This is a genomic window from Paractinoplanes hotanensis (assembly GCF_023717965.1).
Lineage (GTDB): Bacteria > Actinomycetota > Actinomycetes > Mycobacteriales > Micromonosporaceae > Actinoplanes > Actinoplanes polyasparticus.
The window spans coordinates 1-57,052 of sequence record NZ_JAMQOL010000010.1 but is presented as its reverse complement, the minus strand read 5'-3'; the positions used below and the strand labels follow the sequence as shown (position 1 = coordinate 57,052).

Annotated in this window: 53 protein-coding genes (1 of these 53 cut by a window edge); 39 read left to right on the top strand and 14 right to left on the bottom strand. The window is 71.7% G+C overall.

The annotated features are described in order from the left end of the window. Both LXN57_RS08225 and LXN57_RS08220 read left to right on the top strand, forming a co-directional pair. Positions 1-71: the 3' end of an SDR family NAD(P)-dependent oxidoreductase gene (locus LXN57_RS08225; RefSeq protein WP_251797418.1), read on the top strand. It extends 724 nt beyond the left edge of the window; only the last 71 of its 795 coding nucleotides appear in the window; its start codon lies off the left edge, out of view; its stop codon occupies positions 69-71. A gap of 5 nt (positions 72-76) precedes the next feature. Next, a complete protein-coding gene (locus tag LXN57_RS08220) occupies positions 77-433 on the top strand; it encodes an iron chaperone (RefSeq protein WP_251797417.1) in 357 nt (118 codons plus the stop codon). A 60-nt stretch (positions 434-493) separates the two neighbouring features. Here LXN57_RS08220 and LXN57_RS08215 read toward each other — a convergent pair whose 3' ends face one another. Then, entirely contained in the window at positions 494-823 is a 330-nt protein-coding gene (locus LXN57_RS08215; RefSeq protein ID WP_251797416.1) for a hypothetical protein, read from the bottom strand. Between the two features lie 774 nt (positions 824-1,597). On the opposite strand from LXN57_RS08215, the gene LXN57_RS08210 reads away from it, so the two are divergent. Further along, the gene (locus LXN57_RS08210) at positions 1,598-1,927 is read left to right on the top strand and encodes an ArsR/SmtB family transcription factor (RefSeq protein WP_251797415.1); all 330 of its coding nucleotides are present in this window, start codon (positions 1,598-1,600) and stop codon (positions 1,925-1,927) included. A 378-nt stretch (positions 1,928-2,305) separates the two neighbouring features. Continuing rightward, positions 2,306-2,992: a cation efflux transmembrane domain-containing protein gene (locus LXN57_RS08205; protein WP_251797414.1), complete on the top strand. Its 687-nt coding sequence runs from the start codon at positions 2,306-2,308 to the stop codon at positions 2,990-2,992. A gap of 185 nt (positions 2,993-3,177) precedes the next feature. Here the strand turns inward: LXN57_RS08205 and LXN57_RS08200 are convergent, their stop codons facing one another. Further along, a complete protein-coding gene (locus LXN57_RS08200) occupies positions 3,178-3,624 on the bottom strand; it encodes a MarR family winged helix-turn-helix transcriptional regulator (RefSeq protein ID WP_251797413.1) in 447 nt (148 codons plus the stop codon). A gap of 134 nt (positions 3,625-3,758) precedes the next feature. Between LXN57_RS08200 and LXN57_RS08195 the strand changes: the two genes are divergently transcribed. Next, on the top strand, positions 3,759-4,274 hold the full coding sequence (locus LXN57_RS08195; protein ID WP_251797412.1) for a DUF1440 domain-containing protein: 516 nt from the start codon (positions 3,759-3,761) through the stop codon (positions 4,272-4,274). Positions 4,275-4,350: 76 nt separating this feature from the next. On the opposite strand, the gene LXN57_RS08190 is transcribed toward LXN57_RS08195, so the two are convergent. After that, complete coding sequence (locus tag LXN57_RS08190) at positions 4,351-5,037, bottom strand: response regulator (RefSeq protein ID WP_251797411.1); 687 nt, start codon at positions 5,035-5,037, stop codon at positions 4,351-4,353. A gap of 220 nt (positions 5,038-5,257) precedes the next feature. Continuing rightward, a complete protein-coding gene (locus LXN57_RS08185; RefSeq protein ID WP_251797410.1) occupies positions 5,258-6,832 on the bottom strand; it encodes a sensor histidine kinase in 1,575 nt (524 codons plus the stop codon). 80 nt (positions 6,833-6,912) lie between these two features. Between LXN57_RS08185 and LXN57_RS08180 the strand changes: the two genes are divergently transcribed. Together LXN57_RS08180 and LXN57_RS08175 are read left to right on the top strand one after the other, a co-directional pair. Continuing rightward, complete coding sequence (locus LXN57_RS08180) at positions 6,913-8,295, top strand: cation:dicarboxylate symporter family transporter (RefSeq protein WP_251797409.1); 1,383 nt, start codon at positions 6,913-6,915, stop codon at positions 8,293-8,295. Between the two features lie 163 nt (positions 8,296-8,458). Continuing rightward, a complete protein-coding gene (locus LXN57_RS08175) occupies positions 8,459-10,258 on the top strand; it encodes a serine/threonine-protein kinase (protein WP_251797408.1) in 1,800 nt (599 codons plus the stop codon). Here the strand turns inward: LXN57_RS08175 and LXN57_RS08170 are convergent. Both LXN57_RS08170 and LXN57_RS08165 read right to left on the bottom strand, forming a co-directional pair. Beyond that, entirely contained in the window at positions 10,215-10,631 is a 417-nt protein-coding gene (locus LXN57_RS08170; protein WP_251797407.1) for a hypothetical protein, read from the bottom strand. The two genes, LXN57_RS08175 and LXN57_RS08170, sit on opposite strands and share 44 nt — an antisense overlap. Positions 10,632-10,832: 201 nt before the next feature. Then, positions 10,833-14,315 carry a PAS domain-containing hybrid sensor histidine kinase/response regulator gene (locus LXN57_RS08165; RefSeq protein WP_251797406.1) on the bottom strand — a complete coding sequence of 1,161 codons (3,483 nt, stop codon included), beginning with the start codon at positions 14,313-14,315 and terminating at the stop codon, positions 10,833-10,835. 71 nt (positions 14,316-14,386) lie between these two features. On the opposite strand from LXN57_RS08165, the gene LXN57_RS08160 reads away from it, so the two are divergent. The 15 genes from LXN57_RS08160 to LXN57_RS08090 all read left to right on the top strand — a co-directional run bounded on the left by LXN57_RS08160 (position 14,387) and on the right by LXN57_RS08090 (position 31,438). Beyond that, on the top strand, positions 14,387-16,402 hold the full coding sequence (locus tag LXN57_RS08160; RefSeq protein WP_251797405.1) for a response regulator: 2,016 nt from the start codon (positions 14,387-14,389) through the stop codon (positions 16,400-16,402). Positions 16,403-16,460: 58 nt separating this feature from the next. After that, complete coding sequence (locus LXN57_RS08155; protein ID WP_251797404.1) at positions 16,461-17,117, top strand: nucleotidyltransferase family protein; 657 nt, start codon at positions 16,461-16,463, stop codon at positions 17,115-17,117. 60 nt (positions 17,118-17,177) lie between these two features. Then, a complete protein-coding gene (locus LXN57_RS08150) occupies positions 17,178-17,846 on the top strand; it encodes a hypothetical protein (protein WP_251797403.1) in 669 nt (222 codons plus the stop codon). A 70-nt stretch (positions 17,847-17,916) separates the two neighbouring features. Then, positions 17,917-19,677 carry an aa3-type cytochrome oxidase subunit I gene (gene ctaD, locus LXN57_RS08145; RefSeq protein ID WP_251797402.1) on the top strand — a complete coding sequence of 587 codons (1,761 nt, stop codon included), beginning with the start codon at positions 17,917-17,919 and terminating at the stop codon, positions 19,675-19,677. 68 nt (positions 19,678-19,745) lie between these two features. Further along, positions 19,746-20,534 carry a CPBP family intramembrane glutamic endopeptidase gene (locus LXN57_RS08140; protein WP_251797401.1) on the top strand — a complete coding sequence of 263 codons (789 nt, stop codon included), beginning with the start codon at positions 19,746-19,748 and terminating at the stop codon, positions 20,532-20,534. 25 nt (positions 20,535-20,559) lie between these two features. Next, positions 20,560-21,372 (top strand): ABC transporter ATP-binding protein, encoded by an 813-nt coding sequence (locus LXN57_RS08135; RefSeq protein ID WP_251797400.1) that lies wholly within the window; start codon positions 20,560-20,562, stop codon positions 21,370-21,372. Positions 21,373-21,404: 32 nt separating this feature from the next. After that, positions 21,405-22,391, top strand: coding sequence for an ABC transporter substrate-binding protein (locus tag LXN57_RS08130; RefSeq protein WP_251797399.1), 987 nt, complete (start codon positions 21,405-21,407; stop codon positions 22,389-22,391). Next, on the top strand, positions 22,388-24,478 hold the full coding sequence (locus LXN57_RS08125) for an iron ABC transporter permease (RefSeq protein WP_251797398.1): 2,091 nt from the start codon (positions 22,388-22,390) through the stop codon (positions 24,476-24,478). The genes LXN57_RS08130 and LXN57_RS08125 overlap by 4 nt, the downstream gene beginning before the upstream one ends. A gap of 355 nt (positions 24,479-24,833) precedes the next feature. Continuing rightward, a complete protein-coding gene (locus tag LXN57_RS08120) occupies positions 24,834-25,775 on the top strand; it encodes a sulfite exporter TauE/SafE family protein (protein WP_251797397.1) in 942 nt (313 codons plus the stop codon). Positions 25,776-25,798: 23 nt separating this feature from the next. Further along, complete coding sequence (locus LXN57_RS08115) at positions 25,799-26,182, top strand: hypothetical protein (protein WP_251797396.1); 384 nt, start codon at positions 25,799-25,801, stop codon at positions 26,180-26,182. A gap of 28 nt (positions 26,183-26,210) precedes the next feature. Continuing rightward, positions 26,211-26,498 carry a hypothetical protein gene (locus LXN57_RS08110; protein WP_251797395.1) on the top strand — a complete coding sequence of 96 codons (288 nt, stop codon included), beginning with the start codon at positions 26,211-26,213 and terminating at the stop codon, positions 26,496-26,498. A gap of 4 nt (positions 26,499-26,502) precedes the next feature. Continuing rightward, positions 26,503-29,205, top strand: coding sequence for a helix-turn-helix transcriptional regulator (locus LXN57_RS08105; protein WP_251797394.1), 2,703 nt, complete (start codon positions 26,503-26,505; stop codon positions 29,203-29,205). Between the two features lie 278 nt (positions 29,206-29,483). Next, entirely contained in the window at positions 29,484-29,915 is a 432-nt protein-coding gene (locus tag LXN57_RS08100) for a hypothetical protein (RefSeq protein WP_251797393.1), read from the top strand. Then, a complete protein-coding gene (locus LXN57_RS08095; protein ID WP_251797392.1) occupies positions 29,912-30,772 on the top strand; it encodes a tetratricopeptide repeat protein in 861 nt (286 codons plus the stop codon). The genes LXN57_RS08100 and LXN57_RS08095 overlap by 4 nt, the downstream gene beginning before the upstream one ends. A gap of 183 nt (positions 30,773-30,955) precedes the next feature. Next, on the top strand, positions 30,956-31,438 hold the full coding sequence (locus LXN57_RS08090; protein ID WP_438872849.1) for a GNAT family N-acetyltransferase: 483 nt from the start codon (positions 30,956-30,958) through the stop codon (positions 31,436-31,438). Positions 31,439-31,446: 8 nt separating this feature from the next. On the opposite strand, the gene LXN57_RS08085 is transcribed toward LXN57_RS08090, so the two are convergent. Beyond that, positions 31,447-32,391, bottom strand: a complete 945-nt coding sequence (locus LXN57_RS08085) for an alpha/beta hydrolase (RefSeq protein WP_251797390.1) — start codon at positions 32,389-32,391, stop codon at positions 31,447-31,449. A 133-nt stretch (positions 32,392-32,524) separates the two neighbouring features. On the opposite strand from LXN57_RS08085, the gene LXN57_RS08080 reads away from it, so the two are divergent. Next, positions 32,525-33,721, top strand: a complete 1,197-nt coding sequence (locus LXN57_RS08080) for a sensor histidine kinase (RefSeq protein ID WP_251797389.1) — start codon at positions 32,525-32,527, stop codon at positions 33,719-33,721. Continuing rightward, positions 33,718-34,386, top strand: coding sequence for a response regulator (locus LXN57_RS08075; protein WP_251797388.1), 669 nt, complete (start codon positions 33,718-33,720; stop codon positions 34,384-34,386). The genes LXN57_RS08080 and LXN57_RS08075 overlap by 4 nt, the downstream gene beginning before the upstream one ends. Before the next feature lie 311 nt (positions 34,387-34,697). Here the strand turns inward: LXN57_RS08075 and LXN57_RS08070 are convergent, their stop codons facing one another. Together LXN57_RS08070 and LXN57_RS08065 are read right to left on the bottom strand one after the other, a co-directional pair. Beyond that, positions 34,698-35,690 (bottom strand): LacI family DNA-binding transcriptional regulator, encoded by a 993-nt coding sequence (locus tag LXN57_RS08070; RefSeq protein WP_221374786.1) that lies wholly within the window; start codon positions 35,688-35,690, stop codon positions 34,698-34,700. A gap of 197 nt (positions 35,691-35,887) precedes the next feature. After that, the gene (locus LXN57_RS08065; RefSeq protein ID WP_251797637.1) at positions 35,888-37,009 is read right to left on the bottom strand and encodes a LacI family DNA-binding transcriptional regulator; all 1,122 of its coding nucleotides are present in this window, start codon (positions 37,007-37,009) and stop codon (positions 35,888-35,890) included. A gap of 386 nt (positions 37,010-37,395) precedes the next feature. Between LXN57_RS08065 and LXN57_RS08060 the strand changes: the two genes are divergently transcribed. The 8 genes from LXN57_RS08060 (at position 37,396) to LXN57_RS08025 (ending at position 47,277) form a co-directional block, all read left to right on the top strand. Then, a complete protein-coding gene (locus LXN57_RS08060; RefSeq protein ID WP_251797387.1) occupies positions 37,396-38,388 on the top strand; it encodes an ABC transporter substrate-binding protein in 993 nt (330 codons plus the stop codon). Between the two features lie 57 nt (positions 38,389-38,445). Next, complete coding sequence (locus tag LXN57_RS08055; protein ID WP_251797386.1) at positions 38,446-39,963, top strand: sugar ABC transporter ATP-binding protein; 1,518 nt, start codon at positions 38,446-38,448, stop codon at positions 39,961-39,963. Beyond that, entirely contained in the window at positions 39,960-40,979 is a 1,020-nt protein-coding gene (locus LXN57_RS08050) for an ABC transporter permease (RefSeq protein ID WP_251797385.1), read from the top strand. The genes LXN57_RS08055 and LXN57_RS08050 overlap by 4 nt, the downstream gene beginning before the upstream one ends. After that, entirely contained in the window at positions 40,976-41,995 is a 1,020-nt protein-coding gene (gene yjfF, locus LXN57_RS08045) for a galactofuranose ABC transporter, permease protein YjfF (RefSeq protein WP_251797384.1), read from the top strand. The genes LXN57_RS08050 and yjfF overlap by 4 nt, the downstream gene beginning before the upstream one ends. A 2-nt stretch (positions 41,996-41,997) precedes the next feature. Beyond that, the gene (araB, locus tag LXN57_RS08040; protein WP_251797636.1) at positions 41,998-43,728 is read left to right on the top strand and encodes a ribulokinase; all 1,731 of its coding nucleotides are present in this window, start codon (positions 41,998-42,000) and stop codon (positions 43,726-43,728) included. Between the two features lie 5 nt (positions 43,729-43,733). Next, positions 43,734-44,420 carry an L-ribulose-5-phosphate 4-epimerase gene (locus tag LXN57_RS08035; protein WP_251797383.1) on the top strand — a complete coding sequence of 229 codons (687 nt, stop codon included), beginning with the start codon at positions 43,734-43,736 and terminating at the stop codon, positions 44,418-44,420. Then, the gene (gene araA / locus LXN57_RS08030) at positions 44,413-45,894 is read left to right on the top strand and encodes an L-arabinose isomerase (RefSeq protein WP_251797382.1); all 1,482 of its coding nucleotides are present in this window, start codon (positions 44,413-44,415) and stop codon (positions 45,892-45,894) included. The genes LXN57_RS08035 and araA overlap by 8 nt, the downstream gene beginning before the upstream one ends. A 183-nt stretch (positions 45,895-46,077) precedes the next feature. After that, on the top strand, positions 46,078-47,277 hold the full coding sequence (locus LXN57_RS08025) for a lanthionine synthetase LanC family protein (RefSeq protein ID WP_251797381.1): 1,200 nt from the start codon (positions 46,078-46,080) through the stop codon (positions 47,275-47,277). Here the strand turns inward: LXN57_RS08025 and LXN57_RS08020 are convergent. Both LXN57_RS08020 and LXN57_RS08015 read right to left on the bottom strand, forming a co-directional pair. Next, the gene (locus LXN57_RS08020) at positions 47,267-48,151 is read right to left on the bottom strand and encodes a hypothetical protein (RefSeq protein ID WP_251797380.1); all 885 of its coding nucleotides are present in this window, start codon (positions 48,149-48,151) and stop codon (positions 47,267-47,269) included. The genes LXN57_RS08025 and LXN57_RS08020 overlap by 11 nt on opposite strands. Positions 48,152-48,178: 27 nt before the next feature. Beyond that, complete coding sequence (locus LXN57_RS08015) at positions 48,179-49,048, bottom strand: substrate-binding domain-containing protein (protein ID WP_251797379.1); 870 nt, start codon at positions 49,046-49,048, stop codon at positions 48,179-48,181. Positions 49,049-49,617: 569 nt separating this feature from the next. Here LXN57_RS08015 and LXN57_RS08010 point away from each other — a divergent pair. Together LXN57_RS08010 and LXN57_RS08005 are read left to right on the top strand one after the other, a co-directional pair. Beyond that, positions 49,618-50,094 carry a DUF6082 family protein gene (locus LXN57_RS08010; RefSeq protein WP_251797378.1) on the top strand — a complete coding sequence of 159 codons (477 nt, stop codon included), beginning with the start codon at positions 49,618-49,620 and terminating at the stop codon, positions 50,092-50,094. 79 nt (positions 50,095-50,173) lie between these two features. After that, positions 50,174-50,749 carry a hypothetical protein gene (locus LXN57_RS08005; RefSeq protein WP_251797377.1) on the top strand — a complete coding sequence of 192 codons (576 nt, stop codon included), beginning with the start codon at positions 50,174-50,176 and terminating at the stop codon, positions 50,747-50,749. Between the two features lie 205 nt (positions 50,750-50,954). Here the strand turns inward: LXN57_RS08005 and LXN57_RS08000 are convergent, their stop codons facing one another. Continuing rightward, on the bottom strand, positions 50,955-51,719 hold the full coding sequence (locus LXN57_RS08000) for a GNAT family N-acetyltransferase (RefSeq protein ID WP_251797376.1): 765 nt from the start codon (positions 51,717-51,719) through the stop codon (positions 50,955-50,957). A 102-nt stretch (positions 51,720-51,821) separates the two neighbouring features. On the opposite strand from LXN57_RS08000, the gene LXN57_RS07995 reads away from it, so the two are divergent. From LXN57_RS07995 to LXN57_RS07985, 3 genes are all read left to right on the top strand, one after another. Next, positions 51,822-51,959, top strand: coding sequence for a hypothetical protein (locus LXN57_RS07995; protein WP_251797375.1), 138 nt, complete (start codon positions 51,822-51,824; stop codon positions 51,957-51,959). Further along, entirely contained in the window at positions 51,956-52,696 is a 741-nt protein-coding gene (locus LXN57_RS07990) for a GNAT family N-acetyltransferase (RefSeq protein WP_251797374.1), read from the top strand. Before LXN57_RS07995 ends, LXN57_RS07990 begins: the two co-directional genes overlap by 4 nt. Before the next feature lie 111 nt (positions 52,697-52,807). Then, on the top strand, positions 52,808-53,242 hold the full coding sequence (locus LXN57_RS07985; RefSeq protein WP_251797373.1) for an STAS domain-containing protein: 435 nt from the start codon (positions 52,808-52,810) through the stop codon (positions 53,240-53,242). On the opposite strand, the gene LXN57_RS07980 is transcribed toward LXN57_RS07985, so the two are convergent. After that, the gene (locus LXN57_RS07980; RefSeq protein ID WP_251797372.1) at positions 53,128-54,126 is read right to left on the bottom strand and encodes a nitronate monooxygenase; all 999 of its coding nucleotides are present in this window, start codon (positions 54,124-54,126) and stop codon (positions 53,128-53,130) included. The genes LXN57_RS07985 and LXN57_RS07980 overlap by 115 nt on opposite strands. A 9-nt stretch (positions 54,127-54,135) precedes the next feature. After that, a complete protein-coding gene (locus tag LXN57_RS07975) occupies positions 54,136-54,732 on the bottom strand; it encodes a TetR family transcriptional regulator (RefSeq protein WP_251797371.1) in 597 nt (198 codons plus the stop codon). A 72-nt stretch (positions 54,733-54,804) separates the two neighbouring features. Between LXN57_RS07975 and LXN57_RS07970 the strand changes: the two genes are divergently transcribed. Both LXN57_RS07970 and LXN57_RS07965 read left to right on the top strand, forming a co-directional pair. Beyond that, positions 54,805-56,172 (top strand): TrpB-like pyridoxal phosphate-dependent enzyme, encoded by a 1,368-nt coding sequence (locus LXN57_RS07970; protein ID WP_251797370.1) that lies wholly within the window; start codon positions 54,805-54,807, stop codon positions 56,170-56,172. 26 nt (positions 56,173-56,198) lie between these two features. After that, entirely contained in the window at positions 56,199-56,963 is a 765-nt protein-coding gene (locus LXN57_RS07965; protein ID WP_251797369.1) for a hypothetical protein, read from the top strand. Positions 56,964-57,052 lie beyond the last annotated feature (89 nt).

Here is a 57,052-nt window from a genome sequence, read left to right as displayed (position 1 = left end):
GCCGCATCCTGCTCACCCGCCGGCAGAGCACGGCGATGATCGGCGTTCTCATGCGGCGTACGGCAGCATGAGACCCATGGGTGAGGTGACCGACTACATCGGGAGCGTCGACGAGCCGGCCCGCGCCATGCTGGAACGGCTGCGGGAGCGGGTGACCGAGCTCGTGCCCGAGGCCGAAGAGGGCGCGAGCTACGGCATGGCGGCGCACCGCTACCGCGGAAAGCCGCCGATCAGCGTCGTCGCGGCCAAGCACGGATACTCGGTCTTCCCGTTCAGCGCCGAGGTGGTGGCCGCGGTCGTCGCCGGTCTCGACGGCTACCGCTCGACCAAGGGCGGCATCAAGTTCAGCGACGCGCGGCCGCTGCCCGACGAGGCCTTCGACGGCCTGGTGCGGCGGCGGCGCGCCGAGATCGACGCCGCGGCCCAGCGCTGATCAGAGTTCGTCGCGTCGGCTCGGCGCTGGTCAGAGTTCGTTGCCTTGGCCGAGCGCTGATCAGAGTTCGTCGCAGGTGTTGCGGACGTCGACGACCAACTGATTGACCCGGCCGATGTCGAAACTGACGACCGCCTGTTGCACCTGCTGGGCCTGAGTGGCGAGGGCGCGGTACTTCGCGTCCCGCTGGCCGGCGGCCTGAGCCAGCGCGATGGCCCCGCCGAGCTGATAGGTGTTCTCCTCCGTGACGGTCTCCCGCTTCCAGTCGTCGGGCACGCGCTGGAAGACCCCACACGCTGCCGCGGCGTCCTCGGCCGCGTCGCCGTCGCTGCCGCCGCTGACGAACGAGCTGGCCGCCCAGAGAATCCCGACGACGAGCGCGCCGATCACCGCCCCCGCGGCGCCTCCGATCAGCCACGCCCGGGATGGCTTCGCCGCTCCGCCGCCGTTCTGAACCTGCTGTCCACCCGCAGTGGTGGCGAGGCCCGGCTGGAACGGGTCGCCTGGCGCTGGGCCGCGCTGGAATGGATCGCCTGCCGTGGGCGCCTGTCCCGCTTGGAAGGGGTCGCCTGGCGCCGGGCCGGGCTGGAACGGGTCACCTGCCGTTGGTGCCTGTCCCGCTGGGAACGGGTTGCCTGCGGCTGGTGCCTGTCCCGCTGGGAGCGGTTCGCCTGCCGTGGGTGCCTGGCTCGCCTGGAACAGCTCGCCGCCTGTTGGCGCCTGCCCTGCTCGGAACGGGTCGCCTGGCGCTGGGCGGCGCTGGAATGGATCGCCGGCTGTCGGAGCCTCGTGGGGCTGGAGTGGATTGCCGGCTGTCGGCGTCGGGTCGGTGGTGAACGGCTCGTTCGCTGTCGAGGCGGGGTCAGTCTGGGACGGCGCCGGGCCGGGCTGGGGCGGCTCGCTGGCTGTGGGACCCGCGCTGGTTTGGAACGTTTCGCCTGCGGGCGCGGGGTCGGGCTGCGATGGCGACTCGCCGGTCGCCGGCTCCGCGTCCGGCCCGGGCGGGGGCGTCGGGCGCTGGAAGGGCTCGGGCGGCTGCGGCGTCGTCATGGCGGAAGAATCCCACATCGCCCGGATCCTGATCAGTGCGGCGTCGGAATCCGATTCAGATATGTTGTTGATTCATCTTCCACTGAATACATTAATCACTGTACTGTCGGCCGCATGCAGACGGTCGCCCATGGTCAGGTGCTCGCCCGATTCGGTCACGCCCTGTCCGATCCGACCCGGGCGCGGCTACTGCTGGCCCTGCGCGACGCCCCCGGCTACCCGGCGGAGCTGGCCGACCTGCTCGGCGTCACCCGGCAGAATCTGTCCAACCATCTCTCCTGCCTGCGCGGCTGCGGCCTGGTCGTCGCCGTGCCCGAGGGCCGCCGCACCCGTTACGAGCTGGCCGACAGCCGCCTGCGACACGCCCTGGGCGACCTGCTCGGCCTGGTCCTGGCGGTCGACGCGGCCGCCTGCCCCGACAGCGAAACCCAGGGCTGCTGCTGATAACCGGCCAATTCGGTCTGGGCCGCGAGACGAAGGGCTGCTGATGGCCGTCCGTTTCGGTCTTGGCTGTGCCGCGGCGACCGCGAGACGAAGGGTTGCTGCTGATGGCCGACCAATGAGGTCGTGGCTGCGCCTGCGGCGACCGAGAGACGGAGGGCTGCTGACGGCCGTCCGTTTCGGTCTTGGCTGTGCCGCGGCGACCGCGAGACGGAGAGCTGCTGCTGATGGCCGGTCGATTTGGTCTTCGCTGCGCGTGCGGCGGCTGCGAGGCGACGGAGCGCTGCCGATGGCGGGCTGGTTCGGTGTGGTTCTGGCCACGGGTGACAGCGAGATGAGTCGCGGGCTCGGCGTCGCCGGTGAGAGGAAGGGTGGTTGCTGATGGTTCTGCAGCTCGGTCCCAGCCCGTCGCGGCGTGCCGTTCTGGCCGGCCGGATCCGCGTGCTGGTCGGCATCACGATCGCCTACAACGTCGTCGAGGCTGTCGTCGCGATCACGGCCGGCACCGTCGCCAACTCCACCGCGCTGATCGGTTTCGGTCTCGACTCGGTCATCGAGGTCTCCTCGGCGGCGGCGGTCGCGTGGCAGTTCAGCGGCCACGACCCCGAGGCCCGCGAGAAGGCGGCGCTGCGCGTCATCGCGCTCTCGTTCTTCGCGCTGGCCGGCTACGTCACCTTCGAGTCCGTACGCACCCTGCTCACCGGCGCCGAGGCCGGGCACTCGACGGTCGGCCTGCTCCTGGCCGCCGCCTCGCTGGCGGTCATGCCCGGCCTCTCCTATGCGCAGCGCCGCGCCGGCCGCGAGCTGGGCTCCCGCACCGCCGTCGCCGACTCGAAGCAGACCCTGCTCTGCACCTACCTGTCCGCAGTCCTGCTGGTCGGCCTGGCCCTCAACAGCGTGCTCGGCTGGAGCTGGGCCGACCCGGTAGCAGCCCTGATCATCGCCGCCGTCGCGGTCAAGGAAGGCCGCGAGGCCTGGCGCGGCGACGCCTGCTGCACCCCACCGATCGCCCGCGGAAACACCGGGAATCCCGAGGGTTGCGCCGACGGCTGCTGCACGGCGGACTGAGCGACGGTTGCCGTACCCGGCTTGCGTGAGTGCGCAGGCGGCGGCGACGGTTGCCGTACCCGGCTTGCGTGAGTGCGCAGGCGGCGGCGACGGTTGCCGCACCCCGCTAGCGTGAGAGCGCAGGCAGGACCGCCGGGCGCCCGGGCGCCCGTTCGCCGTGGTGCCGATCGGCCTCGGGGCCGAGGTCAGGAACGGTGCGGGGATGCCTCCAGCAGGCGGTCCAGGGCGGTGCTGAATGCCGCCCGGTCGCCTGCCGGCAGGTCGGCGGCCAGCTCCTCGTCCAGCTCGGCGGCCACCTCGGTCGCCGACGCGAGCAGCCGCAGCCCCGTCTCGGTCAGGCGGAGGCTCTGCCGGCGGCGGTCGGCCGGGTCGCGTACGCGCTGAATCGCACCCCGCTCCTCGAGGTGATCAGCCAGCAGCACCACCAGGCTGGGCGCCACACCGAGCAGGCCGGCCAGTTCCATCTGGGACCCGGCGTCCCGCAACCGCAGGATGCACAGCAGCGCCACGTGCTTCGGCTTCAGCTCGAGGTTGGCCAGCCGCGACGCGTACAGCGCATCCTGCGCGACCCCGAGTAGCCCGAGGCGGAACGAGACCGTCCCCATCGGAGTGACCGCCCTCTCGGTTGCCATGGGTTCACAATAACCATGCCGAATCATTCATGCGCTGTACGGCTGGGCCGGCAGTGAGACGTCCGTTACGCCGAGCCCCATTCCCGCAGCCGGCGGGCAGTCTGAGGGGAACCAGCACGACGAAGGGAAGTCCCATGACCCGCACGACTCCTCTGGGCGCCGTCATCCGCGGCCTCGTCGCCGGCACGGTCGGCACCCTCGCCATGGACGCGCTGCTCTACTGGCGATACAAGCGCCGCGGCGGCCAGGACAGCTTCCTCGCCTGGGAGTTCTCGTCGACCGTGCGGACCTGGGACGACGCGCCCGCGCCGGCCCAGGTTGGCCGCCGCCTGTACGAGGGCCTCTTCCAGCGCAAACTTCCCGACAGCCAGGCCGCGCTGGTCAACAACATCACGCACTGGGGCTACGGAATCCTCAACGGTGCCGCGTACGGAGTGCTGGCCGGCTCGCTGCCGAAGCCGCGCGTCACCTACGGCCCGCCCTTCGGCGCCGGAGTCTGGCTCACCGGCTACGCGGTGCTCCCGCCCGCGGGCCTCTACAAGCCCCTTTACGAGTACGACCGGGTGACGCTGGCCAAAGACCTCAGCGCTCACCTCGTCTACGGCACCACCACCGCCGCGACCTTCGCCGCCCTGAGCCCGCCCAGCTAAAGGCCCGCCCAGCTGAAGGGCAGCTGAAGTCCCGCCCAGCTGAAGGGCAGCCGAAACGCAGCGGAAGGCTGACCGGCTACCGGACGCGGCGGTACTCGACCTCGGGGCGCCCCGGCCCGCCGTAGCGGGGGCTCCGCGCGACCTGCCCCGCCTCGGCCAGATGCTCCAGGTAGCGCCGCGCGGTGACCCGGGAGGCGCCCATCCGCGCGGCCACCTCGGCCGCCGACAGCCCGGTCGCGTCCGCGGCGCCGCGCAGCACGCCGAGCACCAGGTCGAGCGTGCCCTGGTCGAGTCCCTTGGGCAGCGAGTCGGGGGAGGCTCCGCGCAGCGCCGCGAAGGCGCGGTCGATCTCGTGCTGTGCCGCGACCGGTTCCACGCCGAGCATGTGGGCGCGGTACCGGGCGTACCCCAGCAGTTTCTCCCGGAAGGTGGCGAACGTGAACGGCTTGAGCAGGTAGTGCGTGACGCCCAGCGAGACCGCCGAACGCACCACCGCCAGGTCTCGCGCCGACGTCACGACCAGCACGTCGGCGCCGATCCCGCCCGCGCGCAGGGCCCGGGTCAGCTCGAGCCCGTTCATGTCGGGCAGGTTCAGGTCGAGCAGCACCAGGTCGACCGGTGTCGTGCGCAGCGTGGCCATCGCCCGCTGCGCCGTGTGCGCGACGGCGGCCACCTCGAAGCCCTCGACCCTTCCCGCGTACGCGGCGTGGGCCTCAGCCAGAAGCGGCTCGTCCTCGACAACGAGCACCCGGATGGCACTCACACCGACTCCGGCGCTGCGGGAAAAGGCTGCACGGCCAGCCCCCGGATGGCACTCACGCCGTCTCCGGTGCTGCGGGAAGAGGCTGCACGGCCAGCCCCCGGATGGCACTCACGCCGTCTCCGGTGCTGCGGGAAGAGGCTGCGCGGCCAGCCGCCGGATGGCACTCACGCCGTCTCCGGTGCTGCGGGAAGAGGCTGCGCGGCCAGCCGCCGGATGGCGATCACGCCGTCTCCGGCGCTGCGGGAAGCGAGTGAGCTGGGGGAAGCGGGCGCACCGGCAGCCGTACGGTGATCAGCGCGCCCCCACCCGCGGCGCCCGCCAGGTCGATGCTGCCGCCGTGCCGGTCCACCACCTGCTTGACCAGCGCCAGACCCAGCCCGCGACCCTCGGCCTTGGTCGACCAGCCCCGCTGGAACGCGTCGGCTGACGACAGCCCGGGCCCGGTGTCGCCCACCCGCACGAGGACAGCTCCGTCCTGTTCGACCACCAGCACGGTCACCTCCCTCGGCGGCTCGGTGCCGGCCACCGCCTCCAGCGCGTTGTCGACCAGGTTGCCGACCACCGTGAGCAGATCACGGCTGGGCAGCGGGGTGCTGCCGAGCCGGGAAGCATCGTCCACCACCAGTTGCACACCGCGCTCGGCGGCCTGGGCCGACTTGCCCAGCAGCAGGGCGGCCAGCGCGGGCTCGCTGAGCGCGCCCACCACCTGATCGGTCAGCTGCTGCGCCGCCTCGAGCTCGGCCGTGGCCAGGCGCACGGCCTCCTCGGTGCGGCCCAGTTCGACCATGGTGAGCACGGCGTGCAGCCGGTTGGCGGACTCGTGGGCCTGTGCGCGCAGCGCCTCGGTCAGGCCGCGGACAGAGTCGAGCTCGCCGGTCAGCGCGCGCAGCTCGGTGTGGTCGCGCAGCGTCAGCACTGTGCCGACGGTCTGTCCCTCGGAGTGGATCACCCGCTGGTTGGCGATCAGGATGCGGTCGCCGGCCAGCACGGGCTCGTCCTCGACCGTTGTCTTCGAAGCGAGCAGCTCGCTGATCTCGGGCGGCAGGTCGCCGTCGCCCAGCAGCCGCCGGCCCTCGTCGTTGACGAGCGTCACCTGGCCGGAGCGGTCGGCCACGACCAGACCCTCGCGCACCGAGTGGAGCACCGCGTCGTGATATTCGTACATCCGGGTCATCTCGGCCGGTCCGAGGCCGTGCGTCTGGCGTCGCAGCCGACGGCTGAGCAGCCACGACCCGGCCGCCGCGAGCAATAGCGCCAGCGCCGTCGGGATGGCAACGGCGGGCGTACGGCTCAGCAGTTTCTGGTTGATCGCGTGGGTCCGGATGCCGACCGACACGAGCGCGATCACCCGGCCGCCGTCGTCCCGCACCGGCACCACCGTGCGCACCGATTCGCCGAGAGTGCCGACGCTCTTCTCGATCACCGTGCCGCCGTCGAGCGCGCCCTGGATCGTCCCGATGAACCGCCGGCCGATCAGGGTGGGATTGGTGTGCGTGTACCGGGTGCGGTCGGTCGCCATCACCACGATGAAGTCGGTGCCGGTGGCCAGGCGGACGCTTTCGGCGTACGGCTGCAGCACGCGCGACGGATCGGCGGTGCGCACGGCTTCGACGACCAGAGGGTTGTGGGCGATCGCCTGGGCGATCCCGGTCACCTGGTCGGTGGCCGCCTGCTCGGTGTCGTCGCGGGCCAGCAGCACCGCGCCGGCCGTGCCGATCGCGACCAGGGCCGTCACCACCAGCGCCTGGAGCACGAAGAGCTGGCGCGCGATGCTCCACCGTCTTGCAATCGGCATGTTTCGGTCTCGGTTCCCGGCAGTGAACAGAATGAACGCAATGTCGCCCTCGAGGTGAGACGCGGGACACAGTCTGCTCCATGGAGACCCAGAGCCCCACCCCGCGGGTCAGGCGGGACAGAACGCACTACCTCTACCTGGCGGTCATCGCGGCGGTCGTGGCCGGCATCGTGCTCGGACTCGTGGTTCCGGATGTCGCCAAGGAGCTCAAGCCGATCGGCACCGGCTTCGTCAACCTGATCAAGATGATGATCGCCCCGGTCATCTTCTGCACCATCGTCCTGGGCGTCGGCTCCATCCGGCAGGCGGCCAAGGTCGGCCGCGTCGGCGGTCTGGCCCTCGGCTACTTCCTCGTCATGTCGACCGTGGCCCTCGCGATCGGCCTCGTGGTCGGCAACATCATCCACCCCGGCGCCGGGCTGCACCTCGATCCGGCCTCGGCGGCGGCCGGTCAGAAGGCGGCGGGCGGCGCGGCCGACGAGAGCCTGGCCGACTTCATCCTCGGCATCATCCCCAACAGCCTGCTCTCGTCGCTGACCGACGGTGAGGTCCTGGAGACGCTGCTCGTGGCGCTGCTGGTCGGCTTCGCGGTGCAGGGCATGGGCCGCCGGGGCGAGCCCGTGCTGCGGGCCGTCACGACCATCCAGCGACTGGTCTTCAAGATCCTCGCCATGATCATGTGGCTGGCCCCGATCGGCGCGTTCGGCGCGATCGCGGCCGTGGTCGGCGAGACCGGGGTGGACGCGCTCAAGAGCCTCGCGCAGATCATGCTCGGCTTCTACGTCACCTGCGCGATCTTCGTCTTCGTCATCCTCGCGGCGATCCTCTGGCTGGTCGCCCGGATGAACATCTTCGCCCTGCTCAAGTACCTGAGCCGCGAGTTCCTGCTGATCCTGTCGACCTCGTCGTCGGAGTCGGCGCTGCCGCGGCTGATCGCCAAGATGGAGCACCTCGGCATCAGCAAGCCGGTCGTCGGCATCACCGTCCCGACCGGCTACTCCTTCAACCTCGACGGCACGGCCATCTATCTGACCATGGCCTCGCTGTTCATCGCCGAGGCGCTGGATCAGCCGCTGAGCGTCGGCGAGCAGATCTCGCTGCTGGTGTTCATGATCATCGCCTCCAAGGGCGCGGCCGGCATCACCGGCGCCGGCCTGGCCACGCTGGCCGGCGGCCTGCAGAGCCACCGCCCCGAGCTGGTCGACGGCGTCGGCCTGATCGTCGGCATCGACCGGTTCATGTCCGAGGCCCGGGCGTTGACCAACTTCGCCGGCAACGCGGTCGCCACTGTCCTGGTCGGCACCTGGACCAACGAGATCGACCGCGACAAGACCCGCGCGGTGCTGACCGGCGACGACCCGTTCGACGAGGCCACCATGCTCGACGATCCACATGCGGATGATGACTCTCCGCTTTCGCCCGCCGACACCGCGCCCGAACCAGCGCCGGCCGGGAAGGCCTGACCCAGCGGGTCGACCCTCCGGCGCTCCCCGCGGCCCGGCCCTCTCCGTCCCCACGGAGTCGGCCGGGCCGCTCCTCGTGGCCCGGCCGTCAGCCGGCCGGAGTCGGCCCGCGTCGGCCGGGCCGCTCCCTTTCGGGGTTGTTCGGCTTGAGTAGCATGTCCGGGTGCTGTCCCCGGGAACCATGCTCAACGACCGTTATCGCTTGACCCAGCGGATCGCCGCCGGTGGCATGGGTGAGGTCTGGCGCGGCGAGGACCTCATGCTCCACCGGCCGATCGCCGTCAAGACGATCCTGCCCGCCCTGATGGCCGACCGCGAGTTCCTGCAGCGGTTCCGCACCGAGGCCCGCATGATGGCCGCGCTGCGCCACCCCGGCATCGTGCAGGTGTACGACTACGGCGAGAACGCCCAGGTCGGCGGCAACCGCACCGACTACCTGGTGATGGAGTTCATCGAGGGCATCTCGCTGGCCAAGCGCATCGAGCAGGCGGGCCGGCTCAGCCCGGGCGAGACGATGACGATCGTGGCCCAGGTGGCCGACGCGTTGCAGGTCGCCCACGAGGCGGGCATCGTGCACCGCGACGTCAAGCCGGCCAACCTGCTGGTCCGCCGCAACGGCGCGATCGTGCTGGTCGACTTCGGGGTCGCCCGCTCCGCAGCCGGGGCCGGCCTGACCGGCACCAACGTGGTGCTCGGCTCGGTCAACTACATGGCCCCCGAGCAGGCCGAGGCCAAGAAGATCGGCCCGCAGACCGACGTGTACGCCCTCGGCGCCGTCGCCTACTGCTGCCTCACCGGCCGGCCGCCCTACGTCGGTGACAATCCGCTGCAGGTCATGTCCCAGCTGGTGTACGGCGATCTGCCGACCCTGCCCGCCGACGTGCCGCCGCCGGTGGCCGCCCTGGTGCTGCGCGCCCTGGCCAAGGAGCCGTCGCAGCGCTTCTCGAGCGCGGCCGAGATGGCCACCGTGGCTCGTTCCCCGGGCCGCCCGCCGAACACCCAGGCGACCCGCTTCCAGGGCCCGACGAACACCCAGGCCACCCGCCCGTACGGCCAGCCCGGCCCGGCCACCTCGGGCCGCATGCCCGCTCCAGCGGTGCCGCCGCGCGGCTACCAGAACACCGGTTCCGCCCGGCCGGTGTCGCCCGGCTACCAGAACACGGGATCGGCCCGCCCGGTATCGTCCGGCGGCTACCAGGCCGGTCGCGCCTCGGCCGGGGTGCCGCCGCAGGCCGGCTACGGCACGTCCTCGGGCCGCATGCCCGCCGCCGGGGCGGCCGCGATCCCGCTGCCGGGCGCCGGCGTGGCCGACTCCGACCGCGGCTCCGGCTCCGGCCCCGGCTCGGCCGCCGGCCGCAACCGTCGCCGCAACATCGTGCTGGCGTCGGCCATCGCCGCGGTCGTGGTGGGCGTGGGTGGCATCGGGGTGGCCTTCGCCATGTCCGACAGCGCGGGCGAGGACACGTCGTCGAACGGGGTGATCGCCGGCGACACCAGCCCGTCGACCAAGCCGCCCAAGACCCGCAAGCCCGCCTCGACACCGCGCACGAAGAACCCGGCGCCGGAACCGACCGAGACCACGGAAGAACCGGAACCGGAGCCGAGCGAGACCGAGACCGAGAACCCGATCACCGCCGAGGCGCTCTGCGGCGACGACTTCCAGGAGGTCGACCAGGGCAAGGTGCGCGACGGCGACGGCCAGGAGGTCGGGCAGGTCCACCTGCTCTCGCTGAACGAGGGCGAGCAGGTCTGCACGGTCACGCTCCGCAGCGTCAGCAACGGCGAGAAGATCTCCATGTCGGCCTACGCCGAGGTCGACGGGCAGCCGCGGGCCAACGACCGGCGCAAGGACGAGTTCTCCGCGGGCGGCGCCAAGGCAGGCCCGGTGGCGGACGGCTCGTGCGTCAAGTGGGGCGGCGTCATCGACGGCTCCGCCTACGACGGCCGCTACTGCGCCGACTGATCCGATGGACTGGATCACACCGGTGGGCAGCGGAGTGGTGGCGGTGGCCGGCCTGCTCTTCGGCTGGGCCACGAGCGTACGCAGCCAGCGGCAGACTGCCGAGCTCGCGCGCGAGAGCAACCGGCACGCCCAGGCGCTGGCCGAACTGACCGCCGACCAGGGCCGTCGACTGGAAGAGCTGCGCCACACCCAGGCCGGGGCCGACCGCCGCGACAGCCGACTCGAGGATTCGTACGTCGAGATCGCGACGACGGTGGTGCGGGTCAGCACAGCCGGAGCGGACGACGAGGACCTTGTGCGCGCCCGTGTGCTGGTTGGCCTGTTCGCCGAGCCCGCCGTGCGCGAGGCGTTCGAAGCGTGGCTCGACCGCCACGAGAAGCTCCGGTACGCGCTGAGCAAGCAGTCCGAGGCGGGCGAGGAACCCATCGCGAGCACGCGCGACATCCACAGCCCCCCGCGACATGTGGCGCCGCCAGGCCACCGACGCCCGGCTGAAAGAGGTCGACGCCCGCGAGCGCCTGATGACGGCGATGGCAGCCCACCTCGAGCGCGCCTGACGATCCGGCGGTGCAGGTCAAGCGGGCGTCGTACCCACGGGCGTGCGAAGAATGATGTCCACGGCGTTGCGGACGGTGTCGATCTCGGGGTGGAGTGCGGCCAGCGCTTCGACGGCCGTGTCCAGGTTGCCGAGGCGGGCCTGGTTCTCCAAGTGGTCGCAGGCGGTGGCGGCGTCGGCGGCGCCGATGTTGGCCATGATGCCCTTGAGCTGGTGGGCCTCGTTGCGCAGGGTGGGGGCGTCGTCGAGGGCCAGGGCCTGGCTCATCTTCTCGATGTGGCCGGGGATGCGGTCGATCATCTTGCGGAGCAGGCCCTCGATGACGGGGGTGCTCTGGGCGGGGTCGGGGCCGCGTAGCTGGTCCACACGGGCCTCGATCTGGGCGAGCACGCCGGAGCCGCCGGCAGCCGCGGGGATGGCCCACTTGGCCAGGGCGGCGGCCACCTGAGCCGGGACCAGGGGCTTGGCTATGTGCTCGTCCATGCCCGCGGCCAGGCAGCGGGCCCGGTCCTCGGCCAGGGCGCTGGCGGTCAGGGCGATGACCGGCACGTGGCGGCCCGGGCCCTCCTGGCGGCGGATCTCGGCCGTGGCGGCGAACCCGTCCATCTCGGGCATCAGGCAGTCCATGAAGATGAGCTGGTAGTCGCGGGCGGCGGCCATCCGCACCGCTTCGCGGCCGTTCACGGCGACGTCGGCGCTGTAGCCCACGTTGGCCAGGATGCCCAGGGCCACCGTGCGGTTGATCTCGTTGTCCTCGACCAGCAGCACGTGGCCCCGGCCGGCGGCAGGCAGCGACGGCGTCTCGGCCGGGGACTCGGCCACGTCCAGGACGCCGACCAGGGCGTCGTACAGCTGGGACTGGCGCAGTGGCTTGGTGAAGGCGGCCGACACCGCCTGCGGATCGGGCTCGGACGGCAGGGCCGTGGGGTCGTTCGTGAGCAGGATGGTCTTGGGCGCGGGCGTGCCCTCGGGGGCGGGGGTGCTCAGGCCGGCCGTACGCACGTCCTGGATGACCAGGTCGATGGGGCGGCCGGTGGCGGCGGCGTCGCGCAGGATCTGGTACGCGGCCTCGCTGCTCTCGACGCCGGTCGCCTGCATCGACCAGGCTGCCAGCTGGTCGGCCAGCACGGCCCGGTCGGTCTCGTCCTCGTCGACGATCACCACCCGCAGGCCGTCGAGGGCGTGGCTCGACGCGAGGTCGACGCCGGCGCGGGCGGGGCGCAACGTCACCGTGAACCAGAACGTGCTGCCCTGGCCGGGCTCGCTCTGCACGCCGATCGTGCCACCCATCAGCTCGACCAGGTCGCGCGAGATGGCCAGCCCCAGCCCGGTGCCGCCGAACCGCCGGGTCGTGCCCGCGTCGGCCTGGGTGAACGGCTCGAACAGCTTCTCCTGCTCGCGGCGGTCGATGCCGATGCCGGTGTCGCGAACCTCGAACCGGACGGGAATGCCGTCGGGGCCCGACTGCCGGCCGGCGTCGGAGGTGACGGTGATGGAGACAGTGCCGTACGCGGTGAACTTGATGGCGTTGCCGGCGAGGTTCAGCAGTACCTGGCGCAGCTTGGCCGCGTCCCCGCTGACCGTCCCGGGAAGGCTGGGGTCGCACTCGCCGGTGATCGTGACCGTGTGCGTCGTGCCGGGCGGCCCCACCAGGGCGACCACGTCGTCGACGAGGTGGCGCAGCTGGAAGTTGGTGTCGTCCAGCAGCACCTTGCCCGCCTCCAGCTTCGAGAAGTCGAGGACGTCGTTGATGACCGACAGCAACGCCGAACCGGCCGTGCTGATCCCTTCCACGTATCGTCGTTGCTGATCGTCGAGGGTGGATCCGAGCAGCAGACTGGTCAGGCCGATGACCCCGTTCATCGGCGTGCGGATCTCGTGGCTCATCGAGGCCAGGAACTGTGATTTGAGCCGGGCCGTCTCGATGGCCTGGTCGCGCGCCTCGGCCAGCGCCTGCTCGGTCTCGAGACGGGCGCTGATGTCGCGGGCGAAGGCGTGCAGGTGCGCGCTGCCGTCGTGCCGGATGCGCCACATGGTCAGCTCGATCGGCAGTTCCCGGCCGTCGTGGTGCCGGGCGAGCATCTCAGTCGGCCGGTCGAGCAGCCAGTCCCACCGGCCCTCAAGGAATCGCTGCAGGGCCTCGCGGTACCGGCCCGGCAACACGGTGTCGGCGACGTTGCGTCCGACGATCTGCTCGCGGGGCCACCCGAAGACCTGCTCGGCCTGCCGGTTCCACTCCTTGATGACGCCGTCGGCATCCATCGAGAAGAACGGGTCGGCCGCCGCCGACATGATCATCTCAAGCTGTTCGCGCTCGACCCGCAGTCGGTTCTCGGCCTTGACGCGGGCGGTGATGTCGTGGGCCACGGTGGACGCCCCGATGATCCGGTCCTCGTCGTCGCGCATCGGGGCCATGCTCAGCGAGACCTCGAAGATCCGGCCGTCCTTGCGCATCCGCCGGGTCTCGTGCTGCGGCAGTGTCTCGCCCCGGGTCACCCGGGCCAGCAGGTGCTTCTCCTCGTCGAGCCGGTCGGGCGGCAGCAGCCGGGTGACGTCGTGGCCGATCATCTCGGCCGCGGTGTAACCGTAGAGCCGTTCGGCGCCGGAGTTCCAGGTCTGGATCGTGCCGTCGAGGGCCTTGCTGACGATCGCGTCGTTGGAGGACTCGACGATCGCGGCCAGGCGCGCGTTCGTGTGCGCCTGCATGCGCCGGGCGGTGACGTCCTGGATCGCCGCCAGCACCATCGTCTTGCCTTCGGCCTGCACGGGGGAGAGGCTGACGTCGACCGGGAACTCGGTGCCGTCCTTGCGCTGGGCGGTCAGCAGCATGCCCTCGCCCATCGGCCGGGCTGACGGGCTGGCGAAGTAGCGGTTGCGATGCTGTACGTGGACCTTGCGGCTGGCCCCGGGCACCAGCGTCTCGATCGCCGCGCCCACCATCTCGTCGCGCCGGTAGCGGAACAGTTCCACCGCGCGGCCGTTCGCGTGCACGATCCGGCCGTCGCCGCTGACGCAGACCATCGCCTCGGGCGACGCGTCGAGCAGGCTGCGGAACTTGCCCTCGGCCAGGCGCAGCTGGGTCACGTCGACCCCGGCGCCGAAGATCGCGTACGGGCGGCCGCGCCCGTCGCGCAGCGCGTGCAGGGTGGTCACGAACCAGCGGCCTTCCAGTTCCTCCTCGTACGCGACCGGGCCGTTGCCGACGAGCACGTCGGTGTCGTGCCGGTGGATCTCGGCCATCCGGTCCGGCGAGTGCATCTCGTGGTCGAAGCGCCCGGCCGCCCCGGTGATGCCGTGCAGCCGCTCGTAGGCGGGGCTGACGATCCGGTAGCGCCCGTCGAGCGTCTTGACGAAAGCCGGTGCGGCTGTCTCCTCGAGGATGGCCGCGAGGTGGATGTACCGCTCGAGGCGCCGGCGGTCGTGGCCGCGGGCGAGGCGGCGCCAGGACCAGACCAGGCTCCCCGCGGCGACGACCGCGGTGACGACATGTCGACTACTCACGGTAAATAACCGTACAAGGGATCTTTCCTGCTTTAGTCTTATAGCGGACATGAGCAGATGAGGAGCCGCCGGTGGCGACGGTGATGGTCGTCGACGATGTGTCCGCGAACCGCGACATCGTCCGTATGCTGCTCGGCTACCGCGGGCACGAGGTGATCGAGGCCCACGACGGCGCCGACGCGCTGCGGCTGGCCCACGAGCACCATCCCGACGTGGTCGTCTCCGACGTGCTGATGCCCGGCATCGACGGGCTCGAGCTCGTGCACCGGCTGCGCACCGACGACGACGAGGTGGCCGCCCAGGCGCCGGTGATCTTCTACACGGCCAACTATCTGGAACCCGAGACCCGGCCCATCGCCGAGGCGTGCGGGGTCAGCCAGGTCGTGCTGCGCTCCCAGGATCCGCACGAGCTGCTCGACGCGGTCGACGCGGCGCTGGCCGGCGGCCCGGTCTCGATCGACGTGGTTCCGCCCGACGACTTCGCGCAGGCCCACGTGCAGGCGGTCAACGCCAAGCTGATCGAGAAGGTGCGCGCGCTGCACCACACGGAGCGCCGCTTCGAGGCGATGGCCGTGGCCTCACCGGTCGGCATCGCGCTGGTCGACGCGGACGGCGAGGCCGACTACATCAACCCCCGGCTGGCCGAGATCATGCGTACGCCGATCGCCGGCCTGCTCGGCCGCGGCTGGCTGGCCTGCCTGGATGCCCCGGCCCGCCGCGACGCCCTCGACCTGCTGCTCGGCAACGCGACCGAGCGCCGGTTCACCCACCGCGTCGAGTTCGGCGACGGCACGGTGCGCAGCCTGCGGCTCCAGCTGCGGCACATCCAGGACGACGACGCCGAACTGGCCGGCGGCGTCCTCATGGTCGACGACGTCTCCGACGTGATCGCGGCCGAGGAACGGCTGCGCGACGAGACCCAGCGCCGCCAGGACGACGCCCGCCGCCGCGACGCGGAACGGCTCGACAGCCTGCGACGGATGGCCGGCGGGGCCGCGCACGACTTCAACAACATCCTCGGCGCGATCCTCGGATACACCTCGCTCGCCATCGAATCGATCAACGATTTCTCGGAGTCGTTGCCGGCCGGCCTGCCGGAGTCGTTGCTGGCCGACCTCGACCAGGTGGTCAAGGGCGGCGAGCGGGCCAAGGCGCTCACCCAGCAACTGCTCGCCTTCGGCCGGCGCGAGATCACCCAGCCGGCGACGTTCGACGTCAACACCCTGCTGCGGGAGATGCTCGACGCTCTGCATGATGCCGCCGGCGAGGCTACGGTCGTGCTGAAGCTGGCCCCCGGCCCGGCCGACGTGCGGGCCGATCCCCGCCAGATCGGCCAGGTGCTGGTCAACCTGGTCGCCAACGCGGCCGACGCGATGCCGGGCGGCGGCACGATCAGCATCGCCACCTCGGCCGGTGCCGAGGGCGGCACGGCGGTGACGGTCACCGACACCGGCCGCGGGATGCCGGCCGACGTGCTGAACCGGGCGTTCGAGCCGTTCTTCACCACGAAGCGGTCGACCGGGACGGCCGGGCTCGGCCTCTCGACGGCCCACGGGATCGTCAGTCAGGCCGGCGGCCAGCTGATGCTGGACTCGGTCCCGGGCGAGGGCACGACCGCGACGATCACCCTTCCCGGCGTACGGGACCAGGCCGCACCCCCGGCCCCGCAGCCCGCAGCCCCCGTGCCGCCCGGCGGCGTATCGGCGTCGTCCGGAGGCGAGACGCTGCTGCTGGTCGACGACGAGGCCGACCTGCGCGAGGTGACCGCCCGCTTCCTGGACGGCGCCGGCTACCGCGTGCTCTCGGCGGCCGACGCGGTCGAGGCGCTGAACCTGCTCGACCGCCACCACGACCCGATCGCCGCGATGATCACCGACGTCGTGATGCCCGGCATGAACGGCCGCCAGCTGGCCCGGGTGGCCAAGCAGCGCCGCCCCGACCTGCGGGTGGTCTTCGTGTCCGGCTTCGCCGAGGCGCTGATCGACGAGGCCGGCAACAACCTCGAACCCGACTCGATGATCGTCGCCAAGCCCTACACCCGGGACCAATTGCTGGCCGGCGTCCAGTCGGTGCTCCGCCAGTCCTGAGAACTCGTGCTGCGGCCCTGTCTGAGCAGTCGCTGACCCGGCGGGGCAGGATCATCGGGTGGACCCGCTGACCGATGCCCGCGACCTCGTGCTGTCCCGTTTCCCCGAGGCCACCTGGGCCGTGCTCACCGGCAGCGTGCTGGGCCCGGCCCGAACCCCTGGATCGGACCTGGACATCGTGGTGCTGCGTGCCGACGATCCCGGCTTTCGCGAGAGCCTGCACTTCCGGGGGTGGCCGGTGGAACTGTTCGTCCACACCCCCGGCAAGCTGGCCGAGTTCATGGCGCGGGAGCTGGCCGCCCGCAAGCCGAGCACCCACCGCATGCTCGCCACCGGGGTTCCGCTGCTCGGGGATCCCGGGGAGTTGCCCGCCCGGTGCGCCCGGATCCTGGCCGAGGGTCCGCCGGCGCTGACTCCGGTCGAACGCGACCGTCTGCGCTACGGCCTGACCGACCTGCTCGACGACCACCGGCACGCTACCGACCCGGGTGAACGCACGGTGATCGCGGCCGCCCTGTGGACCGAGACGGCCCGCGCCGCGCTGGCGTTCGCGGGTCGGTGGCTCAGCAGCGGCAAGTGGCTGTTGCGCGAGCTGCGGGAGCTGGACCCCGATTTCGCTGCTCGGTGGCTGGCGGCCCGCGACGACCCGTCCCGGGTGGCCGGCGAGGTGCTCGGGCGGGCCGGCGGTCCGCTCTTCGACGGCTACCGGGCCTGAACAACCGACAGGCCACCCGCGTGAACCGTGCCGGCAACGCGACGCGCTGATGCTGGGGCGGTGAGGAAGTTGAGAACCGCCCTTGTGTCCGCCGCCCTCGTCGCCGGGAGTGTCGTCGCGCCGACCGGTGCCGCGGCCGGGCCGGCGTTCGCGGTGACCGTCAAACCCGCTTCGGCGTACGGCAAGAACCTGACCGTCACCGTGCGGGCGGCCAACCGGCCGCGCACCCCGGTCACGATCCGGGTCACCGCCGGCGGCACGACGGTGGCCAAGTCGGTCACCACCAACGCCCGGGGTGTGGCCACCTGGTCGGTGGCCGGGCGCGGCAACGGCACTGTGTCGGCCGCCGCCGCGGCCACCCGCACCGCCCGGGCCGCCTCGGCGTCGGCCCGTTTCACCACGGCGGGCGCGGCCGTCGTCAAGCTCGCCGGTTACACCCGGGTCAGCAACGGCGTCGCGCGCTACCGGTCGCTGGGCGCGGTGCGCGCGGCCATGCAGATCTTCCCCAAGCGCGCCGGCAAGGTCACCGTCAGCCTGCAGCACCGCAGCGGCAAAACCTGGGTCACCGACCAGAACGCCACTTTCGCGACCTTCGCCACCGGCGGCGCCTGGGCCGGACTGTCCCAGGGCAACCGCGGGATGACCTACCGGTACGTCGTGCGGGCGGCCGGCGATGCCGCCGCTGCCACCTCGCCCAACGTGACCACCGCGTCCTTCATGGTCGATTGACGCCCGTACGGGATGTGGTCTTGACAATGTCGGCGTAGCGTCAGCCCTCGGCATGCCCGAGGAGGTCACGATGACCGCGGTCGAACCGAAGCCTCTCGAACCGAAGCCTGTCGTCGCCCGGCCCTGGCCCGTCCGTCCCCAGGTCCGGGGCTCGTTCCTGGCCCGCGTCATCCGCACCACGGACGCGAAACAGATCGGCCTGATGTACCTGACGACCTCGTTCGTCTTCTTCCTCCTGGGCGGCGTCATGGCGCTGCTGATGCGCGGTGAGCTGGCCCGGCCCGGCATGCAGTTCCTGTCGCCCGAGCAGTACAACCAGCTGTTCACGATGCACGGCACGATCATGCTGCTGTTGTTCGCGACGCCGATCGTGTTCGCGTTCGCCAACTTCGTGGTGCCGCTGCAGATCGGCGCGCCCGACGTGGCGTTCCCGCGGCTGAACGCGTTCGCCTACTGGCTCTACCTGTTCGGCGGCACGCTGGTCGTGGCTGGGTTCTTCGTGCCGGGCGGCGCGGCCGACTTCGGCTGGACGGCGTACGCGCCCCTGAGCGACTCGATCCACTCGCCGGGGGTCGGGGGCAACATGTGGGTGGTCGGGCTCGCGATCAGCGGGCTGGGCACCATCCTGGGCGCCGTCAACATGATCACCACGATTCTCACGCTGCGCGCCCCCGGCATGACCATGTTCCGGATGCCCATCTTCACGTGGAACATCCTGGTCACCAGCCTGCTGGTCATCCTGGTCTTCCCGTTCCTGGCGGCCGCGCTGCTGGTGCTGGCGGCCGACCGTACGCTCGGGGCTCAGGTCTTCGCGCCCGAGACCGGCGGCCCGATGCTGTGGCAGCACCTGTTCTGGTTCTTCGGCCACCCCGAGGTCTACGTGGTGGCGCTGCCCTTCTTCGGCATCATCACCGAGGTCATCCCGGTGTTCAGCCGCAAACCGGTCTTCGGCTACAAGGGACTCGTGTCGGCGACGCTGCTGATCGCGGCCCTGTCGATGAGTGTCTGGGCGCACCACATGTTCGCCACGGGCCAGGTGCTGCTGCCGTTCTTCAGCCTGCTGAGCTATCTGATCGCCGTACCGACGGGAATGAAGTTCTTCGTCTGGATCGGCACGATGTGGCGGGGCCAGATCAGCCTCGAGACGCCCATGCTGTTCGCGATCGGATTCCTGGTCACCTTCCTGCTCGGCGGCCTCACCGGCGTGCTGCTGGCCAGCCCGCCGGTCGATTTCCACGTGCACGACAGCTATTTCGTGGTCGCCCACTTCCATTACGTGCTGTTCGGCACGATCGTGTTCGCGGTCTTCGCCGGCGTCTACTTCTGGTTCCCCAAGATGTTCGGCCGCATGCTCGACGACCGGCTCGGCAAGGTGCATTTCTGGCTGACGTTCCTCGGCTTCCACGCCACGTTCCTGGTGCAGCACTGGCTCGGAGCCGAGGGCATGCCCCGGCGCTACGCCGACTATCTGGCCACGGACGGCTTCACGTTCCTCAACACGTTCTCGACGCTCGGCTCCTTCGTGCTGGGCGCGTCCACGCTGCCGTTCCTCTACAACGTGTGGAAGTCGTACCGGTTCGGCCCGGTGGTCACAGTGGACGATCCCTGGGGGCACGGGAACTCGCTGGAGTGGGCGACCTCGTCCCCGCCGCCGCTACGCAACTTCGACCGGATGCCGCGCATCCGGTCCGAGCGGCCCGCTTTCGACGCGAAGTACCCGCAGCTGGCCGCCGGATCACAGTCGGAATCGGGGCCGCCCGAGGGTGGCGCCCGGCCGCTGACGCCGGAATCCCATGGGGGAACGGCCTATCAGGAGGATCGCGCGGACTGAACTTTCGGCCGCCGTGGTCGACTTAAGTCGGCAGCGGAGAACGGGCTGCCGCCGACAGACTCGACGGCATGGGACGACCGAATGCGGCGGTGCGGGCCGGGATCGTTTTTGGTGCGGCCACGGCGATCTGGATGGCGATCTACCGGTCCGGCGAGGCGCTTTTCGGTACGGACGACTACGACCGCGGGCGGCACGTGTTCTCGGCGGTGGCGGTCACCGTGCTGGTTGTTCCGATGGTGGTTCTGGCGTGGCGCTATCTCGACCGGGTGCCCTGGAGCGGGCTTCGGCGGGCCTCCCCGCGTACGGTGGGAAGGCTCTTGGCAGCCGGCATGGCGGGCTATCTGATTCCGGCCGCGGTGGCCGTCACGGTCTTCGTCGTGGCCGGTCTGGTGTCGATCGACGTGCGCGGCTCGGTGCTCCCGGTGTTCGCCCTGATCGTGCTCGTCTTCCTCTACGAGGCGCTGCCCGAGGAACTCGTATTCCGGGGGTACCTCTTCCGCAATCTGGCCTTGGCCATGCCGACCTGGGCTGTCGTGCTCGTGCAGGCGGTGCTGTTCACCCTCTTCGGCGTGCTGATCGGCGCGGCCGGCAGCGTCGACCGGGTCGTCACCTTCTTCGGGTTCGCGATCGTCCAGGGGCTGCTCCGGGCGGTCACCGACACGTTGTGGGTGCCGATCGGCTTCCACCTGGCCTTCCAGGCCGCCGAGCAGATGGTGGGGCCGCATTGGGCGATCTTCGTCGTCGACGATCTCGCGCTGCTGCAGAACGTCGTGCTCGGGCTGATCCCGCTGGCCCTCGGTGTCCTCACGGTTCAGCTGCTCGGGAAGGGCGCGCGGCGACCCGCGGTTATGAGTTGATCTCGGGTTAGGTTAGCCTCACCTCATGAGTGGGGACGTGGCGCTCGCCGGGAGCGAGCTGACGCTGGCCTACGACGGTCGTACCGTCGTGCACGGAGCGGGCCTGCGGCTGCGCGCCGGGGAAGTGGTGGCGCTGGTCGGGCCGAACGGGTCGGGCAAGTCGACGCTCCTGCGCTCGCTGGCGCGCCTGCACGCGCCGCAGTCGGGCACCGTCACGCTGGACGGCGAGGGCGACGCCTTCGCCCTGCGGCCGAAGGACTTCGCCCGGCGGGTCACGCTGCTCACCCAGTCCCGGCCCACCCCCGGGGGCGTACGGGTGAGAGACGTCGTCGCCTACGGCCGGCATCCCTACCGGGGCCGCTTCGGCGCCGGCGACGCCGAGGGCCCGGCCCACGTCGAGAAGGCGATGCGGCTGACCGGGGTCGACGCCATGGCCGAGCGAGCCGTCGACGAACTGTCCGGCGGCGAGCTCCAGCGGGTCTGGCTGGCGACCTGCCTGGCCCAGGACACCGGCGTCGTGCTGCTCGACGAGCCCACCACCTTCCTCGACCTGCGCTACCAGGTCGAGATCCTCGACATCGTGCGCGAGCTGGCCGACGACCACCAGGTCGCGGTGGGCGTCGTGCTGCACGACCTCGACCAGGCCGCGGCCGTCGCCGACCAGGTCGTTCTCCTGCACGCCGGCGTCGTGCGGGCGACCGGCACGCCGGCCGACGTGCTCTCGGCCGAGCTGCTCAGCGAGGTCTACGGACTGCGCATCGAGGTGTCCGTCGGCGACGACGGCCACCTCCACACGCGCCCGATCGGCCGGCACACCAGCCGGCCCGTAACCCTCTGACCGGCCCGTAACCCTCTGAAAGGTATTTGTTGATGGCGCTTACCCGCCGGGCTTTCGCCGCTGCCCTGACCGTCATGGTTCTCGCCGCCTGCGGCACCACCGAAGATCCGGCCGACGAGGCCGGCGCCGGATCGGCCGCTCCCTCGAGCGGCCCGGTCGACCTCACCGACGAGCGCGGCCCGCTGCACCTGGACGCGCCCGCCAAGGCCGTCGTCTCCCTCGAATGGGGCCTCACCGAGAACCTGGTGGCGCTGGGCGTGAAGCCGGTCGGCCAGGCCGACGTCAAGGGCTACAACGCCTGGGACAAGAGCGCCCCGATCGACGCCGGCACCCCCGACGTCGGCACCCGTGGCGAGCCCAGCCTCGACGCGATCGCCGCGCTCAAGCCCGACCTGGTCGTCACCACCAGCGACCTGCCGGCCAACGTCATCCAGCAGATCGCCAAGATCACCAAGGTCCTCACCCTGCGCGGCTCGGACGGCGCCGACCCGATCGGCTACATGCGCAAGACGGTGACCACGCTCGCGCAGGCCACCGGCACCCGGACCCAGGGCGAGAAGCTGCTCACCGACTTCGACGCCAAGATCGCCGCGGGCAAGGACGCCCTGGCCAAGGCGGGTAGGGCGGGCGCTCCGTTCGTCATGACCGACGGCTGGGTCGAGTCCGGCAACGTGTCGCTGCGCATGTACACGCCGAACTCGTTCTTCGGCGGCATCGCCAAGGAGCTGGGCCTGGAGAACCAGTGGACCAGCGGCGGTGACAAGGACTACGGCCTCGCGCAGACCGACGTCGAGGGCCTCACGAAGATCACGGACGCTCAGACGACGTTCGTCTACGTGGCCAACGACGCCGACGGCGGCGACTTCACCGACGCGCTGAAGAGCAACGCGGTCTGGAAGCAGCTCCCATTCGTCAAGGAATCCAAGGTCAAGCGCATCCCGGACGGCATCTGGATGTTCGGCGGCCCGGCCTCGGCCACCGCCTTCGTCGACGCGCTCACCGCCGCACTGAGCGCGTGACCACCGCCACCCTTCCTGCGGCTGAGGTCAAGAGCTCCGCCACGTACGGGGTCGTAGCGGTCTTCGCCGGTGCGGTCGCGCTGTTGCTCGTGTTGTCGGCGGTGCACCTCACGCAGGGCACCGCCGCACTGAGTGTCGCCGAGCTGGTGCGGGCCATCCTGCCCGGCTCGGCGGCAGACGACGCGCGGTCGCAGGCGGTGGCCGTGCTCGTGGCCAGCCGCCTGCCCCGGCTGTTCGCCGCCCTGCTGGTCGGCCTCGCGGTCGGCATCTCGGGCGCGGTGCTGCAGTCGGTGGCGCGCAACCCGCTGGCCTCGCCCGACACTCTGGCCGTCAACGCCGGCGCGTACGTGTCGGTGGTCGCCGTCGCCGCGTTCGGCATCTCCCTGCCGTTCCTCGCCGGCGGCGCCGTCGCCTTCGTGGGCGGCCTGCTCGCCTCGGGTCTGGTGCTGCTCGTCTCGCGGGGCGGCGCGGCCGGCCCGACCCGGCTCGTGCTGGCCGGCTCGGCCGTGGCGCTGGCCCTGAACGCGCTGACGACCTTGCTGCTGATGCTGTTCCAGCAGAACACGATCGGCCTGTTCGCGTGGGGGAGCGGCACCACCGTCCAGTCCGGAACCCAGAACGTCACGCTGGCCGCGCCCGTCGTGGCCGTCGGCGTGCTGGCCACCATGCTGCTCGCCCACCGGCTCGACGTGCTCGGCCTCGGCGACGACTCGGCCCGCGTGCTGGGCGTCGACGTCCGCCGGACGCGGGTGCTGTCGATCGGCTGCGCGGTGCTGCTCGCCGCGACCGGCGTCATCGTGGCCGGCCCGATCGGCTTCGTCGGCCTGTGCGCGCCGGTCATCGCCCGGCTGGCCGCCCGCCGCGTGCCCGGCCTGGGCGCCCACGTGCTGCTGCTGCCGTTCGCCGGCCTGGCCGGGGCGCTGGTCGTGGTCGCGGCCGACGTGTTGCTGCGCCTGGCCATCCCGTCGTCGCTGGCCATCTCCGTGCCCACCGGCGTGGTCACCACCCTGGCCGGCGCGCTCGTGCTCGTGTGGCTGGCCCGCCGCCTGCGCGACGGCGGCCCGGCGGCGGCTCCGGCGCGCGGCGCCAACGGCTCGGTGCGTACCCGCGCCTGGGTGATCGCGGTCGGCATCGTGCTCGGCGTGGCCGTAGTCGCCGCGTTCGTGACGGCGCTGCTGCTGGGCGACCGCCTGATCCTGCTCGGCGACGTCATGAACTGGTTCAACGGGACGGCCGGGCGCCAGGTCAGCTTCGTGCTCGACCAGCGCTGGCCGCGGGTGCTGGCCGCGCTGCTGGGCGGGGCCGCGCTGGCCCTGGCCGGAGCGATCGTCCAGGCCGTGGCCCGCAATCCGCTCGCCGAACCCAGCCTGCTGGGTGTCACCCCCGGCGCCTCCGTGGGGGCGGTGCTGGTGGTGCTGCTGTTCCCCGGCGTCGGCGGCTGGCCCATCATGGGCGCGGCGACGCTGTTCGCGCTGGCCACGTTCGCGCTGGTCTACCACCTGGCCGCGAGCCGGGGCCTGTCGTCCGACCGGATCGTCCTGGTCGGCGTGGGCGTGAGCGCGGCCGCCACCGCGGTGACGACGCTCGTCGTGGTCGTCGTCTCCCCGTGGAACGTGGGCGTGGCCCTGACCTGGCTGGCCGGTTCCACGTACGGCCGGACCTTGAGCCAGGTCGTTCCCGTGCTCCTGATGCTGATCGTGGCCCTGCCGCTCACCCTCGCCGCCAGCCGCACGCTCGACCTGGTCGCGCTGGACGAGGACGTGCCCCGCCTGCTGGGCGTGCCTCTGAACCGCGCCCGCCTGGTGTTCCTGGCCCTGGCCGCGGTGCTGACGGCCGCCGCCGCGACGGCGGTGGGCGCGCTGGCCTTCGTGGGCCTGGTGGCGCCGCATGCGGCCCGCGCCCTGGTCGGCGCCTCACACGCCCGGATGGTGCCGGTGTCGGTCGGTCTGGGCGCCCTGCTGGTCTGCGTGGCCGACACCCTCGGGCGTACGGTCATCGCCCCCAACCAACTGGCGGCGGGCCTGGTCACGGCCCTGATCGGCGCCCCCTACTTCGTCTGGCTCCTCTGGCGCAGCCGCGCCGCCTGAGGAACTCGGCTGAGCGCACCGCTTCTCGGCGCCGTTCTGACAGTCGTCTCAGGTAGCTCGTCATGAAGTAGGCGACGCCGTCTCGCTCACCGGCGCCGCGCTCCACGGCGGCCCGGTCAGCGCCGCGCCCGCACCGGACGGCGGCTTGACCGATCACGTTCATGCTCTCTGTGCTCGTGGTGGACGCCCAGGCGCGGGACGCGGACGATCCGGGCATCTCGGTCGGCGTGTCGTGGGGCCGGGCGTGACAACGGGCCGCGGAGGTGAGATGCTCTTGCCCGTTCTCCTATCGAAATGGTAGGCACTATAGGCGCACCCAACATTCGTCCCCACACGCGCCTGGACTGGAGCGACCATGAGAAAGCTGATCCTCCTAGCCCTCGTCGGCCTCGGAGCGCAACTTGTCGACGGCAGCCTCGGCATGGCGTACGGCGTCACGTCGACCACGCTGCTGCTGGCCATCGGCACGAACCCGGCCGCCGCCTCGGCCACCGTGCACCTGGCCGAGATCGGCACCACGCTCGTCTCCGGTGTCTCGCACTGGAAGTTCGGCAACGTCGACTGGAAGGTCGTCTTCCGGATCGGTGTGCCGGGCGCGGTCGGCGCGTTCGCGGGCGCTACGTTCCTGTCCGGGCTGTCCACCGAGACCGCGGCCCCGCTGATGGCGCTGATCCTGCTGACGCTCGGTCTGTACGTCTTCATTCGCTTCACCACGATGGGCCTGCCCAAGGGGCGCCTGGGCCTGCCGCTGCGCAAGCGGTTCCTGGCCCCGCTGGGTGTGGTGGCCGGCTTCGTCGACTCGACCGGTGGCGGCGGCTGGGGGCCGGTGGGGACGCCGGCCATTCTGGCCAGCGGCCGCCTGGAGCCCCGCAAGACGATCGGTTCGATCGACACCAGCGAGTTCCTGGTGGCGGTGGCCGCGAGCCTGGGCTTCCTGTTCGGGCTCGGCTCCGAGAACATCGACTTCACCTGGGTGGCCGCGCTGCTGATCGGCGGCGTGATCGCCGCCCCGATCGCCGCCTGGCTGGTCCGGCACATCCCCCCGCGGGTGCTCGGCGCCGCGGTCGGCGGCGTGATCATCCTCACCAACAGCCGCACCCTGCTGCGTTCGGACTGGATCGACGCGTCGGACGGTGTCCGCTACAGCATCTACGCCGTCATCTACGTCGTGTGGGCGGCCGCGCTGGTCTACTCGTTCAGCCAGCACCGCAAGAACGCCGCGGAGGAGCGCCGCATCATCGAGGAGGCCGAGGCCCGTACGGCCGAACAGGACCGCCGCGAGCCCGAGCCCGCCTGACCAACCCCAAGCCTTCGGTGGCCGTGTCGACAACGTCGGCGCGGCCGCCGAATCAGTCGACGTGGCTCGGGCGGCGGAGTCAGGTCGCCGCGCTGGGTGACGTTCCGAGCCCACGCGACATCGTGCGGAGTGTCCTGCTCGAATTCCTGCCGCTCGACGAGAGCCGCCGGCAGCGGCACCTGGTGCATGCGGCTTATTTCGTACGCTTCCTGGCCGGCGACACGGTGCGCGAGCGCATCCGCGACACCCCACCCGAGCTGGAGAACCTCATCGCCCTGCTGGTGCCGGCGGAGCATCGTGACGAGGCGGACTTCCTGCTGGCCGGGCCGCGGGACCGCGAGGGCAGATGCTGCTCCGCCGAGTTGGTCGACCACCAGTGGGACCGAATCGTCCCGGCGACGCCCTGAGGCCCGGCGGGGCCTACCGTTGGCGGTCATGATGAACGAACTGGCTCAGCGGATCGCCGAGGCACTCAACGAAGCGCTCGACCAGCGTGTCGCCACGGACTACTACGTGGGGCACGTCGAGCGCGGGCTGGCTGCGGGCGGCCCGGAAGAGCCGATCATCGCGCTCACGGTGGACGAGGTGGCCCGGATCGCCGCACGGGCGGCCCGGGACGACGCTTCGGTCGCGACGGCGGGCGGGTACGACGCTTCGGTCGCGACGGCGGGCGGGGACGACGCTTCCGCCGCGGTGGCGGCCGGGGACGATCAGAAGGAGTGACCACGTGCCGACGGAAACGCTGCGGGGGCGCCGCCGGGAGCTGGCCGAGCTCGATCGCCTGCTGGCCGACGTGCGCGGCGGTCGGAGCCGGGTCCTGGTGCTGCGGGGCGAGGCCGGCGCCGGCAAGACGGCCCTGCTCGACCATCTGAGCAGCGCCGCGCCGGGGCCGGCGGTCCGCGCGGCCGGTGTCGAGTCGGAGACCGAGATCGCGTACGCGGGTCTGCAGCAGCTCTGCTCGCCGCTGATGGGCCACCTCGACCGGCTGCCCGAGCCGCAGCGCGAGGCGATGGCGGTCGGGTTCGGGCTGGCCTCGGGCCCGGCGCCGGACGCGCTGCTCGTCGGCCTGGCCGTGCTGAGCCTGTTCGCCGAGGCCGCGTCGGACGAGCCGCTGCTCTGCGTGGTCGACGACGCGCAGTGGCTCGACCGCATGTCCGAGGTGATCCTCACGTTCGTGGCCCGCCGTCTCGACGCCGAGTCGGTCGCGCTCGTGTTCGCCGCGCGCAGCCCCGGCGACGAGCGGTTGCTGACCGGGCTGCCCGAGATGCGGGTGGCCGGCCTGCCCGACGCCGACGCGCGCGCCCTGCTCGAGACGGTGCTGCCGGGCCCGATCGACGAGCGCGTGCGCGACCGGATCGTCGCCGAGACGCAGGGCAACCCGCTGGCCTTGCTCGAGCTGCCGCGCGGCCTGACCCCGGCCGAGCTGGCCTTCGGTTTCGGCGGTCCCGGTCCGGGTCCGGTGGCGGGCCGCCTCGACCAGGACTTCCAGCGCCGCATCGCCGAGCTGCCGGCCGAGACGCGGACGCTGCTGGTGGCGGCCGCCCTCGAACCCGTCGGGGACGTGCCGCTGCTGTGGCGTGCCCTGGAACGCCTCGGTGTGCCGCCCGGCGCCGCGGGGCCGGCCGAGGCGGCCGGGCTGATCGAGCTCGGCGCCCGGGTCCGGTTCCGTCATCCCCTCGTACGGTCGGCGAGCTGGCGGTCGACCGATGCCGCCGCCCTGCGGGTCGTGCACCGCGCGCTGGCCGACGTCCTCGACCCGCACCAGGAGCCGGACCGCCGCGCCTGGCACCTCGCCCACGCCGCCGCCGGCCCCGACGCGGCGGTCGCCGACGAGCTCGAGCGTTCGGCCGACCGCGCGCTGAGCCGGGGCGGCCGGGCGGCAGCGGCTGCCTTCCTGGAACGCGCGGCCGAGCTCAGCCCCGACCCCAAGCCCCGCGCCACCCGGACGCTGGCCGCCGCGCGGGCGCATTTCCTGGCGGGCGCGCCCGCCCGCGTGCCCGAGCTGCTGGCCGCGGCCGAGATCGGCCCGCTCGACCCGCTCGGTCAGGCCGGGGTCGAACGACTGCGGGCCCAGGCCGCGTTCTGGCTCAATCACGGCCGCGACGCGGCGCGGGCGCTGGTAGCCGCGGCCCGCCGCCTCGAGGAACTGGATCTGCCTGCCGCCCGCGAGACGTACCTGTCGGCGCTGGGCGCGGCCCTGCACACCGGTCGGCTGGGCGACGGCGATGCCCGGCTGGTGGCCGAGGCGGCCCGCGCCGTCGCACCGGGCGACGACCCGGCCGGCCTGCTGCTGACCGGGCTGACCACCTGGGTGCTCGACGGCTTCCCGGCCTCGGTCGAGCCGCTGACGCGGGCGTTGGCCGCGCTCGACGCCCGCGAGAACCTCGGCCTGGTCTGGATCGGCGTGCCGGTCGCCCACGAGCTGTTCGACGACCAGGCCTGGAACCGGCTCACCGCGCAGGCAGCCGGCTTCGCGCGCGAAACCGGCATACGTTCGATGCTGCCCGCGATGCTCACGTTCCGGGCCGGCGCCCTGGTGCTGGCCGGCCGGCTGGACGAGGCGTCCGAGCTGGTCGGCGAGGCGGACACGCTGGGGCGGGCCACCGGCCTGGTCGCGCAACCGTCCGGCCCGCTCAATCTGCTTGCCTACCGCGGTGCGGAGCGGCAGGCGCTCGACCTGATGGAGCCGATCGAGAGGGACGCCCTCGCGCGGGAGGAGGGACGGCTGGTCGCTCTGGCCGGGCACAACAAAGCGGTGCTCTACAACGGTCTCGGCCGCTATCCGGAGGCGTTGCACGTGGCCCGGCAGACCATCGCGTACGAGGACCTGGGTTTCTGGCACTGGGGTCTCATCGAGTTGATCGAGGCAGCCGCGCGGTCGGGTTCGGCGGCGGAGGCGGCCGAGGCAGCCGAGCGGCTGCGGGAGCGGACGGGCCCGGCCGGGACGAACTGGGCGACCGGCATCCAGTCCTTGGCCGACGCGCTGGCCGGGCCGCCGACGCGCACCGAGAGGTACTTCCGTGAGGCGATCGAGCTGCTGCCGGCGGATCGGCTCAGCGTGATGGTGGCGCGGGCGCGCTTGCTGTTCGGCGAATGGCTGCGCCGCGAGAACAGGCGCGCCGAGGCTCGCAGCGAATTGCGGATCGCGTACGAGTCCTTCTCGTCGATGGGCGCGGCCGGCTTCGCCGAGCGGGCCGGACGCGAGCTCACCGCGACGGGCGAGACCGTCCGCAAGAGGGGCACATCGGCCCGCGAGGAGCTGACGCCGCAGGAATCGCAGATCGCCCGCCTGGCCGTGGCCGGCCGCACCAACCCCGAAATCGGCGCGGTGCTGTTCCTGAGCCCCCGCACCGTGGAATGGCACCTGCGCAAGGTCTTCGCCAAGCTGGGCATCACGTCCCGCCGCGAGCTGGCCGGAGCCCTCGCCTAAACCCCTGCTCAGAACTATCGCCCGTAACTCCGGCGGCCCTTCCGAGGGCTGGCCTGCTCGGGAGCCGCCAGTTACGGACGACACCGTCGGCTACATGCTTAGTTCCGGCTCGTGCGAACAGGCCGCCGCGTGCTCGTGTCGTCCCGGACGGGCGCTGCGTGCCCGGCTGGAGCCGTGAAGGAACGGGGCGCGAACTCGGCCGACGTGTCCCGCCCCGATAAGCTGGCCCGCGCGCACGGAGCGGACCGGCGCCGGGCGAACGAGAGCGGGGAAAGCCCATGCAGGACGACCTGTTCCGCCCGACGATCCGCGACCAGCCGGCGCCGGGCAAACCGCCGTGGCGGCCCGAGTCCATCGTCTATCCCGCCTTCTTCGGCGGTCCCCTCGCCGCGGCCACGCTCGGCCTGCTCAACGGGCACCGTCTCGCCCTGCCGACCGGGCAGCTGCTCGCCATCGCGGGCGCCGGCGTGGCCGGTTTCGCCGCACGGGCCACGGTGGGCGCCTTCACCGACGGCAATTCCACCGTACGGCTGGCCGGCACCGTGTGCGGCCTGCTGGTGTGGCTGGTGGTGCTGTCCCTGCAACGCCGCCCGTTCCGGGTCGCCACCCTGCGCGGTCGCGAGCCGGCCCGGCTGATCGGCCCCGGATTCGCCGCGGCTATCGTCTGCGGCCTGCTCGAGGCCGTGCTGCTGGCGGTGCTGGTCCGATGAACGCGACGTTGCACCACGCGCAGGCGCTGCTGGCGACCGGGCGCCCCGAGCAGGCGCTCACTCAGTTGTCGATGCTTCCGGCCAACGAGGTCACGGGCTCGTACGCGATGCAGTTGCGGTGCGCCGCGCTCAGCCAGCTCGACCGCTGGACCGAGGTGGGCGACGCCGCCCGGGCCGCCCTGGCCGCCAACGGGCCCGATCCCGGCCTGCTGCTCTGGCTGGGCCGGGCCGAGCATGAGGCGAGGCGTGACCAGCAGGCCGAGCGGGCCTTCCTCGACGGCCTGGCGCTCGCGCCGAACGACGTCGATCTGCTGTGCGCGTACGCGGACCTGTGCGCGGGTGACGGCCAGCTCGAGAAGGCCGGCAAGCTGGTGGATCTGGCCGCCGCCCGCGCGCCGCAGGCGCCGGTGGTCTATGCGACCCGGATCCAGCTGGCGCACGCGCGTGGCGACGACCGGGAGGCTCAGCGGATCAGTCGCGAGTTCGTCGGCGCCCACCCGGACAATCCGGTCGCCCACGCGCTGCTGGGCGGCACGAGCGCGGCCCGCGGTCACGTCGATGCCGCCTACGAGGGCTTCCGCCAGGCCGCCGCGGCCCGTCCCACCGAGCAGGTGTTCGCCGAGTCCGCGATGGAGCTGCGCGTGGCCCGCCACCCGCTCATGCGACCGCTGCGCCCCATTCTGCGGTTCGGCGCGCTGAAGACCTGGCTGGTCGCGGTGACGCTGATCATCGGCCTGCGCGCGATCGGACTGCCCGTGCTGGGTGGCCTGCTGGGCTTCGTCTGGCTGGCGTTCTGCGTCTATTCGTGGGTGGTGCCGCCGCTTGTCCGCAAGTGGGTCCTGCGTTCCTGGCGATGAAAGACCACGCCGCCGGCGGACATGAGCCCGCGTGGACCCTGTGAACTCCGATGACCGCCGGCTGCGGTTCGAGGCGGCGGCGCCCGCGTGATCGGCGCGGTGCGTCGCTTCCTGGCCCGCCGCACGGGGCAGAGTAGAGAAGTGGACAGCACCCCCATGACTCGCGACTTGACCATCCGGCCCATGCTGGCGACGGACGGGCCGACCGTGCTGGCGCTCTATCAGGCCGGGCTCGACGGCGGGAACGCCAGCTTCGAGACCGCGGCGCCGTCGTGGGAGGCCTTCGACGCGGGCCGGCTCGCCGGCCACCGGCACATCGCGGCCGGCGTCGACGGCGCGGTGCTGGGGTGGGTGGCCGTCACCCCGGTGTCGTCGCGGCCCGTCTATGCCGGCGTCGTCGAGCACTCCCTCTATGTCGACCCCGCTGCCCAGGGCCGCGGCGTGGGCCGCGCCCTGCTGGCGGCGCTGATCCGTTCGACCGAGGCGGCGGGCATCTGGACCATCCAGTCCGGCGTCTTTCCCGAGAACGAGGCCAGTCTCGCTCTGCACCGGTCGTGCGGCTTCCGCACGGTCGGCATCCGGGAGCGGGTCGCCCGCCACGCGGCTCGGGAGAACCGCTGGCGAGACGTCGTCTTCCTCGAGCGCCGCAGCCCCGTCGTCGCCTGAGCGGCGGGTCATCGGCGGGCCAACTCGTCGAGGATCTCGACCGAGGCGGCCCAGCCCGCGCCGTCGGCCGCGTGGGAGGTGGCGACCGAGCGCACGTCGAACCGGTTGTGCGGAGTGAGCCGGTCGGCCTCGGCGATCATCCTGTCTTGCAGCGGCAGCGGGATCAGGCGGTCGCGGGTGTGCCGGATGTAGGTGCGCGGGATGGTGCCCCACGTGTCTTTGTGGCCGCGCGCGTCGGCCAGCGGAACCTGGGTCGACTCGTCGGGCTGGGAGGCGTTGAGCATCGCCATGAACTCGGCCTCGGTGGCGTCGGCACAGAGCGCCTCTTTCATCTTCGCGAGAACGGTGGCGTCGTTCGTGCGGAAGTTCGTGCGCGTCGCGCCGATGACGGCCGGGTCGGCGAGCGACGCGCCGCCCAGCTCGAGGATCAGGGTGCCGGCGGCCTCGGGGGTCTGCAGGTAGTCGCCGATCGCCGGCAGGTCGACGCAGCAGAAGGCGGAGCTGTAGACCAGCCGGCTGATCAGCCTCGGCACCTCGTTGGCGACCCGGCTGACCGTGGCGCCGCCCATGCTGCCGCCCCAGAGGATCACCGGGCCGAGCCGGGCGGCCCGGCGGACCACGGTCACCGTGGCCGCGACGTAGTCGTCCAGGGTGATGCCGGCCATGGGGGATCGCTCGGTGGCCAGCGCGGCCAGGTCTTGCGGGGCCTGGTAGGAACGGCGGAACTGGCCGGCGGCGGCGCCGTGGCCGGGCAGCTCGACGCCGACCGTGCGATGGCCGCGCAGCGTGAGCTCGGCATCGCCGCTCGACGCGCCGTTCGCGCCGGTGACCAGCACGAACGTGGTGACCGCGCGGCCGCGCCGGCCCTCGGCGGGCGCCGCGGCCGGGGTGGCGATCACTGCCGCGGCGCCCGCGGCGGCGCCCAGGAGCCCTCGCCTCGTCATCGTTGTCATGACGTTCTCCCTTCGTCGTTGTCGGCTCCCATTCAGCCCGACGGCGGCCGGTCGGCGGCAGCGGAGAAAGTACGTGCCGAGCCCCTACTTTGGTAGGGTCCGCCCTCCCGCCGAGCCCGGTAGCGTCGGGCCCATGAAGCGGCGTGACGGTCTCATCGACGGGGTGCTGCTGACCGTGCTCGTCGTGGCAGCGGTGCTCGGCGGCGTGGTCACCGCTCTCGTCGCCGGTTCGCAGGCCGATCTCTCGTACGCGTGGGTGTTCGTAGCCCTCCAGGTCGTGACCTCGGCCGTCGTCCTGGTCCGGCGCCGCCGCCCGGCGGGCGCGGCGCTGACGATCGTGCTCGCCGCGATCGCGCAGACGCTGGTGGCGTTCGCCGCCCCGCTGACAGTGGGCGAGGCCCTGCTCTCGGTGAGCGCCTGGATCCCGCTCGCCCTGTCGGTCGTGATCGAGAACATCACCGAGCGTGGCGTGCCGCCGGTCTGGTCGGCTGCCGTCTGGGCTCTGATCGGCCTGCTGACCCTGGTCAGCGTGCGGCCGTGGGATCCGACGACCAGCTTCGTCGTCAACGGCCTGCTGCACAGCGCGGTCGCGCCCCTGTTCGCGCTCTACCTGGCGGCCCGCCGCCGCAAGATGGCACTGCTCGGCGAGCGGGCCGAACGGGCTGAACGCGAACAGTGGTGGCGCGCCGAGCGGGCGAGGGCCGAGGAACGCGCCCGCCTGGCCACCGAACTGCACGACCTGGTCGCCCACCGGGTCACGCTGATGACATTGCAGGCTGGCGCGCTCTCGGTACGGGCGCCCGACGACGACACCCGAGGGGCCGCGGAAGACCTGCGCGCCAACGGCGCCTTGGCGCTCGACGAGCTGCGGGAACTGGTCGGCGTGCTCCGGCGGGGTGGCCGGTCCGCCGAGGCGCCGCTCGACGAGGCGCCGTTGCCCCCGCTGGCGCACCTGGTCGACGAGGCCGGCCGGGCCGGGCAAGAGGTCGCGCTGGTCACCGCGGGCGAGCCGTCGATGCTGTCCCGGGTCACGGGCCGCACGGCTTACCGCGTGGTGCGCGAGGCCCTGACCAACGCCCGCAAGCACGCCGGCGGGGCGCCGGTGCGGGTCGACGCGGAATACCTCCCCGAGCACGTCCGCATCGTCGTCCACAATGGCGCCGGGCGTTCGTCGCGATCGGCCCGGGGGAACGGAGCCGGATTGGCCGGGCTGCGCGAACGCGTCGAGTCGATCGGCGGCACGCTGGTGGTCGGGCCGGACGGCGCGGGCGGCTTCCGGCTCGAGACGGTGATGCCGGTGAAGGTCACGGCCGAGCGGGGAACGTCGTGAGCCGGCTGCGGGTGGTGATCGTCGACGACGAGCCGCTGGTGTGCCGGCATCTCGGCACGATTCTGTCCGCCGCGCCCGATGTCGTCGTGGTGGGCACCGCGGCGGACGGCGCCGAGGCGGTCGAGGCCGTCGTGCGGGAACGGCCCGATCTCGTGCTCATGGATCTGCGGATGCCGGGGGTCGACGGGCTCGCGGCCACTGAGCGCATCCGGGCGCTGGTTGATCCGCCGGTGGTGCTGGTGCTGACCACGTTCGACGCCGACGGGCACGTCATCCGCGCGCTCCGGGCCGGGGCGGCGGGTTACCTGGTCAAGTCGACGCCGCCGGGGGAGTTGCTCGATCTGATCCGGGTGGCGGCGCGGGGCCATGCCGTCCTGTCCCCGGTGGCGAGAGACGGGCTGGTCGCAGCGTCCGCGACGGCACACGAGGAGCGCGAAGCCGCTCGGGCCCGCGTCACCGACCTGACCGATCGCGAGCGCGACGTCCTGACCGCGGTCGGCGACGGCCTGTCCAACGCCGAGATCGCCGGCCGCCTGTCCCTGTCCGAGGCAACGGTGAAGGGCTACGTTTCGCACCTGTTCGACAAGCTGGGCTGCGCCAACCGCACCCAGGCCGGCCTGCTGGCCCAGTCCGCCGGCCTGAGGACAGCCGACGACCCGCGCTGATCGACCGACGGTGACTGGTCGGGTCGCTCTGCTGCTCTGTCGAGATCGAGCCGCGGTGCGCTGATTCGCCTCAGGCGGCCGGTTGATCTGGCGTCCCGCGCTGGTTGGCGACGGCGTTACGCCGGGTTGGTCTGCCGGCATGCACGCCGGAGACGCACCCAGTGGGGCCATCCTCCCCTTGATGGCCCCAACCGGGTCCTCTCTTCCGATGTCAGCGCCACAGGCCTAGGAATACCCGTAGTGAGACCTGTTAACGCTAACAGATCACGCAGCGGTTGGAACAGGTCACCGGGAAAATTTGGCCGGCCGGGTCAGCGCGGCGGCGGGGGTGCGACGCTGTCCCGCGTTACCAGGGTGGGGGCTATCGTGCGGCGGGCCGCCAGGTCGGCGGTGCCGGATTCGATCTGGGCCAGCAGGAGTTCCACGCCGGCCGTGGCGACCGCGTCGAAGTCGGGGCGGACGGTGGTCAGTGGGGGCGTGTAGTACGCCGCCTGGGGAACGTCGTCGAAGCCGACGATGCTGATCTCTTCGGGCACGCGGCGGCCGTGTTCGCTCAGGGCGCGTAGCAGGCCCAGCGCTATGTGATCGTTCGCTGTGAAGACCGCTGTCACCTCGGGCAGACGGGCCAGCAGTTTGCCGTTGCGGTAGCCCGACTCGGCGCTCCAGTCGCCGGTGAGCAGGGGCGGCTGTTCGGCGCCGGCGGCGCGCAGCGCGTCTTCCCAGCCGCGCACCCGGCCCGCGGCGTCGAACCAGTCAGCCGGGCCGGAGATGTGCCAGACCGTGGAGTGGCCGGCCGCCAGCAGATGCTCGGTCGCGGCGCGGGCGCCCGCCACCTGGTCGACCGTGACCAGGGTGCTGGCCCGCTCGGGGTCGCCGTCGATCGTGACGAGCGGGATGTCGTCGGGCAGGCGGGCCAGGGCAGGGCCGGCGCTCGCCACGGGCGCGATCACCACCAGGCCGGCGACGCGCTGGTCGAGGTGCCGTTCGACCGCGTCGGCGATCGAACGCTCGTTGAGGCTGCGCACGCTGCCGACGTTGACCGCGAAGCCGCTGTCCTGCGCCGCCTGCTCGAAGGCGGTCAGCATCGAGGCCGGGCCGTAGAGCGCCGTGTTGGGCGCGACCACACCGATCACCTTCGACGTGCCGGTGACCAGTGCCCGCGCCGTGCGGTTGGGGCGGTACCCCAGCTCGGCGATCGCCGCCCGCACCTTGAGCCGGGTCGGCTCGCTGACGTTGGGATGCTCGTTGAGCACCCGGGAGACGGTCTGGTGCGACACTCCCGCCAGCCGGGCGACGTCCATCATGCCCGGCGGCCGTCCGCGCTTCACGCTCACCCGTACCCCGCATCCACTGGTTGCGGGCAGGATATCCCGTGCGCACCCATGCCCGTGACGTGCGGGTACGCCGCGCCGCAGAAATCACAGGGCATCGCTGCCGGCGCGGGCCGGGATCGTCCCGGCGGGAGCGTTCCCAGCGGACCAGACCTTGATAAAAGGGTCGGTCAGGGGCGGAGGTGCGAGCTGCCGTCACGCCCGGCCGGGGAGGGCGGCAAGGCCGGCGAAGCCGGGGAGGGCGAGGCCGCGGGCGGCGAGGCCGGGGAGGGCGGCACGGCGGGGGAGGTTGGCGAGGGCGGCGGGCCGCTGCTGGTGCGCAGCACCAACTGCGGGGTGAGCAGGACACGCTGCGGCGGCTGCGGGTCGGCAGCGGGAGTGGTGGTCATGTGTTCCAGCAGCAGGGCCAGGCTGCGCCGGCCCAGTTCGGCGAAATCCTGGTGGACTGTGGTCAGTGGGGGGACGAAGAAGCCGGAGTCCGGCATGTCGTCGAAGCCGACCACGCTCACCTCCTCCGGCACCCGCTTGCCCGCCTCGTGCAACGCCCGGAGCACACCCAGCGCGATCCGGTCGTTGGAGCAGAAGATGGCGGTCACGTTCGGGTCCTTCGCCATCGCGCTGCCCTGGGCGTAGCCCGATTCCGCGTCCCACCAGCCGTGTTCCACGGCGGGCACGACCGCCCCGGCCGCGTACAGGGTGCTGCGCCAGCCGTCGATGCGTTCGGCCGATTCCGGCCAGTCGGACGGTCCGGCCGCGTGGTGGACCGTGGCGTGGCCCAGGTCCAGCAGGTGCTGCGTGGCCAGGCGGGCGCCCGCCGCGTTGTCGATCGAGACCGTGGGCGCCGCATCCGACTCGCCCGCGCCGCCGACGGCCACGCACTGCAACGACGGTGGAACCTGGGCCAGGGCCTGGTTCACCGACTGTTTGGGCGCGATGGCGATGACCCCGTCCACCGAGTGCTGGGTCAGCCGGTCCACCGCCTCGAGGACCTGGCGCCGGTCGAGGTCGCGCACCGACGCGATGCTCACCAGGTAGCCGGCGTCCCGGGCGGCGCTCTCTATTCCGTACAGCATGGAAGCGGGACCGAACAGCGTGGTCTCGAAGCCGATGATGCCCAGCGTGCCGGACTGCCGGGTGACCAGGGTGCGGGCGGCCAGGTTGCGGCGGTAGTTGAGCGAGCGCATGGCGTCGAGCACGCGCTGGCGGGTCGCGTCACGCACGTTGGGGTGGTTGTTCAGCACCCGCGACACGGTCTGGTGCGAGACGCCGGCGAGTTTGGCGACGTCGCGCATGACAGTCAGGCGGGGCCGGCTCGTCGCGGCGGGGACGCCGTCGGTGGCGGGCTTTCTGGATGCCAAAGGTACCCCCGAGTCCGCGGTGACAATGCCCGATGTGAGCGCGCACAGTGTAAGGCTGAGGGGAGCTGTGTCCATCTATCCCGGACACGTCTTCCAGCACCTTGTGCGATTCGGCAATGAGTCGGTAACAAACCGGTGTTGAAGGCTTGACTCGCGTGATGAGAACGGTAACACTTCCGGAACGCGAGTCCTGAGGGTGACGCCGCAGCGACTCGCCGCAACGACAGACCCTCATCCGCCGGTTGCCCGTCATCCCCACGCGGCGCCGGAACTCAGCTCTGTGAACGTTAACACGCGCGCCTTCACATCAGGAGGATTCAGTGCTCAAGAGACTTTCCATCGCGGTGGCCGGCGGGCTCCTGCTCGTTTCGGCGGTCGCGGGCTGCGGCGGCGACAGCGATGCCGGCTCCGGTTCCGGCAGCTCGGGCGGCGACGACAAGATCACGCTCGGCTTCTCGCAGGTCGGCGCCGAGAGCGGCTGGCGTACGGCCAACACCAAGTCGATCCAGGACTCGGCCGCCTCGTCCGGCATCGACCTCAAGTTCTCCGACGCCCAGGGTAAGCAGGAGAACCAGATCAAGGCGATCCGCAACTTCATCACCCAGCGGGTCGACGTCATCGCCTTCTCGCCGGTGGTCGAGAGCGGCTGGGGCACCGTGCTCAAGGAGGCCAAGGACGCCAACATCCCGGTGATCCTGACCGACCGCGCGATCGACGACCCGGACACCACGCTCTACAAGTCCTTCATCGGCTCGGACTTCGTCGAAGAGGGCAAGAAGGCCGGCGAGTGGCTGGTCAAGGAGTACGAGGGCAAGACCGACACGGTCAACATCGTCGAGCTCCAGGGCTCGCCGGGCGCCGCTCCGGCCAACGACCGCAAGTCCGGCTTCGCCGACGTCATCAAGAGCGAGCCCAAGTTCAAGGTGGTCGCCTCGCAGACCGGTCAGTTCACGCGGACCGACGGCAAGGCCGTGATGGAGACCTTCCTCAAGTCGCAGCCCGACATCGACGTGCTCTACGCGCACAACGACGACATGGGCCTGGGCGCCATCGAGGCGATCGAGGCGGCCGGCAAGAAGCCCGGCACCGATATCAAGATCATCACCGTGGACGCGGTCAAGGACGGCATGACGGCCCTGGCCGACGGCAAGATCAACTTCATCGTCGAGTGCAGCCCGCTGCTCGGGCCACAGCTGATGGACCTGGTCAAGAAGGCGAAGGCCGGCGAGACCATCCCGCAGCGCGTGCTCACCGAGGAGACGACGTTCACCCCGGAGCAGGCCAAGGAAGCTCTCCCGTCCCGCAAGTACTGAGTCAGCGGCCGGTGGGCCGTCCGCACGCCGGGCGGCCCACCGCTGAACGGAGCCCACATGGCCGAGCAGTTGAAGATGACCGGCATCAAGAAGATCTTCCCCGGCGTCGTCGCCCTCGACGGCGTCGACTTCCGGCTGTTACCCGGCGAGATCCACGCGCTGATGGGCGAGAACGGCGCGGGCAAGTCGACGCTGATCAAGGTGCTGACCGGCGTGTACGACATCGACGGGGGTGACATCGAGCTGGCCGGGCGGAAGGTGCGGTTCACCGGGCCGCTGCAGGCGCAGCAGGCCGGTATCAGCACCGTCTACCAGGAGGTCAACCTCTGCCCCAACCTGTCGGTGGCCGAGAACATCTTCATCGGCCGTGAGCCGCGGCGGTTCGGGCGCATCCAGTGGTCCGAGATGCGCCGGCGGGCCGAGGTCAGCCTGGCCCGGCTCGACCTCGACCTGGACGTGTCGGCCCAGCTGGACAGCTTCTCGCTGGCCATCCAGCAGATGGTGGCGATCGCCCGCGCGACCGAGGTCGGCCGGACCAAGGTGCTCATCCTCGACGAGCCCACGTCCAGCCTGGACGCCTCCGAGGTCGAGCAGCTCTTCACGATCATGCGGCGGCTCAAGGAGGACGGCGTCGCGATCCTGTTCGTGAGCCACTTCCTCGACCAGGTCTACGAGATCGCCGACCGGATGACGGTGCTGCGCAACGGCCGGCTCATCGGCGAGTACCGCACCGCCGAACTGCCCCAGATGCAACTGGTCAGCAAGATGATCGGCAAGGATCTGGCGGCCCTCGAGCAGATCCAGGGGCAGGCGAAGGACTCGACGTCCGGCGAGCGCGGCACCCCGATCGTCGAGGCCCGCGCGCTCGGGCGGACGGGCGCCATCGCCCCGTTCAACCTCACCATCCACGCCGGCGAGGTGGTCGGCCTGGCCGGTCTGCTCGGCTCCGGTCGTACGGAATTGGCCCGCCTGCTCTTCGGGGCCGACCGCCCCGACCACGGCGAACTGCTGGTCGACGGCAAGCCGCACGCCGTCAAGACGCCGCGGGAGGCCATGGCCGAGGGCATCGCGTTCTCGTCCGAGAACCGGCGCACCGAGGGCATCCTCGGCGAGCTGACCGTCCGGGAGAACATGATCCTGGCCATGCAGGCCGCCCGCGGCTGGACCCGGCCGATCCCGCGCCGCAAGCAGGACGAGCTGGTCGACCAGTACATCAAGGCGCTCCAGATCCGCCCGGCCGACCCGGAACGCCTGGTCCGCGACCTCTCCGGCGGCAACCAGCAGAAGGTGCTGCTGGCCCGCTGGCTGATCACCGAGCCCCGGCTGCTGATCATCGACGAGCCCACCCGTGGCATCGACGTCGGTGCCAAGGCCGAGATCCAGCGGCTGGTGGCCCAGCTCGCCGACGGCGGCATGGCCGTCCTGTTCGTCAGCGCCGAGCTCGAGGAGGTGCTCCGGCTCAGCCACAAGATCGAGGTGCTCCGCGACCGGCGGCTCGTCGAGGAGCTCGAGAACGGCGATGACGTCGACGCCGACCGCATCATGCAGACCATCGCCAGCGGAGCCACGTCATGACGACACTGCTGAAACACCGGTTGTTCTGGCCCACCGCCGTCCTGGTGGTGCTGCTGGCCAGCAATCTGATCTTCTCGAACAACTTCTTCACGATCACGCTGCAGGACGGGCACCTGTACGGCTCGCTGATCGACATCCTGCGCCGGAGCGCCCCGCTCGTGCTGGTCGCGCTGGGCATGACGCTGGTGATCTCGACCGGCGGCATCGACCTGTCGGTGGGGTCGGTGATGGCGATCTCGGGCGCGCTGGCCTGTCTGCTGATCGGCGATCTCAGCAATCCCGACGCGGTCGGCCCGGTGCTGCTCGTGGTCGGCGCGGCGATCGCGTTGTGCCTGGTCTTCGGGCTGTGGAACGGGTTCCTGGTCGCGGTGCTGGGCATCCAGCCGATCATCGCGACGCTGATCCTCATGGTGGCCGGCCGCGGCGTGGCCCAGCTGATCACCGGCGGGCAGATCCTGAACGTGCACTCCGCGCCCTACCGGGTCATCGGCGCCGGCTACTTCCTCGGCGTGCCGGTCTCGTTCCTCATCGCCGCGGCTGCGGTCGGGCTGACCGTCGCGCTCACCCGGCGTACGGCCCTGGGACTGCTTCTGGAATCGGTCGGTGGCAGCCCCACGGCAAGCCGGCTGGCCGGCATCCGCGCGCGCCGCATCACGATCATGGTGTACGTGTTCGCAGCCGCCTTCGCGGGCGTCGCGGGCCTGATCTACAGCTCGGACGTGTCCAGTGCGGACAGCAACGCGGCCGGCAACCTGATCGAGCTCAACGCGATCCTGGCGGTCGTCCTGGGCGGCACGGCGCTGACCGGCGGCCGGTTCTCGATCGCGGGCAGCGTGCTCGGCGCGGTCATCATCACCACCCTCGACATCACCGCGGTCAGCGTGGGCGTGCCGGTCGAGACGACACTGCTGTTCAAGGCGGTCGTCGTGATCGTGCTCTGCCTGGCCCAGTCGGCCACGTTCCGCGCCAAGGTCTTCGGCAGATTCGGCACCAGGAGAGCGGAGGTTCCGGCGTGATCGACGTGAGCACCCCACCCACGCCCCAGAAGAACCGCTCGATCCTCGGCGGGCGACGGGTCTACCGGCCGAACACCAAGCACATCCCGGTGCTGGCCACCCTGGCCCTGCTGATCGTCATGTATTCGATCGGCGTCTACAACTACGAGAGCTTCGGCGACACCCAGGTCTTCCTGAACATCTTCGTCGACAACGCGTTCCTGCTGGTCGTGGCCGTCGGCATGACGTTCGTGATCCTCACCGGCGGCATCGACCTGTCCGTCGGCGCCGTGATCGCCCTGACCACCACCGTGGCGGCCACCCTGCTGACCGCCGGCTGGCCGGCCGGGGTCGTCCTGCCGCTGGTGCTGCTGATCGGCACCGTGATGGGCCTCGGCATGGGCGCGGTCATCCACTTCTTCAAGGTGGAGCCGTTCATCGCCACGCTGGCCGGCATGTTCCTGGCCCGCGGCCTGGCCCTGCTCATCGACCGCAACTCGATCCCGATCACGAACGAGTTCTGGACCCAGATGGCCCAGAAGAGGTTCCGGTTCGACGACGGGGTGTTCATCTCGCTCAACGTGGTGATCGCGGCGATCGTCGTCCTGATCGCGGCGATCGTCCTGGCCTGGACGCGGTTCGGGCGCAACGTGTACGCGATCGGCGGCAACGCCGATTCGGCGCTGCTGATGGGCCTGCCGGTCGGGCGCACACGCATCGCGGTCTACACGCTGAGCGGATTCTGCGCCTCGCTGGGCGGCGTGCTCTACAGCTTCTACACGTCCTCGGGCTACAGCCTGCACGGCCAGGGACTCGAGCTCGACGCGATCGCCGCCGTGGTCATCGGCGGGGTGCTGCTGACCGGTGGCTCGGGATACGTGCTGGGCACGGTGCTCGGCGTGATGGTGCTCGGCCTCATCCAGACGATCATCACGTTCCAGGGCGACCTCAACTCGTGGTGGACGCGGATCGTCGTCGGGATCCTGCTCTTCGCGTTCATCGTCCTGCAGCGGCTCGTCACCAGAAAGGCCAAGTGAACATGTCCGGCTACACCATTGGGGTCGACTTCGGCACGCTGTCCGGGCGCGCCGTCGTCGTCCGGGTCAGCGACGGCGAAGAGGTCGGCGCCGCCGTGCACGAATACGCGCACGGCGTGATCGAGCGGACCCTGCCTGCCACCGGGGAACGCCTGCGGCCCGACTGGGCGCTGCAGGACCCCGCTGACTACGTCGAGGTGTTGCGGACAGCCGTCCCGCAGGCGGTGGCGGCGGCGGGCATCGACCCGGCCGACGTCATCGGGATCGCGACCGACTTCACGGCGTGCACGGTGCTGCCCACGCTGGCCGACGGCACCCCGCTGTCCGCGCTCGACACGTTCAAGGCACGACCGCACGCGTACGCGAAACTCTGGAAGCACCATGCGGCGCAACCGCAGGCCGATCGCATCAACGAGCTGGCGCACCGCCGCGGCGAGCCGTGGATCGACCGCTACGGTGGCAAGATCTCGTCGGAGTGGCAGTTCGCGAAGGCGCTGCAGCTGCTCGAGGAGGACCCCGAGGTCTACGCGCGCACCGAGCGCTGGATCGAGGCGGCCGACTGGATCATCTGGCAGCTCTGCGGGCAGGAGACCCGCAACGCCTGCACAGCCGGTTACAAGGGCATCTATCAGGACGGTACGTATCCCGCCCGGGGCTTCCTGGCCGAGCTCAACCCCGGGTTCGCCGACTTCGCCGATACCCGCCTCGCCCACCCGATCTCGGCGCTGGGCGAGCGCGCGGGCGGGTTGACGGCCGAGGCGGCGCAATGGACCGGGCTGCCCGAGGGAATCGCGGTCGCCGTCGGCAACGTGGACGCCCACGTGACCTCGCCGGCCGCCCGGGCCGTCGCGCCCGGGCAGATGCTGCTCGTGATGGGCACGTCGACCTGTCATGTCATGAACTCGTCGGAGCGGGCGGCCGTGCCGGGCATCTGCGGGGTCGTGGACGGCGGCATTCTCGCGGGGCTGTACGGCTACGAGGCGGGGCAGAGCGGCGTCGGGGACATCTTCGGCTGGTTCGTGGACAACGGCGTTCCGCCCTATGTGCACGACGAGGCCCGCGCGGCCGGCGTCAGCGTGCACGACCTGCTCTCGCGCCAGGCGGGCGAGCAGCCGGTGGGCGGGCACGGCCTGGTCGCGCTCGACTGGCAGAGCGGCAACCGGTCGGTGCTGGTCGACCACCACCTCTCGGGTCTGATCGCGGGCCTGACGCTGGCCACCCGGCCGTTCGAGATCTACAAGGCGCTCATCGAGGCGACGGCCTTCGGCACACGGAAGATCGTTGAAACGTTCGAGGCCGCGGGCGTTCCGGTGACCGAGTTCGTCGCGGCCGGGGGACTCAAACGGAACCCGCTGGTCATGCAGATCTACGCCGATGTGCTGCGGCGGCCGATCAGCGTGGCCTCGTCGGAGCAGGCGCCGGCGCTCGGCTCGGCGATCCACGCAGCGGTGGCCGCGGGCGCCTACCCCGACGTCGCGACGGCCGCCGAGGCCATGGGCCGCGTCGAGAAGGACGTGTGGCAGCCGAATCCGGCCGATGCCGCCGTCTACGACCGGCTTTACGCCGAGTACGCGCTGCTGCACGACTACTTCGGCCGCGGCGAGAACAAGGTGCTGCACCGCTTGCGGTCGATCCGCGACGAGGCCTTCCGGCCGGAGACGGGTCGCTCCGAAGCGCCGGCGGCCGGTGGGGTCGGTGAGGTCGAATCGGCCATTCGGGAGGGCGGGGAATGACAATCATGCGCGTTTCTCAGACGATCGCTCAGATTCGTGCGGAAGTTTGTGACCTGCACGCTCATCTCACGCGGTGGGGGCTGGTCACCTGGACGGCCGGCAACGTCTCGGCCCGGGTGCCCGGCGAGGATCTGCTGGTGATCAAGCCGTCGGGGGTCGAGTACGACTCGCTCACGCCGGAGTCGATGGTGGTCTGCGACCTCGACGGCACGCTGGTCGAGGGTGAGCACAGCCCGTCCAGCGACACGGCCTCGCACGCGTACGTCTACCGCCACATGCCCGAGGTCAACGGCGTCGTGCACACGCACAGCCCGTACGCCACCGCCTGGGCCGCCCTCGGCGAGCCGATCCCGTGCTCGCTCACGGCGATGGCCGACGAGTTCGGCGGGGACATCCCGATCGGGCCGTTCGCGCTGATCGGCAGCGACGACATCGGGCGCGGCATCGTCGAGACGCTGCGGGGCTCGCGCTCGCCCGCGGTGCTGATGCGCCAGCACGGCCCGTTCACGATCGGCCCCACGGCCAAGGCCGCCGTGAAGGCCGCCGTCATGTGCGAGGACGTCGCGCGCACGATGCACCTGGCTCGTCAGCTCGGTCCGATCGACCGGCTGCCCGCAACCGCCGTGGACCGGCTCTTCGACCGGTACCAGAACGTCTACGGCCAGCACCTGATGGAGGAGAGCAATGAGTGAGCACGAGGTCTGGTTCCTGACCGGAAGCCAGGGACTCTACGGCCCCGAGACCCTTGATCAGGTCGCTGCGCAGTCGCGACAGATCTCGGAGGTCCTGGCGTCGTCGCTGGACGTCAAGGTCGTCTGGAAGCCGGTGCTGACCTCCGCCTCAGCGATCCTGGACGTGGTGCAGGAGGCGAACGCGGCGCCGGGCGTCATCGGCGTCATCACCTGGATGCACACGTTCTCCCCGGCCAAGATGTGGATCGCCGGCCTCGACGCGCTGCGCACCCCGCTGCTGCACCTGCACACCCAGGCCAACGTCGAACTGCCGTGGGCGTCCATCGACATGGACTTCATGAACCTGAACCAGGCCGCCCACGGCGACCGCGAGTTCGGCTACATCGAGGCCCGGCTGGGCGTCGCGCGCAAGACAGTGGCCGGACACGTCACCAATCCGCGCGTTGTTGAGCGAATCTCCACCTGGGTGCGCGCGGCGCGCGGTCTGGCGGCGATGCGAACGCTCAAACTCGCGCGTTTCGGCGACAACATGCGCGATGTGGCGGTGACCGAGGGCGACAAGGTCGAGGCCCAGCTGCGCTTCGGCGTCTCGGTCAACACGTACGGGGTGAACGACCTCGTGAAGGTCGTCGACCAGGTGCTAGACACCGAGATCGACAAGCTGGTGGGGGAGTACGCCGACCTCTACGACATCGCTCCCGAGCTGCGCGACGGCGGCGACCGGCACGACTCGCTGCGCTACGCGGCCCGGATCGAGCTCGGCCTGCGCGTGTTCCTCGAGGCCGGCGGCTTCCAGGCCTTCACCACGAACTTCGAGGACCTGGGCGGCCTGCGCCAGCTGCCCGGCCTGGCCGTGCAGCGCCTCATGGGCGACGGCTACGGCTTCGGCGGCGAGGGCGACTGGAAGACGTCGGTGCTGCTGCACACCCTGAAGGCGATGGCCCCCGGCGGCACGTCCTTCATGGAGGACTACACCTACGACCTGACACCGGGCGACGAGCGCATCCTGGGCGCCCACATGCTCGAGGTCTGCCCCTCCATCGCCGCTGCCCGGCCCCGCCTCGAGATCCACCCGCTCGGCATCGGCGGCCGCGACGACCCGGTGCGCATGGTCTTCGACGCCGCGCCCGGCCCGGCGGTAGTGGTCGGCCTGACCGACATGGGCGAGCGTTTCCGTCTGGTGGCCAACGAGATCGAGGTCGTGCCCCCGTCGTCCCCGCTGCCCAAGCTGCCGGTCGCGCGGGCGGTGTGGAAGCCGGCCCCCGACTTCGCCACCTCCACCGAGGCCTGGCTGACCGCGGGCGGCCCGCACCACACCGTGCTGTCGTCCGCGGTCGGCGCCGAGGAGCTGACCGACCTGGCCGAGATGCTGTCCACCGAGCTGCTGGTGATCGACGGCGCCACGTCGATCCGTCAGTTCGCCAAGGAGGTCCGCTGGAACCAGGCGTACTACCGTCTGGCCCGCGGATTCTGACCGCACGGGACGCCCGGGCCGAGCCCTCACCGGCCCGCTCGGCTCGGGCGGTTTGATGTGCTCGGCTCGGGCGGTTTGATGTGCTCGGTCCGGGCGGTTTGATGTGCTCGGCTCGGGCGGTTTGATGTGCTCGGTCCGGGCGGTTTGATGCGGCACGGCCCGGCGGTCTGATGGGATGGGCCCATGCCGGACCGGGATGCAGCCGAGGCACTGGCCCGCGGAGCACTGGACTGGCTGACCGGTTCCGCCGGGAACGATCTCGACCGGACGTTGTACAGCGGTACAGCCGGTGTCGTGCTCGCCCTGCTGGAGGGCCAGCGCCACTTCGGGGACGACCGCTACGGCGACGCCGCTCTTCGCGGCGCGGCCTTCCTGGCCGCCTCGGTCGAGGACGACGAGGGCTGCTCGCTGTATTTCGGCCTGACCGGAACGGCGGTCGCCCTGCGCTCGGTGCACCGCCTGCTCGGCGACGAGCAGGCGGACCGGGCGGCGGACCGGGCGGCGGACCGGGCCCTGAGCCTCGTGCGCTCCCGTTTCGACGGCCGCGGCTGGGGCGACATGCACGAGCTGCTGTTCGGTAACGCCGGCATCGCGCTCGGCGCCCTGCACGCCGGCGACCTCGACCTGGCCGTCCTGGCTGTGGAGCCCTACCTGCGCACGGCCGACGCCACGCCCGGTGGGGTCAACTGGGGGGTCCGCCCCACGCCGCCGCGCTCGCATCACATCGCCCACGGAACGCTGGGCATCGTGTACGCGCTGGCCGCCGTGGGCGCCGCCGCCGGCCGTGACGACCTGATCGAGCTGGCCCTGGCCGGAGCGGCCGATGTGGTCGCCCGTGACGAGGCCGGACCGGCAGGCTTCCTCGTCCCGCATTCGGATCCGCAACACCGGCCCGGGCTGATCGAGCGCTACAGCTACGGCTGGTGCAACGGCCCGGCCGGCGACGCCCAGGTCTTCCGCCTGCTCGGCGCGCTCACCGGCGACAGCGCCTGGGCCGTCCGAGCTGACCGCTGCTGGCACACCGTCACCCACAGCGGTCTGCCGCGCCGGGTGCGCCCCGGCTTCTGGGACAACAACGGCCGCTGCTGCGGAACGGCGGGCGTCCTGGCGCTCGCCTGTGACCGGCACGTCGAGCAGGGCGAGCCGCTCGACTTCGCCGACGTGCTGGTCGACGACCTGCGCACCCGGGCCACGGCCGACGCCGGCGGGGTGCGCTGGTCGAACCACGAACACCGGGCGACGCCGAGCGCGCTCGAACCCGAGGCCGGATGGGCCATGGGCAACGCCGGGATCGTGCGCGAGCTGCTGCGGTACGCCCGCGTCACCGCCGGCGCCGATCCGGCATACGCGGTGCCGTGGCCCGACCACCCGCCTACGCGCTGACCGGGCCCGAGCCGTCCCACCATTTCAGGACCGTCAGCGCGCGGGCGGTGTTCCACCTGCTGTCGCCGGGCGGCTCGATGGCGAACCACTGCTTGCCCGCATAGGGGGAGTAGGTGGACCAGCGGCCGTTCCTCTTCCTGGCGCCGCGCAGGATTCCGATCGCGTCGCCGAGGCGGTCGTCCCGCACCTGGGCGAGCCGGAAATGCTCCAGGCCGCGCAGCACGTCGAAGTGCCATTCCGGGAAGGCGGGGAAACGCACGCTGGCCGCGATGGCCACCTCGCCGGTGCGGTGCGACTGATACAGCTTGTGGCGCAGGAAGAACGCCCGTCCGCGCTTCGCCGCCTCGCTGGTGTCCACCGGGCCGTCGTACGCGGAAAGGGCCTCCAACGCCAGGATCGTGGTGTGGAAGGAGCCGTGCAGATCAGCGGTGTCTCGGCTCCTGCAGTTCCAGCCGCCGTCGGTCTGCTGGCGTTTGAGCAGGTGAGTGACCAGGTCGTCGAGCCCCGCGGCGCAGAAGCGGAAATGGCTCGTGATCCGCACCAGGATCGACGCGATGCAGGTTTCCGGGCTCCGCCATCGCGCGCGCCATTCCCACAGCTGTTCGCAGCCCCTCAGCGCCGCCGGGTGGCCCGGTTCCAGGCCGAGCCAGATCAAACGCAGCAGGGTGTACGTCGTGGAGGTCCACTTCGGGGAGTAGACGCCCTCACCCCAGCCGCCGTCGTCGTTCTGCGCGGCGAGGAGTCTCGCGCCCCAGCCCTCGGCCGCCACCCGGCGCTGCTCCCGCTCGACCTCGCCCGGAGACGCGCCGGTCAGATCTCGCAGCACCCGCCACCGGACGGCCGGATCGCCCTCGAGCAGCCATTGCTCGACCATCCTGACACTCTAGGCAGCAGCCCTGGCTCAGGCCACCGCGCTGACCGTGCCCCGCGTCATCAGCACCGGCTCGAGGCGCACCGACTCGGCGTCCCGGCTGTTGGCGCCGAGTTGGTCGAGCAGCAGGCGCAGCGCCTCGCGGCCCACATCGGCGAATTCCTGCCGCACCGTGGTCAGCGCGGGATTGATGTAGCCGGCCTCGGGCACGTCGTCGAAGCCGACCACGCTGACGTCCTCGGGGATGCGGCGGCCGTGCTCGGTCATCGCGCGCATGACGCCCAGGGCGATGTCGTCGCTGGCGGCGAAGACGGCCGTGCACGACGGGTTGTCGGCGAGCAGGCGGCCGCAGCGGTAGCCGGAGGCGGCCGACCACTCGGCGCGGACCGTCGGGGGCGCCTGCACGCCGGCCTCGGCGAGCGCGGCCCGCCAGCCGGCCTCGCGGGCACGGCTGCCGTGCCACTGCTCGGGGCCGGCCACGTGCCAGACCGTGCGGTGGCCGTTGGCCAGCAGGTGCCGGGTGGCGAGCAGCCCGCCCGCGTGCTGGTCGACCGAGACGTTGGCGGTGGGGCAGCGGGGCGGTCCGTCCACGGTCACCACCGGCATGCCGGCCGGGACGGCGTCGAGCACCGCGGCCGCCGCGTCGACCGGCGCCACGACGATCAGGCCGGCCACGCCCTGACCGGTCAGGCGGACGACGAGGCGGCGGGTGGCGGCCACCGAGTCGTAGCCGCAGACGTGCCCGACGGTGACCGGCAGGCCGGCGTCGAGCCCGGCGTCGCCGATGGCCCGGACCATGCTGGCCGGGCCGTACAGGGTCGTGTTCTGGGCGACCACGCCGATGACGGGGGAACGGGTGTCGCTGCCGCGGGAAGGGAGCGGCGCAGGACGCGTCCTCATACCTGGTCCTTTGCTCCGGAGGCCCCACGAAACCTCGGCCTGGGAGGGGATGAACGCAAACATGGCTGTTCCTGTCGCGTCCGGTCAACCCCTCGTTACGTCCTTGTTACGTCGTCCACAAAAGGACAAAGAGGAAGGCCGCCGGAGCCGCCTCCCGGCGGGGCCGTGGCGGTGGCCATAGCGACCTGATTGTCCGGATCGGCGAGGAAACCGGCATTGTTCGCGTTCGCCGTTTTCGGCGGTGACGGTGACAGATGGTATGTGGAGAGCTGCACAAGGCATCGAATCGGGCATGGACTACTCGTCCTACGCACGAAGGCCTATGCATCGTGACCTGCGCATGCACACCGCGGCGGCCCTGACAATACTCCGACCGAGCGACCGGATCACGCGTCTGTCCAGTACGGAATACATCGCAACTGCTCACGTGCCGACGGTGCCAGACTTCGTTGTCGAAGCCTTCGGGCACGAAAGAGCTATGGGAAACCGCGCCCCCTGATCGTCAGCGCGCACCAGCCGGCGGCCCCCTGACCGCAGCCGGAGCCGCGCACAAGGAACAGAGAGTGATGATGACCGATCTACCCACCGTCGTGTCGATTGCCGCGCTCCTCGCCGTCGTTATTGCCCTCGTCGTGCAGCAGCAACAGGCCCGCACCGCGCAGATGGTCGACGTCCGCGAGCGCCACTTCGAGCTGATCAAGCTGATGCTCGACCATCCCGAGCTGGACTACAACGCCACCGACCGCCCGCCCTCCGACGAGCGGAAGACCGCGATCGGCATGAGCCTGTGGATGGCCCACTGGAACACCCTGTGGCACATCGGCAAACTCGACGAGAAGGCGCTGCGCTTCAACCTGGAGGATCTGTTCGCCAACCCCGAGGCGCGCAGTTGGTGGCGCCGGGTGTCGAGCGCCTGGTCGTCGAAGGGCACGCGCAGGGAACGCCGCTTCCTCACGATCGTCGGCGAGGAGTGCGAGGCCGCGCGGGCCAAGCTGTCCGTGCAGCGGCGCGAGCCGGTCAACAGCGGTTCCGGCGTACGGGACTAAGTCTCAACCCGGCGGTGCCGGTGCCGAAGTAGGAGGTCCCCCCTATCGGCACCCACCCCCGCCGAGGTGCAGTTTGAGCGTGTTCCGTTATGCCCTGAGGACGGCCGGCTTCGCCGCGCTCTACCTGGCGGCCACGGTCGCCGGGCTGGCTACGGCCGCGTCCGGTTCCGGCGTACGCCTGTTCTGGCCGGCCGCCGCCGTCGGCGCGCTCTGGCTGGTGGCGCAGGGCCGCTACGGCCGGCGCAACCTGGACGTCATCGCGCTCAGCGTGGCCGCCGTGCTCGCCCCGGGCAACGACGGCGGCCTGCTGCACTCGTTCGTGCAGGCCGTGCCCCAGGTCGTGCCGGCGCTGCTGTTCGCGTGGCTGTTCGACCGCCGGCTGCCCGGATACTGGCTCGGCCACGGCGACCGGTTCCGCCGCGCCGGGGCCGCGCTGGCCCGGCTGGCCGGGGTCGCGGCGCTCTCCGCCCTGTCGGCGGCGGTGCTGCTCAAGGTCGTCAACACCGACCTGGGCCTCGGTGAGGCCGGTTACGTCTTCGTCCGCGACGCCGCCGCGCTGCTCCTGGTCGTGCTGGCAGCCCGGGGCATCCGCCGCCTGACCACCCGCCGCGGCGCCGAACCCACCGATCGCCCCCGCCTCACGCTGGTCAAGTAACTCCCGCCCCGCGAGCCGCCAACAGCTGCCCCGCGCCGCTCGCCGGCGCGCTGTCCGGCGCAGCTCGCCCCGCGTCGTCCGGCCGGGCCCGCGCCGCTCGCCCGCTGGTGCGCCGCTCGTGGCCGCGAAGGTGGGCGGGCCGTCCGGCTCGCCGGGAGTTCTGCGCAAAGCGCTGCCCGCCCGGCCGGGCGGGCAGCGGGCGGCGTCACGCGCCCGAGGCGAACACTGTCCAGTTCTCGGCCAGCTCGAAACCCATCGCGCGGTAGAGCGGAAACCCGTCCGGCGTAGCGTGCAGGAAGGCGGTGCGGGCACCGGCCGCGTAGGCGTCACGGAGCACGGCGGCGGTCGCGACCCGGCCGTAGCCCTTGCGGCGGAAGGCGGGCGGCACGGCGATGTTGAAGACGCCCACCTGGTCGCCCACCAGCAACCCGAACGACGTGGCCACCGGCACCCCGTCGACCTCGACCAGGTAGCCGCTCGCGCCCGGCAGCTCGACGACGGCGGGCTCGGCGAAGATCGTGAACAGCGGTTCCGGCGCCTCGAAGCCGGCCGCCATCGTGCGCTGGTAGGACATGCTGTCGGAACTCGTGATGCGGCGCGCGGTGGGCACGTCGGCCGCGTCCGCCGCGGTCAGCTCGCGCACCATGAACGGCAGCGGCATGCTGCCGGTGAGGCCGTGCTTGTCGGCGACGCCGACGATCCGCTGGTCGACGTCGTCGCCGCGCACGTGGATCGTCCACGCCACGTCGTTGAGCCGGGGCGAGGCGGCGAGCTCGGCGATCTCGTCGGGCGACGGGTCGCGGGTGATCGCGGCGACGCCGTTCAGCGAGGGGAACGGCGCGCCCGTGACGATCTCGGCGGTGCCGCCGGGCGTCTGGCTGAACCACCCGTCGCGCTGCGAGCCGGCGAGAAGCTTGAGGGCGCCGAGCCAGGCGCGGGCCGCGATGTCAGCGGTATCAACCAGAGTCACCTTTCCAACGTAGGAGTCCGCACCCTCGCCGCGGGCCCGGTATGGGCAGGCTCACGTGCGGCGCGGGACACGCGGCCCAGCGGTGCGTGGCAGTCTGGCGGCGTGACAGCAGAGCTCGACGCACCCACGAAGCGGCTGCTCGACGCGGCCGACGCCAACGACACCGACGCGTTCCCGGCCGGGTTCACGGCCGACGGCGTCGTCGACGACCGCGTCTCGCGGATGACCATCCGGGCATGATCTACCGGGACCGGGCGGACCGGCTCGTCCAGACTGTGCTGGCGGCCAACCGGTCGTACCTGCTGGGCTGGAACGACGGTCCGGCGACGGGTGACGTCTACCGCAGCGGCCTGCCGCACGCTCCGCTCAACGGCGTGGTGCGCCTGGCCGGCCGGGCCCCGGCCGAGGCGTACGCGCAGGCCGGTGTCCTTCTCGACGGTGTCCCGCGCGTGTGGTGGGTCGGCGCGGACAGCGACCCCGGCACCGCCGAGGCCCTCGAAGCCCTGGGCGCCCGGCTGGTGAACCGCCTGCCCGTCATGGTGGCCGAGGTCGCCGCCGCCTCGGTGGTGCCCGAACCGTCGGGCGTCTCCATTGAGGAAGCCCGCGACATCGGCGAGTTCGTCACCGCGTACGCGCAGGTCTCCGGAATCCCGCCCGAGGCGGCGCCGAGGGCGGCTGAGCGCGAGAAGACCTTCGGCCACGCCGTGCTGCGCCTGGCGGCCCGCCTCGACGACGGCCGGATCGCCGGCACCGCCGAGGCCTGGTTCACCGACGGCCTGGTGACGCTGTATTTCGTGGGCACCCGTCCCGACCACCGTCGACGCGGCATCGGTGCCGCCCTGACCCAGGCCGTCCTGCGCCGGGCGGCCGTGCGGGGCATCCCGATGGCCGCGCTGACCTCCACCCCGATCGCCGTCCCGGTCTACGAGCGCCTGGGCTTCCACGAGATCAGCCGGTATCAGCTGTACGCCTTCTGAAGGGGGCGGCGGCGCCCCGCGCCACCCACGCCACGAACTCCGCGATGTGTCACAGCCGCCGGCTGAGGACGGTCGTCACGTCAGGAGTTGTCGCGAGGGGGAGACGCAGCAATGCTCACGAACATCGATACGACCATCGCGCCGGGCTGGCAGCTCGAGGTCACCGCCACTGCGGCGCCGCCGGGCGCGCGTGTGACCGGCGAGGTCGACCTGGCCACGCTGCCGATCTTCGATCTGGTGCTGGAACTGCTGGCCGGGTGCGCCGGTGACGTCGTCCTGGACCTGTCGGCCGTCACCTTCATCGACATCGGCGGCGCCCGGGCGCTGGCGTGGGCCACCCAGCGGATCCGGGCGGCCGGGCGCCGGCTCTGGATGCGCGATCCGTCGCCCGCGGTGCGCCGGATGATCGACTTGCTCGGCTGGGCCGGCCTCTACGACTGGGAACCGGGCATGAGCGTGGCCACCAGCGCCGCGGTGGTGCCGCTGCGCGCGGAGCGGAAGCCGGTGCCCGCCCACAGGTTGATGCCCTCGGCGTCGGCGGCCTGAGCTGCGGCAGCACGGATCGGCGCCGTCAGGTGGTGCACAGCCGGGTAGCCGATCGGCGCCGCTGGGGTGTAGGTGTCGGTGAACCGGTTGCGCAGCGCCCGCGCCGGGTGCCCGGTGAAGGCCCGCGTGACCACCGTAGCGGTGGCCCGCCCGGCCAGCATGAACTCGCGTTGCGCGGGACGGGTGCCGGCCTCGTCGGCCAGCAGGAACGCCGTACCGCACTGCACGGCCACCGCCCCGGCCGCGAGCAGCCGCTCGACGTCGGCGGCCACGGCCACACCGCCGGCAGCGACGATCGGCACCTCCGCCTTGACCGCCGCGAGGACCTCCAGGGTGGTGGTGTCGCCGGTGAAGCCGGCCGGGCTGGTGGTGGCCGAGTGGCCGCCGGCCCCGCCACCCTGCGCGATCAGCGCGTCCGGCCCGGCGGCGAGGGCCCGCGCAGCCTCGCCGGCTGACGTCACGGTGATCAGCACGCGCGAGCCGGCCCGTTGCAACGCGGTCACCACGGCCCGCTCGGGCACCCCGAAGGTGAAGCTGACGAGCGGAACGCCGTACGCGATGGCCAGCTCGACCTTCTCGGCGAAACGATCGTCGTCGTCGAGTCGCAGCGCGGGTAGCTCGACCCCGTAGCGCTCGGCCTCGGGGCGCAGCAGCTCGCGGTAGCGCTCCACGGCCCGACCGTCGGCCGGCGGGCCCGGCACGAAGATGTTCAGCCCGTACGCCCCGCCGACCGCCCGGAGTTCGGCCTCGACCGCCGGGGGAGACTTGTAGCCGGCGGCCAGGAAGCCGGTCGCGCCCGCCGCGGTGGCCGCCGTGACCAGGGCCGGTGTGGACGGACCGCCCGCCATCGGGGCGACGACGAGGGGCCGGATCAGGTCGTGCATGAGCCGACCCTACGTGGCCGGCTTCTTCGACAGCACCGCCCCGACGAGGTCGGCGAGCGGGCCGACCAGCTGTTCCTTGGTCGCCGAGGCGAGCGGCTCGAGCTCCGTCTTGGAGCGCAGCATCGCGATGCCCAGCGAGGCCGCGATGGTGATCTGGGCGCGTAGCAACAGGTCGTCGTCGCCCTCGGCCCAGCCGGCCAGGACGGCCAGGTTGCGGGCGTACGTGCGCAGGATGCCGACCCGGATCTCGTCGGCCCGGGCATCGCCCGAGGAGCGCAGCAGCAGCACCAGCTGGCGCGGGAAGCCGTCGGAATCGATGCCGGCCGCCTGCTCGGCGATGCGTTCCGGCACCTCGGCCAGGGTCGCCGTGCCGGCCGCGCGCCGCATGTCGTCGACGGCGCTGGTCAGGCAGGCCTCGAACAGGCCCTCCTTGGACTGGAAGTAGCGGCTGATCAGCGCCACGTTCACCCCGGCGTCGTCGGCGATGTCGCGGACGGTCGTGGCCGCGTACCCGTCGTTGGCGAACCGCTGCCGGGCGGCATCGAGCAGCAGCTGGCGCGTGCGGGCGGCGTCGCGGCGACGGGTGGTCGGTGAAGGGCTGGTCACCCGAACAGCGTACCGGTCCTCGAACGGATGTAAACGGCTGTTGACGAGAGCCGCAGGGTGCATGATCGGGGCATGAGCGACGACGCCACGAAGATCCTGCTGTCCGAATCGGAGATGCCGACCAGCTGGTACAACATCGTGCCGGACCTGCCGAGCCCGCCCCCGCCCGTGCTGCACCCCGGCACTCTGCAACCGGTCGGCCCGGACGACCTGGCGCCGCTGTTCCCGATGGCCCTCATCGAGCAGGAGGTCACGACCGAGCGCTACGTGACCATCCCGCCCGAGGTGCTCGAGGTCTACCGACTGTGGCGGCCGTCGCCGCTGTACCGCGCGCACCGGCTCGAGAAGGCGCTCGGCACCCCCGCCAAGATCTATTACAAGTACGAGGGTGTGTCGCCGGCCGGATCGCACAAGCCCAACACCGCGGTGCCCCAGGCCTACTACAACGCCTCGGCCGGCATCCGGCGGCTCACCACCGAGACCGGCGCCGGTCAGTGGGGCACGGCGCTGGCCTTCGCGGCCGCCCAGTTCGGCCTCGAGTGTGAGATCTGGCAGGTCCGGGCCTCGTACGACCAGAAGCCGTACCGCAAACTGATGATCGAGACCTTCGGCGGCACCGTCCACCCGTCGCCGTCCGAGCTGACCGAGGCCGGGCGCAAGATGCTGGCCGACGACCCCGACTCACCTGGCTCGCTGGGTATCGCCATCAGCGAGGCCGTCGAGGTCGCCGCCCAGCACCCAGATACAAACTACGCCCTCGGCAGCGTGCTCAACCATGTGCTGCTGCACCAGACGGTCATCGGCGAGGAGGCCCTGCTCCAACTGGCCAAGGTTGGCGCCGTACCCGATGTGATCGTCGGTTGCACGGGCGGCGGCTCCAACTTCGCCGGGCTCGCGTTCCCGTTCCTGCGGGAGAAGCTGGCGGGCCGGATGGCGCCGGTGATCCGCGCGGTCGAGCCGGCGTCCTGCCCGTCGCTGACCAAGGGCGTCTACGCGTACGACTTCGGCGACACCGCCGGGATGACGCCCCTGATGAAGATGCACACGCTCGGTCACGACTTCATCCCCGACCCGATCCACGCGGGCGGGCTGCGCTACCACGGCATGGCCCCGCTGATCTCGCACGTCTACGAGCTCGGGCTGATGGAGGCCGTGGCCAAGACGCAGCGCGAGTGCTTCGAGGCCGGGGTCGCGTTCGCCCGCTCCGAGGGCATCATCCCGGCCCCGGAGCCGACCCACGCGCTCGCGGCCTGCATCGAGGAGGCGTTGCGGTGCAAGGAGACCGGGGAGTCCAAGGTGATTCTCACGGCGCTCTGCGGCCATGGTCATCTCGACCTTCCGGCGTACGGGAAATTCCTGTCGGGCGAGATGGCCGACCACGCGCTGTCCGGCGAGGCGGTCGCGGCCGCCCAGTCGAGGCTGCCCGCCGTGCCGGCCTGAGTGGTGGCGGCGGATAGAGTCGGTCGGTGTCCCGAGGTCCCCGCCGGCTGAGCGCGCACCGCATGGCCCTGGCGCTGGCCCTGGTGGCGGCGGCTCCACCCCTGGTCATCCACAACGGCTGGCCCGGGCTGGCGGCCGCCGTCGCCGCCGTGGTGTACGCCGCCTACCTGCTGCTCGGCAAGCGGTGGTCCCTGCAGCGGCGTCAGGTCACCCGGCCCGGTCCGGCGCTGTCCGCGTGCGCCCGCGCGCTCGCCACGCTGCTGGCCGCGGACGGGTTCGCGCGGGACAGGTACGTCTTCCGGCGCTACAACGAGGCCGGTGACGCCCTGCTGGTCGACTTGCATCCGCTGCCTTCGGTGGACGGTGCTACGCGGTTCGCCGTCCACGTGGGGTTCCTGCTCGCCCCGTACTGGGAGTGGGAGAAGCACTCGTTCGGGTATCCGCCCGAGAAGCGCCCGGACATGTCGCACGTCAACTGGGTCCAGCAGGTGACCCCGGTCGACTGGTCGGAGGACGCCCCTTCCCGGTACGACGAGTGGGTGGTCACTGACGAGCCCGAGGCCCCCGCCGTGGCCGAGCGGATCCACCGGCGGCTGCCCGACCTGCTGCTCTGGCTCGACCGCGACCTGCTGTGGCGCGCTGCGATGGGCGGCTCGACCGAGCTCGGCACCATCTCCGAGCAGCTCAAGATATGGCTGCTGGTCGAGCGCGGCCAGTCCGAGGAGCTACGCGAACTGCTCGACGAAGATGACGGCGACGTCTGGGACTTCGCCAAGCGCCGAACGGAGTGAGCGTTCGGGCGTTGAGCGTTCGGGCGTTGAGCGTTCGGGCGTTGAGCGTTCGGGCGTTGAGCGTTCGGGCGTTGAGCGTTCGGGCGTTG

Bases quoted from the DNA above. Each gene is read 5' to 3' on its own strand.
- LXN57_RS08120 (WP_251797397.1), top strand. From the start codon at position 24,834: ATGAGAAAGCTGATCCTCCTAGCCCTCGTCGGCCTCGGAGCGCAACTT.
- LXN57_RS08195 (WP_251797412.1), top strand. From the start codon at position 3,759: ATGACCCGCACGACTCCTCTGGGCGCCGTCATCCGCGGCCTCGTCGCC.
- LXN57_RS07980 (WP_251797372.1), bottom strand. From the start codon at position 54,126: ATGCACGACCTGATCCGGCCCCTCGTCGTCGCCCCGATGGCGGGCGGT.
- LXN57_RS08110 (WP_251797395.1), top strand. From the start codon at position 26,211: ATGATGAACGAACTGGCTCAGCGGATCGCCGAGGCACTCAACGAAGCG.
- LXN57_RS08080 (WP_251797389.1), top strand. From the start codon at position 32,525: ATGAAGCGGCGTGACGGTCTCATCGACGGGGTGCTGCTGACCGTGCTC.
- LXN57_RS08220 (WP_251797417.1), top strand. From the start codon at position 77: ATGGGTGAGGTGACCGACTACATCGGGAGCGTCGACGAGCCGGCCCGC.
- LXN57_RS08180 (WP_251797409.1), top strand. From the start codon at position 6,913: ATGGAGACCCAGAGCCCCACCCCGCGGGTCAGGCGGGACAGAACGCAC.
- LXN57_RS08140 (WP_251797401.1), top strand. From the start codon at position 19,746: ATGGGACGACCGAATGCGGCGGTGCGGGCCGGGATCGTTTTTGGTGCG.
- LXN57_RS08135 (WP_251797400.1), top strand. From the start codon at position 20,560: ATGAGTGGGGACGTGGCGCTCGCCGGGAGCGAGCTGACGCTGGCCTAC.
- LXN57_RS08095 (WP_251797392.1), top strand. From the start codon at position 29,912: ATGAACGCGACGTTGCACCACGCGCAGGCGCTGCTGGCGACCGGGCGC.
- ctaD (WP_251797402.1), top strand. From the start codon at position 17,917: ATGACCGCGGTCGAACCGAAGCCTCTCGAACCGAAGCCTGTCGTCGCC.
- LXN57_RS07970 (WP_251797370.1), top strand. From the start codon at position 54,805: ATGAGCGACGACGCCACGAAGATCCTGCTGTCCGAATCGGAGATGCCG.
- LXN57_RS08010 (WP_251797378.1), top strand. From the start codon at position 49,618: ATGACCGATCTACCCACCGTCGTGTCGATTGCCGCGCTCCTCGCCGTC.
- LXN57_RS08015 (WP_251797379.1), bottom strand. From the start codon at position 49,048: ATGAGGACGCGTCCTGCGCCGCTCCCTTCCCGCGGCAGCGACACCCGT.
- araB (WP_251797636.1), top strand. From the start codon at position 41,998: ATGTCCGGCTACACCATTGGGGTCGACTTCGGCACGCTGTCCGGGCGC.
- LXN57_RS08130 (WP_251797399.1), top strand. From the start codon at position 21,405: ATGGCGCTTACCCGCCGGGCTTTCGCCGCTGCCCTGACCGTCATGGTT.
- LXN57_RS08065 (WP_251797637.1), bottom strand. From the start codon at position 37,009: ATGCGCGACGTCGCCAAACTCGCCGGCGTCTCGCACCAGACCGTGTCG.
- LXN57_RS08055 (WP_251797386.1), top strand. From the start codon at position 38,446: ATGGCCGAGCAGTTGAAGATGACCGGCATCAAGAAGATCTTCCCCGGC.
- LXN57_RS07990 (WP_251797374.1), top strand. From the start codon at position 51,956: ATGATCTACCGGGACCGGGCGGACCGGCTCGTCCAGACTGTGCTGGCG.
- LXN57_RS08100 (WP_251797393.1), top strand. From the start codon at position 29,484: ATGCAGGACGACCTGTTCCGCCCGACGATCCGCGACCAGCCGGCGCCG.
- LXN57_RS08210 (WP_251797415.1), top strand. From the start codon at position 1,598: ATGCAGACGGTCGCCCATGGTCAGGTGCTCGCCCGATTCGGTCACGCC.
- araA (WP_251797382.1), top strand. From the start codon at position 44,413: ATGAGTGAGCACGAGGTCTGGTTCCTGACCGGAAGCCAGGGACTCTAC.
- LXN57_RS08035 (WP_251797383.1), top strand. From the start codon at position 43,734: ATGCGCGTTTCTCAGACGATCGCTCAGATTCGTGCGGAAGTTTGTGAC.
- LXN57_RS08200 (WP_251797413.1), bottom strand. From the start codon at position 3,624: ATGGCAACCGAGAGGGCGGTCACTCCGATGGGGACGGTCTCGTTCCGC.
- LXN57_RS08085 (WP_251797390.1), bottom strand. From the start codon at position 32,391: ATGACAACGATGACGAGGCGAGGGCTCCTGGGCGCCGCCGCGGGCGCC.
- LXN57_RS08025 (WP_251797381.1), top strand. From the start codon at position 46,078: ATGCCGGACCGGGATGCAGCCGAGGCACTGGCCCGCGGAGCACTGGAC.
- LXN57_RS08185 (WP_251797410.1), bottom strand. From the start codon at position 6,832: ATGCCGATTGCAAGACGGTGGAGCATCGCGCGCCAGCTCTTCGTGCTC.
- LXN57_RS08070 (WP_221374786.1), bottom strand. From the start codon at position 35,690: ATGATGGACGTCGCCCGGCTGGCGGGAGTGTCGCACCAGACCGTCTCC.
- LXN57_RS07985 (WP_251797373.1), top strand. From the start codon at position 52,808: ATGCTCACGAACATCGATACGACCATCGCGCCGGGCTGGCAGCTCGAG.
- LXN57_RS08020 (WP_251797380.1), bottom strand. From the start codon at position 48,151: ATGGTCGAGCAATGGCTGCTCGAGGGCGATCCGGCCGTCCGGTGGCGG.
- LXN57_RS08205 (WP_251797414.1), top strand. From the start codon at position 2,306: ATGGTTCTGCAGCTCGGTCCCAGCCCGTCGCGGCGTGCCGTTCTGGCC.
- LXN57_RS08050 (WP_251797385.1), top strand. From the start codon at position 39,960: ATGACGACACTGCTGAAACACCGGTTGTTCTGGCCCACCGCCGTCCTG.
- LXN57_RS08090 (WP_438872849.1), top strand. From the start codon at position 30,956: ATGCTGGCGACGGACGGGCCGACCGTGCTGGCGCTCTATCAGGCCGGG.